The sequence below is a fragment of the Lentzea waywayandensis genome (genome assembly GCF_900115955.1).
GTDB lineage: Bacteria > Actinomycetota > Actinomycetes > Mycobacteriales > Pseudonocardiaceae > Lentzea > Lentzea waywayandensis.
The window spans coordinates 626606-684276 of the sequence record NZ_FOYL01000001.1; the positions used below are offsets into that span (position 1 = coordinate 626606).

Sequence of the window (57671 nt, forward strand, 5' to 3'; positions counted from 1 at the left end):
CCGCGCTTGCCGGTGACCGCGAGGCGGACCTTCTCGACCATCCGCTGGCGCTGACGCTCGTTGGTGTCGATCGTGGCGCGCAGCAGGCGGAACTCGAAGTCGGCGGCGTCCGCGACCTGGAGCATCGCGTGCGTGTCCTTGGGCAGGCACGAGCCACCCCAGCCGGGGCCGGGGTTGAGGAACGCCTGGCCGATGCGCTTGTCGTAGCCCATGCCCTCGGTGACGTCGGTGATGTTCGCGCCGAGGCGCTCGCACAGCTCCGCGACCGCGTTGACGTACGAGAGCTTCATCGCCAGGAAGCAGTTCGCCGCGTACTTGACCATCTCGGCGGAGGCCGCGTCGGTCAGAACCGTGGGCGCGCCAAGGCGTGCGTACAGGGCCGCCACGCGCTCGGCGGCGTCCTGCTGGTCGCAGCCGACGACGATGCGGTCCGGGTTCAGGAAGTCGTGCACGGCCGAGCCCTCGCGCAGGAACTCGGGGTTCGAGACGACGGCGACGTCGTCGCGGCGCAGCAGCTCGGCGGTGCGGATCGAGGTTCCCACCGGCACCGTGGACTTGTTGACGATCACGGTTCCGGACGGCAGCAGGTCGCGCGTCTCGTCCACAACGGACTCGACGGCCGCCAGGTCCGCGATGCCGCCGACACCCATGGGCGTGGGCACGCACAGGAACACGACCTCGGCGTCGGCCACCGCGGCCGACGCGCCGAGCACGAACGACAGACGACCCGATGCCAGACCCTCGGCGACGAGCTCGGCGAGACGCGGTTCGAGGATGTCGACCTCACCCCGCGAGAGGCGTTCGACCTTGCCCGCGTCGACGTCCGCGCACACCACGCGGTGGCCCAGCGAGGCGAGGCAGGCACCGGTGGTCAGACCGACGTAGCCGGTGCCGACGACAGCGATCCTTCTGACGAACATCATTCTCCCGTTCGGGTCACGGCGAACGCGCGGAGCACGGCGTCGTCGCTCACGTCGATCATCTTGTTGCCCCACTGGTCGGTGCCGGCGCCGAGCTCGGGCCTGCCGTCGGGGAACGGGCCGCGCGAGGCGAAGCCGGTGAGCCCGTCGAACACGGCCACGTAGTTCTCGGCCTGCGGGCGCCAGTCGAGCACGGCCTCACAGCGGCGACGGCCTTCGAAGCCGAGGCGCGCACGGCGTTCCGCGTCGTCGAGCAGGTCGAGCAGCGACGTCGTGAAGCCCTCGACGTCCCCCGGTTCGACCAGCACGGCGCATTCGCCGGCGGACACCACGGTCTCCTGCAACCGGTACGTCACCACCGGCAGCGCGTAGGCCATGTACTCCATGGTCTTGTTCATAGTGGACACGTCGTTCAAAGGCGACAACGGATCCGGGCCCAGTCCGACGGACGAGGTCGACAGGTAACGGGTGATCTGTTCGGGCCCAACCCGTCCGGTGAACTCGACGTACGGATCGAGTCCCCAGGCCGTGGCCTGCTTCTTCAGGTCTTCGAGGCAGTCGCCGAAGCCCAGCAGCGCGAACCGGACGTCGGTGCGCCCGCGGTCGAAAACAACTCTGCGTGCGACTTCCAGGACGCCGTCGACGCCGTCCTGCGGTCCCATGATTCCGAGATAGGCCACCAAGTGTTTGCCGCCGCGTCGGAGTTCGTCCACGCCCTCGACAGGCCGCATCACGGTGGTGTCCGGGCCGGAGCGCACGACGGTGGTGTGCTCGGGCGGAACGTCGCCCCGCGTCCACGCGATCTTCTGGTACGAGGTGTTGGTCGACGTCACCCGGTTGGCCGTGCGGAACGTCCGGCGCTCGAGCCACTTCAGGATCCGGTACTGCAGCTTGCCCGCGAACCCCGTGGGCTCACCGAAACGAGACAGGAACACCTCGGGGTTGAGGTCGTGGTGGTCGAAGACGAACTTCACGCCACCGAGCCGCCACAGCAGCGCGAGCGCCCAGTACGTGTCCGGCGGGTTGCACGCCTGCATGACGTCGAACCGCCTGCGGGCACGCACCTTCACGCTCAGCAACGCCGTGCGCACCCAGCAGTACAGGAACTCCCACGCGTAGCCCAGCGCGCCTTCGGCCTGGGGCGGCGGAGCGTACTTGTACAGGTGCACTCCGTCGAGAAGTTGGTAGGCGGGGTCACCCGGACCCTTGGGGCAGATCACCGAGACCTCGTACCCGGCGGCGGTCAGGGCGCGGCATTCCAGCCACACCCGCCGGTCCAGCGGCACGGGGAGGTTCTGCACGATGATCAACACGTGAGGCGATGACGTCACGCTCTGGTTCTCGTTCCGGAGGGCAAAACGGTTACACCTTGGCCGATTGTCGTAACGGAGGTTGCAAGGCACTCGATGTAGCGCGCAGAGCCCCAAAAAGCGAGGAGCGGTTGTGGAGCGGTCACCTGTCGCGGTGGTCATCGTCACGTACCAGAGCGAACAGGTCATCGAGGGATGCCTGAACTCGTTGCCCGACGGTGTGAAAGTGATCGTCGTCGACAACGCCTCCACCGACGGCACTGTGTCCTCCGCCACTCGGCCGGGCGTGCAAATCGTGCGAAACCCCGTGAATGCGGGATTCGCGGCCGGCGTGAATTTGGGCATCAAAGCCGCCGAAGGCCATGACGTTCTCGTCCTGAACGCCGACATCCGGTTGCACTCCGGAGCCGTCGAGACACTCCGCGCCGCCGACAAGCCGATCGTCGTGCCGCGTCTGGTGGACGATTCCGGTGAGCTGTCCCACTCTCTGCGCCGCAAGCCGCGCGCCGCCGGAGCGTTCGCGGAAGCCCTCGTCGGTGGCACCAGGGCCGGCCGGATCGGCCTGGGCGAGACGGTCACCAACGCCGTGGCGTACCAGGGCGCGCACGCCGCCGACTGGGCGACGGGCTGCGCGTGGCTGATCAAAAGGGAAGTCATCGAGCAGCACGGCCTTTTGGACGAACGCTACTTCCTCTATTCGGAGGAAACCGACTACATGTTGCGCGCGGGCGGCGTCTGGTTCGAGCCGCGTGCGACGGCCACGCACATCGGCGGCGAGGTCTCCACGAACGCCCGGCTGTGGTCGATGCTCACCCTGAACAAGGTCCGGCTGCACCGCGAGCTGCACGGCCGGTTCGCTGCACTCCTCATGTGGCTCGCCATGGTCGTGAACGAAGGGCTTCGCGCGCGTTCGCCGAAGCACCGCACCGCGTTGAAGGGGCTTTTCAGCATGCGTCGCTGGCCGGAGGAAGTGGCCTCCGAGGGCCCGAGCTACCTGTGCTTCTCGGCGCAGGACTGGTGGTACCACAACCGCGCCCACTCGGACTTCCAGCTGCTGCGCCGCGTCGCGAAGCACCGCAGGGTGTTGCTGATCAACAGCATCGGCCTGCGGATGCCGTCGCCCGGCAAGAGCACGCAGTTCCTGCGCCGGATCTTCCGCAAGGCCAAGAGCGTCGCGATGCTGGTGCGTCAGCCGATCCCGGAGACGCCGAACTTCTACGTGATGACGCCCGCTCCCCTGCCGTTCTACGGCAAGCCGTGGCTGCGCAAGCTGAACTCCGTACTCGTGCGGACTCAAGTTCGCATGGTTTGCTGGTTCCTGCGGATGGGCACGCCGGTCGTGGTCGCCACGATCCCGACGGCGTGGGACGTCGTGAAGCCCATGAAGACCAAGGGCCTGGTGTTCAACCGCTCGGACCGGCACTCGGCGTTCCCCGAGGCCGACCAGGGCACCATCGCCGCGCTGGAGAACCAGCTGCTGTCCAATTCGGACTCCGTGCTCTACGTGTCGAGGGCGCTGCAGGAGGAGGAGTCCGCGCTGACCGGTGACCGGGCGCACTTCCTCGACCACGGCGTGGACGTCGACCACTTCACCCGCCGCACCGAACTGCCCGCCGACATCGCGAGCATTTCCGGCCCGCGCATCGGGTTCTTCGGCAGCCTCGACGACTACCTCGTCGACTTCGACCTGATCGAGAAGGTCGCGCAGGAGTTCCCCGAGGCGTCCGTGGTGCTGATCGGTGACGCGACCTGCTCGATGGAGCGCTACGAGAAGTACCCCAACGTGCATTGGCTGGACTTCCGGTCGTACGACCAGATCCCCGGCTACGGCTCGGGCTTCGACGTGGCGCTGATGCCGTGGCTGGACAACGACTGGATCAAGCACGCGAACCCGATCAAGATGAAGGAGTACCTGGCCCTGGGCCTGGCCGTCGTGTCGACGGACTTCCCCGAGGTCGAGCGCTACGGCGACGTCATCCGGATCGCCAAGGGCGAGGCCGACTTCATCGACCAGATCCGGCTCACGCTCAAGGACGGCGGCCTGAAGACGCCGGCCGAGCGTCGTGCGGCCGTGCTGACCGCCTCCTGGGACTCCCGTGCCCGTGAGCTCATGCAGATCGCGGAGGACCGCTGACATGTGCGGTATCGCAGGCATCAGACGGTTCGACGGCGCCCCCGTCTCCCGTGAGCTGCTCGCCGAGATGGCGAAGCGGCTGCACCACCGCGGCCCCGACGACAGCGGTTTCTGGTCGGACGGCTCGATCGGCTTCGCGCACACCCGGTTGTCGATCATCGACCTGGCCGGGTCGCCGCAGCCGATGGCGGGCGCGTCCGGCACCACGCAGATCGCGTTCAACGGCGAGATCCTGAACTACCGGCAGCTGCGCACCGAGCTGTCCTACCCGTTCCGCACGAACGGCGACACCGAGGTCCTGCTGGCCCTGTACGAACAGCACGGGCCGGCCGCGGTCGCCAAGCTGCGCGGCCAGTTCGCGTACGCCATCCACGACGCCAAGACCGGCGAGACGCACCTGTTCCGCGACCGGCTCGGCATCCTGCCGCTGTACTACTACGCGGACTCGAAGATGTTCGCGTTCGCGTCCGAGATCAAGGCGCTGCTGCCGGTGATCGGCGCGGCCGAGGTCGACCACGAGTCGCTGCACGACTACCTGGCGCACCGCTCGGTGCCCGCGCCGTACACGCTGGTCCGCGGCGTCCGGAAGGTGCCGCAGGGCCACCACCTGGTCGTCACCGCGAACGGCGAGGTGCGGACCGAGGCGTACTGGGAGCTGCCGCGCGAGTCGGAGATCAGGCAGGTCACGCCCGAAGAGGCCGTACGGCTCGTGGACGAGGCGCTGACCGCCTCCGTACGGGACGCTCTGGTCGCGGACGTGCCGGTCGGCGCCTACCTGTCCGGCGGCGTCGACTCGTCGCTCATCACGGCTCTGGTGGCGCGGGAACGGGGTGACGCGGAGCTGCACACGTTCTCCGCGGGCTTCGGCGACCCGCGCGTGGACGAGATCCACCACGCCGAGAAGGTCGCCCGTCTCGTCGGCAGCCGCCACCACAACGTGATCGTCACGGCCGACGACTTCCGCGACAGCTGGGCCAAGCTCTCCTGGCACCGCGACGCGCCGCTGTCCGAACCGGCTGACGTGGCCGTGTTCCGGCTGGCCGAACTCGCGCGCCGGGACGTGAAGGTCGTGCTGTCCGGAGAGGGCAGTGACGAGCTGTTCGGCGGCTACCCGAAGTACCGCTTCGCCCAGGCCACCCGCCTGGCCGGTGCCGCGCCCTCGTTCGCCCTACGACGCCTGGAGAAGGCGCTGCCGGCCTCCAAGGCACGGCTGGGCATCGCCCTGCGCGCCATCGCCGAGCCCTCCTACGCCGAACGGATGCGCGGCTGGTTCGCGCCCTTCACGGTGTCCGAACGGGCAACGCTGCTGGGCGGCCCCGCCACCCGGTCCGTGCTGGCCCCGTACGAGAACGGGCGCGGCGACGCGTTGCGGCGCATGCTGTACGCCGACTCGCACACCTGGCTCGCGGACAACCTCCTCGAACGCGGCGACCGCATGTCGATGGCCGCCTCGCTGGAACTGCGCCCGCCGTTCCTCGACCACCGCGTCGCGGAGCTGGCGTTCTCGCTGCCCAGCAACGTGAAGGTGCGCGGCGGCACGACCAAGTGGGTCGTGAAGGAGGTGGCGCGCCAGCACCTGCCGGCAGACATCGTGGACCGCCCCAAGTCGGGCTTCAAGGTGCCGCTCGACGCCTGGTTCCGCGACGGCCTGCGCGACATGGCCTACGACCTGCTGACCGGGCCCACGTCGTTCGTGGGCAAGACCTTCGACCGAGCCGCGGTGCGCTCACTGCTCGACGACCACGATTCCGGTGACCGCAACGAGCAGCCGCGCATCTGGACGCTGCTGTCTCTAGAGGTGTGGCACCAAACGCTCAGCTGGTAGGACGGTCCATGAACAGGGATTTCGTTTCCGGGGCAGGTGGGTGACCCGTGTACGTCGCCTCCTCCCGCCCCTCCAAGACCGACTTCCGCAAGCGGTTGCCCGGCACGGTCTTCGCGCTCGGCACGGTCAGCCTGCTGACCGACGTCTCCGCCGAGATGATCACCGCGTTCCTGCCGGTGTACCTGCTGTTCACGCTGCACCTGGGCTACGCGCAGTTCGGCCTGCTGGACGGCATCTACACCGGTGCCACGGCGCTGCTGCGGCTCGTCGGCGGCAGCGTCTCGGACAAGTTCCGCAAGCCCAAGGCCGTCGCGGCCGCGGGCTACGGGCTCTCGGCCCTCACCAAGGTGTTCTTCCCACTGGTCGGCGCGTCCCCGTTCGGCATCGGCGCGCTGATGGCGGCGGACCGCGCGGGCAAGGGCATCCGGACGGCGCCACGTGACGCGATGATCTCCCTGGCCACGCCGGAGGATCGGCTCGGCGCCGCGTTCGGCGTGCACCGGAGCATGGACACGTTCGGCGCGCTCCTGGGCCCGCTCATCACGTTCCTGCTGCTCACGCAGATCGGGATGGTGCCGGGGCCGATCTTCGCGGTGTCCGCGGCGTTCGCGGTCATCGGCCTGATCGTGCTCGTCTCGTTCGTGCGGGAGAAGCCCGCCTCAGAGAAGCCGAAGGGGCCGCGGCCGTCGTTCCGGGCCGGGCTGAACCTGCTCACCGACAAGCACTTCCGCCGGACGACCATCTCGGCCGGGATGCTCGGGCTCGCGACGGTGTCGGACGCGTTCGTCTACGTGCTGGTGCAGAAGGCCACGAACGTCTCGCTCGGCTACCTGCCGCTGCTGCCGCTCGGCACGGCCGTCGTGTTCCTCGTCGCCGCCGCGCCGCTCGGCAAGCTGTCGGACAAGGTGGGGCGCTGGCGGATGTTCCTCGCCGGCCACGCGCTGCTGCTCGGCGTGTACGCGCTGCTGTTCATCCCCGAGGGCGGCATGGGGGTCGCGATCGCGGCTCTGCTGCTGCACGGCCTGTTCTACGCGGCCACGGACGGCGTGCTGTCGGCCAAGGTGAGCGAGTCGGCGCCCGAGTCGCTGCGGGCGTCCGGGCTGTCGGTCGTGCAGACCGGGCAGGCGCTGGGGCGTCTCGTTTCGTCCGTCGCGTTCGGACTGCTGCTGCAGTTCTCCAGCTTCGGGACGAGCATCACGGTAGCGCTGGCAGCACTGACCGTGACGCTCGTCGCGGCTGCGCATCTAGGAAGATCGGAAGAGCAGCGCTTGTCTCCCTCACGAGAAGAACGCTCGTGAGGGAGACAAGCGGTCTTAACCGCGAGCAGCCAGCTTCTGCTTGATCTTCTCGAAGCCACCCTTGCCCAGGACCTTCATGGCCGCGTTCTTGGCCGCCACACGCCCGGAGTCGCGCATGAACCGCACCGGCTGATCCACCAGCCGATCCTGCGCCACGGCGAGAGAGCCCGGAGCGGCCACGTCGTCCAGCGAGTCCCCGAACGACGCCTTGTACGGCTCGGGCGAGACCAGCCGGCCGCGTGTGCGATTCGACACGTTGCCGCCGTGCACGACCTGGAGCCAGCCCGGCGCCCCGTCCAGCTCCACGACGGGGAAGTGCAGGTGCATGTGGTTGTGCCAGTGCGCCCAGCACGTGACCGGCTCGTCCCAGCTCTCCCGGACCGACACGAACGCGTTGTGCCGGTCGACCCGGTGGTACAGGCCGCCCGGAGACTTGATCAGGCCGTTGACCAGGTAGTACGCGGCGGTCGTGGTGGGGCGGGGAGCGGCGCAGAGACGTTCCACGAAGTCGACGGCGAGGCCGTCGTCGTTGTCCAGGTTCGTGGTGATGAGCTCGTCGCCGACCTGACCGTAGAGCGACCGGATGTCCGATCTCAGTTCTTCCCGCGACACTTCCGGACGGTAAACGGGCGTGTACGCGTCACCGTGTGAGGCGATTTTGTCCTTGAGCCATTGCGGTGATTCGGGGTCGAAATAGATGAGCCAACGCGTCCGTTTGTCCGTCTGCGCGAGCACCGATGGCAGGCAGTAGCGCTCGAACAGCGCAACGCGTTCGGTCAGCCATCCTTCCTTTGCCCGGACGTAACTTTCAGCGCCCTTTGAAGGCAGGTTGAAGCGCGTCAGGATGACGTGGTCGGCCATGACTCCCCTTACTCCGGTCATCGCCTACATCGCCCGATGGGCCCAAAACGTTGCGGGGCTAACGAATGTGAACCCACACCGATAGTGAGGTTGTGCCAACGCTTCCCACAGTGGACGTCGTGATCCCCTGTTACAACTACGCCCACTTCCTACCCGCCTGCGTCCGCAGCGTCCTCGACCAGCCAGGCGTGGACGTGCGGGTGCTTGTGATCGACGACACGTCCTCGGACAACACCCCTGAGGTGATGGCCGAGCTGATGGCCGCCGACAAGCGCGTCGAGGGCTACCGGCACGAGGTGAACAAAGGGCACATCGCCACCTACAACGAGGGCCTGCTGGACTGGGCGAGCGCCGACTACACCGTGCTGCTGTCCGCGGACGACCTGCTGGCGCCGGGAGCGCTCCAGCGTGCGGCCGAGGTCTTCGAGCAGAACCCCGAAGTGGGCATGGTCTACGGCCGCGTCGTCTACTACAGCGACCACGACGCGTTGCCGAGGGTCACTCAGCTTCCGACCACGTCGAGGGTCTGGCGCGGCGAGGACTGGATCGAGAACCGCTTCCGCAGCAGCCGCAACGTGATCTCCTCGCCGGAGGTCGTGGTGCGCACCAAGATCCAGCAGAAGGTCGGCGGTTACCGCTCGGACCTCCCCCACGCGGGTGATCTGGAGATGTGGCTGCGCATCGCCGCGGTGTCCGACATCGGGTACGTCAGCGGCAAGCCCGGCGCGTACTACCGGGTGCACGAGAACTCCATGATGCGCACGACGTTCAAGTCGGTGTTCGCCGATCTGGAGCAACGCCGTGACGTGTTCGATCTGGTGCTGGAGCAGAACCCGAGCCTGCCCGCGCGACTGAAGACGCTGGCGCACAAGGCGATCGCGGGCGACGCGCTGTGGCGCGCGGTCCGGCTGCACGACCGGGACCAGCTCGACGGCACCGAGCAGGAACTCCTCGACTTCGCCCGCGAGACCTACCCGCGGCTCGAGGAGTTGCCGGAGTACAAGGCACTCCAGCGGCGCAAGAAGTTCAGCCCGCGTTTCCTGAACCGCACGCAACTCTTCCTCGCCCCGCACGCCCTCAAGAGGGCGAAGTTGTGGATCGGGACGCAGCGGTGGAAGTGGCGGGGCGAGTGGTGACGGCGGGCGACGGTTCGACGGACCGGCAGGGGCGAGTGGTGACGGCGGGCGACGGTTCGACGGACCGGCAGGGGCGAGTGGTGACGGCGGCCGGCGGTTCGACGGACCGGCAGGGGCGAGTGGTGACGGCGGCCGACGATTCCGCGGACCAGCCGGGGCGGGTGGCGACCGACGACTCCCCCACCCCACCCACCACCGGCCTGGAAGGCCGCGTCTCCTCGGCGATCCGCTGGAGCGCCATCAACTCACTGCTGCAACGACTCGCCGCCGTCGGCATCAGCATCCTGCTCGCGCGCCTGATCGCGCCCGAGCAGTTCGGTGTCTTCGCGGTCGCCCTGGTCGTGCTCAACATCGTGCTGAGCGTGTCCGAGCTCGGCGTCAGCGCCGCCCTGGTCCGCCACAACGGCCCGATCGAGGAGATGGCGCCGACCGTCACGACGCTGTCCCTCGCGTCCGGCACGCTGCTGGCGTTGATCTGCGCGGTCGGCGCTCCGTGGTTCTCCAACGCCATGGACGCGCCGGAGGCCGCCGGGGTCATCCAGCTCATGTCGATCGCCCTCATCGTCGCGGGCGCGACCGCGGTGCCCGGCGCGATGATGCAGCGGAACTTCCGGCAGGACCACAAGTTCTACGCCGACACCGCCGCCTTCGTGGCGGGCACGGCCGTCGCGGTCGTGCTGGCGTTCATGGGCTTCGGCGCGTGGAGCCTCGCGTGGCAGCGGATCGCGCAGAACCTCTCCGCCGCGGTCATCATGTTCTGGCTGACCAAGGACAGGTTCCGGCCCGGCTGGAACGCCGTGCAGGCCAAGGAACTGCTCGCGTTCGGCCTGCCGCTGGCCGGATCGAGCCTGCTGATCTTCGGTGTGATGAACGTCGACTACATCGTCGTCGGCGCGATGCTCGGCACCGTCCAGCTCGGCTTCTACCTGCTGGCGTTCAACCTCGCGAGCTGGCCGGTGGCGGCGTTCAGCGCCCCGGTCAGAAGCGTGTCGCTGGCCGCCTTCTCGAAGGTCCGCGAGGATCCCGAACTGTTCCAGAAGTCGTTCGGCCGTGCGCTGGGCCTCCTGGCGCTCGTCACGGTGCCCGCGTGCGTTCTCCTGGCCGCCTTGGCCGAACCGCTCATCCGCGTCGTCTACGGCGAGCGCTGGGCCCCCGCGGCGACGGCGCTGGCGTTGCTGGTGCTGCTCGGCGCGGTCCGGGTCGCCCTCGAGCTCGGCTACGACTTCCTCGCCTCAGCCGGACGGTCGCGAGCGATCCTCGTGATCCACGTGGTCTGGCTCGTCGCGCTGGTGCCGTTGCTGGCACTGGGCGCGCACTTCGACGGCATCCGCGGGGTCGCGGCGGCCCACGTGATCGTCGCCGTCCTGATCATCACGCCCGCGTACCTGGTCACGTTCAAGCCCTACGGCATCCGTGCCGGCGCGCTGGGCACCAGGCTGCTCCGGCCGTTCCTCGGCGGGGTGCTGATGGTCGCGGTCGTGCTCGCGGTCCGGAACATGATCGACAGCGAGCTGCTGCAGATCCTCGTCGGCGGCGCGCTGTCCTGCCTCGCCTACGCGCTCGTGGTGTTCCCCATGCGACACGAAATCATTGCGGTGCTGAAGAAGAGGGCCGACGCGTGAGGCGACTGAGGCAGGTCACGAAGATCGTCCGCGAGCAGGGCGCGAAACAGCTCGGCGTGCGCCTGCTCACCGCGGCGACCCGCAGGCTCGGCGCCGAGGGCGAGGAACTGCCCGTGCGCCTCGAAGACGTCCGCAAGGCCGACGTCGAGGCGCGCAAGCCCGTGGTGATCCCGCCGATCCCCCAGGACGGCGAGCTCGTCGTCAACTGGGTCACCACTCCCCCGTCCAAGGGATCCGGCGGCCACACCACGATGTTCCGGCTCATCCGGCATCTGGAGTCGCTCGGCCACCAGTGCAAGCTCTACCTGTACGACACGTTCGGCAACACCGTCGCCGACCTCGAACCCGGTATCAGGGAAGCGTTCCCGTTCTTCCAGGGCTCGATCCACGACGTGACGGACGGCATGGCGGACGCGCACGCTGTCTTCGCGACGGCGTGGATCACCGCGTACCCGGCGTTCAACGACCCGTGCGCGGGCAAGAGGTTCTACCTCGTGCAGGACTACGAACCGTGGTTCTACCCGTCCGGCGGCCTCTACGCGCTGGCGGAGAACACGTACCGGATGGGCATGCACGGCTTCACCGCCGGAAGGTTCCTCGCCGACAAGGTCCGCGACGAGCACGGCATGCCGGCCGACCACTTCGACTTCGGCTGCGACGCCGACAGGTACAAGCTCGGCGACGAGAAGCGTGACGGCATCGTCTTCTACGCCCGGCGCAAGGCACCGCGCAGGGCGTTCGAGCTCGGCGTGCTCGCGCTGGAGGTCTTCGCCGAGAAGCACCCGGACCTCAAGATCCACGTCTACGGCGAGAAGATCGGCGATCTCGGGCCGCAGTTCGTCGACCACGGCCTGGTCACGCCCGACGACCTCAACGCCATCTACAACCGTTGCTTCGCCGGGTTGTCGCTGTCGATGACCAACGTGTCCCTCGTGCCGCACGAGATGCTCGCGGCCGGCTGCGTTCCCGTGGTGAACGACGCGCACTTCAACCGCGTGGTCCTGGACAACGACCACGTCCGGTACGCGACACCCACCCCGCACTCACTGGCGCGTGCTTTGTCCGAAGTGGTCACATCGCCGGACTTCGACGCGGTCGCCCGTGCGGCCGCGTCCAGTGTGGAGGGACGTTCCTGGGATGCGGCAGGCCATGAACTGGAAAAGGTGCTCCGCCGCGAACTCGCCACATGACTCGCGAGGACGTTCTTCACATGACCGGAGACGGCGAAGTGGCGTCCGTGATCAGCACCCTGGCGTTCTGCGACCCGTCCGCGGGCACCACGTGAACCGCGGGCAGCTTGGCGTCCTTGGGCACCGCGGCGAACGCGAGCTCCGTCTCGGTGAGCCACGTCGCCTGGTCGTCGATGCCGGCCGTGCCGGGCAGCCGCTTCTCCGTGTTGGTCGCGAGGTCGAGCACCGCGAGGTCCCACGGCCCGAGACGGCCGATGCGCTTCTTGTACGCGACCTTCGTGCCGTCCGGCGACAGCGACGGGCACTCCGCGTCACGACGCAACGACGTCACGGACCTGGTCGTCAGATCGCCCTTCACCAGCCAGGTGAAACCACCGCTCGCGAGCGTCGCGTAGAAGGTCCTGTCATCGGAACCGACCGTCAGACCCCAGTAGTTGGCGTCACTCGCGGTGAGCAGAGCACCCTCCACAGTGGCGGCGAAGTGTTCGAGCGATTCCACGGTCTCGCCGGTGCGCACGTCGAAGAATCCGGTGCGGGTGGAGAAGCCGCCGGGAACCGAGTACGAGTCGCCGGTGACGAAACTCGTCCAGGACACCACGTTCCCGGACTGCGACACCTTCGCGCGGCTCGGGATGCCGGGCAGCGCGATGGTCTTGACCGGCTTGCCGCCGCGACTCACCTCGGCCGCGTAGGTCGGGCCGGGACCGGCGAGCTTGAGGCACACGCTGGTGCCGCCGGCGGCGTAAAACCGCTGGCAGGCGAGCTCCGTCTGGGTGCGGGCGCCGCCGTCGGCGAGCTTCTCGACACGGTTCTGGCCACCGGCGAGGTCGACGAACAGAAGATCGCCGACCTTGGCCTGCGTCACCTGTTCGGTGCCGCCCGACTGCTTCGCGTCGGTGGCCGCCGTGACGACGTAAGCCGTTGTCCCGCCGATGACCACGAGAATGGCCGCGACGGTCACGGTCAGACGTCCTGCACGCATGCTGCCTCCTGGTTTCCACCTGTTCATCGCCGTACAGCTACGGCCTGTAACAGTTGGCAGCTCACCCCGATTTTCAAAGCAGGCGATACCCTACGAACATTGCGTTCGCAATACCGAGCCGCGGATCGGGGATTTTGATGGACTTCTGGGGAACCGTACGAGTGCTGCGGCGGCGGTGGTACATCGCCCTCCCCGCAGTGCTGCTCACGGGCATCCTCGCGCTGTACGTCTACATCTCGGTACCCACCCGGTACGAGTCGAGCGGCGTGCTGGTCCTCACCTCCCCCGCGGCAGGCGGCCGGTACACGGCGAACACCAAGCCCGAGGACGTCGTCAGGGTCAACCCGCTGCTCCAGTTCGACGGCAGCCTCACGACCACCGCGCAGATCCTCACCCAGGTGCTCGGCGACCCGAAGACGGCGGAGGAACTGGCGGGCAAGGGCTCGACGTCCGTCTACACCGCGAACACCGGCCCGGTCGGCGGCCCGCTGCTGTTCATCACGACCGAGTCGGACTCGGCCGAGTCGGCGGAAGGCCTCGTCGGCAAGGTGCTCGAGAAGACCGTGGCCGAGCTCGCGGCGCAGCAGAAGGCGTTGAACGCGCCCGAACAGACGTTCATCACCGCGCAGATCCTCGTGAAGCCGACGACGGCGTCGGCCAAGATCGGCGGCAAGGTCCGGTACGTCGGCGCGGCCACGGTCGTGTTGCTGCTGCTGACGCTCGCCTCGACGTTCGCCGCCGACTCGATCCTGCTCAGGGCCAAGCGCCGCAAGGACAAGGAAGCCAAAGACGGCAAGGACGCCAAGGACCCGGCACCGTCCGAAAAGGAGACGACGCCGCAGCCCGTTCCGCCGATCCGTCCGGGGCCGCCGCACAACGGCAACGGCGGCGCACCGCAGCGGCCCATGCCCCAGGGCATCCCGAACGCGCACCAGAAGACCGTCATCATCGCCGCACCCAAGCCAGACCCAGCATGGCCGACGAAAGACGACTGACCGCCCAGCGAGCCGACGGCGCCACACTGCTCATCTTCTACATGGTGGCGCTGCTCGTCGTCCCCGCCCGGTTCACGATCGCGTTCGTCCCGATCACGCTGCCGCCGGCGTTGTTCGTGGCGATGTGCCTCGCCGTGGTGTGGTTCGCCGCGCACCTCGTCGACCACCTGGGCATGGCCAAGGGCCGCAACGCCGTCCGCACGGTCCTCGCGATCTACGTGATGCTGCACCTGATGACGTACGCCCTCGCGACGCGGCGCTACCTGCCGATCGACGAGCTGTCGGTGTCGGACTCGGCCCTGATCCGGGTCGTGTCGATGGCGGCGCTCGCTGTGTTCATCGTCGACGCGGTCCGCAGCGGTGAACGCCTGAGCCGCGCGCTGCGGGTGATGGTGGCGTGTCTGACGGTCAGCGCGTTCGTCGGCCTGTTCCAGTTCGGACTGGGCCTCGACCTGGCCTCGTACATCACGCTGCCGGGCCTGCGCGTGCAGGACAACGGCTACTCGGCGCTGGAGTCGAGGTCGATCTTCTTCCGCCCGGCCGGCACCGTGAACCACCCGATCGAGTTCGGCCTGGTCTGCGTGCTGGGCGTGCCGTTCGCCGCGCACTTCGTGTTCCAGGCGAAGGACAAGGGCGAACCCGTCGGCCGCTGGTGGATGGCGCTGTCACTGCTGGCGCTGATGGCGATCCTGTCGCTGTCCCGCACGGCCATCATCGGCCTTGTGGTGACGGGCATCGTGATGGCCATCCTGCTCCCCCGCGAACGCGGCCTGCCGCTGCTCGGCGTCGGCGCGGTGTTCCTGGGCGGCGCCTCCGTCGTCGTGCCGGGCCTGTTCGGCACGGTCACCTCGATGTTCTCCAACATCGAGGACGACCCGTCGTTCCAGGGCCGCACCAAGGACTACGACGGCGCGTGGCTGGAGATCGCCAAACATCCCTGGCTGGGCCGCGGTTTCGGCACGTTCCTGCCCTCGAAGTACACGATCCTCGACAACCAGTACCTGCTGACGATGATCGAGAACGGCTACCTGGGCCTGATCGCGTTCGTCCTGCTGTTCCTCGGCGGCATCTTCGCGGCGCTGCGGGCCCGCGCGCTGTCGAAGGACGAGGGGGTGCGCGGGATCGCCATGTGCCTGGTGGCCGCGATGCTGACGTCCGCTCTGGGCGCCGCCACGTTCGACGAGCTCGCGTTCAGCGTCGCGACCGGCATGACGTTCATGCTGATAGGCGTGTCCGGGGCGTTGCTGCGCATAGCCAGACAGGAGGCCGCCGAACGCAAGGCGGCCGAGGTCAGTCCAGCCAGCTGAGCAGGCTCTGCCAGGCAGGGGCGGAGAACGCGAGGACGTCGCCGCTCGCGTTCTTCGAGTCCCGCACCAACGCGTCGTCGGCGAAGGCGACCTCGACACAGGCACTGTCAGTTGAGCTGCCGCTGTAGGAGCTCTTACGCCAGGTCCGTTCGGTGATCATGAAGATCCTCTCGAAGTCCGCTGACGTACTCCGCCAGCATGCTCCGAGATTGTTCCGCATCCAGGGCTGCCGCATCCAACCGCTCGAAGAACTTCCTGCTCGACGCGACGGCTGAAGGCTCCTGCGCGAACACCTTCGCCAGATCGGTCTCCGTGTAGGCCAGTGGCGACGCCTTGCCGAACTCGAACAGTTGGAGCGGCGTCTTGAGCGCAAGGCCGACTTCGTCCGCTGGCACGATCCGTACGAAGTCCGCGTTGAAGAGCAGGCGGAGGTACTGGTCTTCCATGGTTTTCGCGTCGCCGACTCGCAACCGCAGCGCCAGTTCGTGCACGTAGAACACGCACTCCGGGCGGTAGGGGCGCCGCCAGATGTTCTGCCGCTCCATGCGGACCTCGACGCCCTTCTCGATGGCTTCCAGCGATTCACAACCGGCGTGCCTGAACAGTGCGCGCACAAAAGCCTCTGTTTGGAGAAGGCCGGGGATCGACAAGATCTCGTAGCTGAAGATCTTGGTGGCCATCGCCTCGACCATGGCGAGCGTGCGCAGGTTCTCTGGCACCTGGGCGAAGTACAGGTCGAAGGCGTGGCGGTACCGATCGGCGAAGTCCTGCAGGAATTCGATGCCTTTACCGCACGTCGCCAGGTACTGGGCGAGGTCGACCTCGGTGGGCCTGGCCTTGCCGGTCTCGATGTTCGACACCTTGCTCGGGTCCCACCCGAGTTGGACGGCCATCGCACGGCCTCCGAAGCTGGTGTTGTTCTCCCGCAACCTGCGCAGCTCGTCGCCCAGATCCCGGCTGTACGCAGTAGAGATGATCGCAGTCATGCTCTTGGACCGTAACCGTTGAAGTAACTCCAAAGAACGGCTCGTTCGGGTGAAAACGGAGCAGATGCGTCACGTATCCAGAGGGATACGGCACACAAATAGCGCCATAGGGCCTGACCTGCCCTTTCACCCCATCGTGGAATGGAATTCGAACACATGTTCATGCCACGATGGACGCATGTCAGCCCTCGGTCTCGCCTCCCCGCTTGAGCTCCTCGACGAGCTCAGGCGGAAGGTCCGTGCGCTGCACCAGCTTCAGTTCCAGGTGCTGGAGATCGTCGGCGCACTGGATCAGCAGGGCGCGGCGGAGTCGTTGGGCTACAAGGATCTGATCGAACTCTTCAAGCACACGCTGCGCTGGGATCCCAGGCTCTCACGCCGCAAACTCGCGCAGGCCAAGGCTTTGTGCCCGGCCGTGACCCCGAGCGGGGCGAAGGTGGAGCCGATGCTCCCGCTGGCAGCGGCGGCAATGGCCACCGGAGATCTGTCCGAGGACCACATCGACGTGGTGGCAGAGGCGATGGCAGGTCTGCCCGCCATCGCCGAGGTCCACCTCGTCGACTACGCCCAGCAGCACGAACCCCGATCGGCCAAGGCGTTCTACAAGGAGCTCGCCTACCGCCTGGATCAGGACGGCCCAGAACCGAAGGATCCCGAGCCGGCGCAGCCGCGCAACGTGGTGCGCCGTCAGTGGAAGAGCGGCCGCTACCACCTCTTCGCCGACGTGGACGCCGAGACCGGCGCCAAGCTCGACGCGTTGATCGACCCGCTGGCCAAGCCCGGACCCGCCGACCTCCGCTTCGCGCCGGAGCGCGAGGGCGACGCGTTCTGCGAAGTGATCGACCTCGCGATGCGCGCCGGCCATCAGCACATCAGCGGCGGCGAACGTGTCCAGCTCACCGTCACCCTCGACTACGACAAGCTCCGGACCGGCATCGGCACCGCCCGCCTGGACAACGGCGAGCAGATCCCGATGCACCAGGTCCGCAAGATCGCCTGCGATGCGGCCGTCATCCCCATGCTGCTCGGCACCCGCTCCCAGGTCCACGACGTGGGCCGCAGAACCAGGACCATCAACGCGGGCCTGCGCCGAGTCCTCATCGCCAGAGACAAAGGCTGCACCTTCCCAGGCTGCGACCGCCCACCCAGCCACTGCGAAGCCCACCACATCCAGCACTGGTCCAACGGCGGCAGGACCGACCTCGGCAACCTGGCTCTGCTCTGCCGCCGCCACCACGACTTGGTCCACTACTCCGACTGGCAACTCCACATGGCCAACGGCATGCCGGCCTACCGCCCACCGGCCTACGTAGACCCCCACCGCACACCACGCCACAACCAGATCCACGCAGTCGCCTGACCCGCACCCAGCCCTCACGGCCCGCTCGGCCGAGCTGTGCCACCCACCAACTCCGCCGCCCCACTGTCCATGGCGCCTGACCTGTGCGTTCACCTCAGCCGGAGACAATGATGACGTGCTTGCCCAGGACGCCGCCGCGTTCGAAGGCCTCGTGCGCGGTCGCGATGTCGGTCAGCGGATACACGCTGTGCACCACGGGGCGGAGCGCGCCGGACGTGACGTGGTCGGCCAGGTCGTCCAGCACGGCGTAGCCGGGATTGGCGCTGAACGTGCGGATGCGCCGGGAGCCGTGGACGCTCGACATCGCGATCGCGGCCAGGGCGGGGCCGGAGAGCGCGATGGTGACCATCCGGCCGCCCTTGGCGAGCCTGCGGCGATACCGCGGCAACTCGGAGCCGACCGTGTCGACGATGACGTCGAACGGTCCGATCTGATCCGGGGTGGTGGTGCCGTGGTCCAGGACCACGTCGGCCCCCAGACCACGGAGTGCCTCGGCGTGGCGGTCGCGGGCCAGTGCGGTGACGTGGCCGCCCATCGCGTGGGCCAGTTGCACGGCCGCGGTGCCCACGCCGCCGGCCGCGCCCCGGACCAGGACCCGCTCACCTTCGGCCAGTCCCACGCTGTCGCGCAACGCGATCAGCGCCGTGCTGCCCGCGACGACCAGGGACGCCGCCTCGACCGCCGACACACCCGCCGGAGCGGGACTGATGCGGTCGGCGGCGACCACGACGTACTCGGCCGCTCCCGCGACGGTGTGCCGTTGGCGGGGGTGCACCATGCCCCACACGCGGTCCCCGGCGCGGTAGCTCTCGACGCCGGAGCCGGTCGTGACGACGACGCCGGTGAAGTCCAGGCCGACACCGATCGGGAACGTGCGGCCCGACACCATCTTCAGCCCACCGGCCCGCACGATCGTGTCGTGTCCGTTCACGCTGGCGGCCTCGACCCGCACCAGGACCTCGCCCGTACCGGGAGAGGGCCGGTCGACCTCGACGAGCCGAAGGACGTCCGGTGCTCCGAAGCTCGTGATCTGTGCGGCCTTCATGTCGTGTTTCCTCCTGTGATCGGCTGGTGTGCCACCGATCCTGGGGTCTCCTCGCGTGATCTCGGTCGTTCGCTTCGTCCTGGGTCTGCCAGACCCACCTTCGTCGATCACGCCGCGGGCATACTGGCCAGATGACCGACGATCCCCGCCGTGAGCTGGCCGAGTTCCTGCGGACCCGGCGAACCAGGGTGCGGCCGCAGGACGTCGGGCTGGAGCCTGGTCCGCGGCGGCGCGTCGCGGGGCTGCGCCGGGAGGAACTGGCCCTGCTGGCCGGGGTGAGCCCGGACTACTACCAGCGCATGGAGCAGGGCCGCGACGTGCGCCCGTCCGACCAGGTCCTCGACGCCATCGCCGGCGCGTTGAACTTCTCCGCCGAGGAGTCCCGGCACCTGCACAGCCTCGCGGCCGCCGCGCGCACCCCCGTCCGGGCCGGCCGCCGGTACCCGCCGGAGGAGGTCCCGCAGACCACGCTGCGGCTGCTGCGCGCGACGGACTCGCCCGCGCTGGTCGTCGGGCGCTTCCTGGACGTGCTGGCCTGGAACCCGCTGGCCGGTGCCCTGCTGGGCGCGTTCACCGAGGTGCCTCAGGCGGAACGGAACCTGCTGGCGCTGTTGCTGCACCCGGAGGCCGACCAGGCGTGCCCGGACCGCGCGGCCACGGTCGCCGAGCTGACCGGGATGCTGCGGGCCCAGGTCTCCGCCGAGCCGGGGCACCCGCGAGCGACGGAACTGGTGGACGAACTGAAGGCGCGCAGCGGCGAGTTCGCGACGCTGTGGGCCCGCCACGACGTCGAGGACACGACACGCGGCCGGATGCGCGTCGACCACCCGCTGGTCGGGGAGCTGAACCTGGACTGGGACGCCTATCCGATGCCGGGCGCGCCAGGCCCCGTGCTCATCGTGTACACCGCCGAGCCGGGCAGCCAGGACGACGAACGCCTTCGCCGGCTAGCGGGCATGCTCGACCAGCGACCCTCACAAAATCAGTGGGCGGCCACCTCGGCGCGGTGATAGACAGCGGCCGTGCACACCAACCTGGCGTTCCCCGACCTTCTGCGACTGATCGAGGAGCGGACCGCCGCCTTCACGACCGCCATCGCCTCCGCCCCTGATCTGGACGCACCGGTGCCGTCGTGCCCAGGCTGGACGCTGTACGACCTGGTCCAGCACCTGGGCGACGGCCGCCGCAAGTGGGCGGAGATCGTCGCCGCGGGCCCGGCCGACGCTCCCCCGGCCCGCACGCCGGTCGAGGCACCGCGCGAGGACCTGGTGGCGTGGATGACCGAGTCGTCACGGCTGCTGGTGGAAGCGCTGAAGGAGTCCGGCCCGGACCGCGGCTGCTGGGCGTGGTGGAGCGACTTCCAGTCGCCGAGGACCACCGGCACCGCCGCTCGCCACCAGCTCCAGGAGATCGCGGTCCACACCTACGACGCCCAGCTCACCATCGGCGCCCCGCAGCCGCTGCCGGCCGAGGTCGCGCTCGACGGCGTGGAGGAGTTCCAGACGACCTGCGTCGCGACGAGGTCACCGTGGCCGCACGAGCCCGTGATCGTCGACTACCACGCCACCGAGGGCCGTTCCTGGCGCGTGACGCTCGACGCCGACGGCGCCCGACTCGGTGATGTCCCAGGCACCGCCGACGCGTCGTTCAGCGGCACGGCGAGCGACCTCGTGCTGTCCTTCTACGGCCGCAAGACCGCGGACGACCTGAAGGGCGAGGGCGACCACCTGCGCGTCTTCGACCGGCTCGTGGCCTGGGAGCCCGCCTGAAGGGGAACTGTGTGGCGTCGCTCGGAGATGTGGGAGACGCGCTGCGCAACGCGGCTGACAAAGCCGCTGCTGCCGCGGGGCCGTTGGTGGCGGAGGAAGAACTCGCCGAAGACGCTGCCGGCCTGATCAGAACAGCGGGCGAAGGCTCCTACGGTCTGACCGCGGAAATCGAGCAGACCGTAGGACAGTTCGCCCAGGTCAAGCCCGTCGTCGCCGAGCTTCTGGAGCGCCTTGACGCCGCCCAGAAGGGCATCGCCGGCATTGTCTCCGCGCTGGTGGGCGACGGATCTCCGGCAAAGGATGCCCAGGTGGGGGTACCTGCCTCGTCCCCGCACAGCTGCGCCGGAACCCGAGCTGTCCTGGGGCGAGCAGCAGCGCGCGAGCGTTCCCCACCCACATCACGAGCGGTCTCTACTTCGACGACGACGGGTACAGCGACCTCGTGCAGAGCGGCGGCGAGCCGGACGGCGAGCACCCGACGCAGGTTTCCGCACCCGAACTGCCGACGCGCGGGCTCGCCGAAATCCCCGACCGCATGTTCAAGATCGGTGTCGCCCACGGGGGTGAGGTCGGTGCGATGCTCTACTTCGGACCGACTGCTGAGGGTGTTGAAGGCATCTGGATGACGCGCGCCGACGAGCCTGCCGGTGACGCGCCGACGTTGTATCGCGACGTCGACAGCCGCAGGGAGTTTCCCGCCGATGCGGTGTTGCCGCTGTCCTTGGCAGGCAAGGCGTTGCGCGAGTTCCAGTCGACCGGCGTGCGTCCGGACTGCGTTCAGTGGCAGGAAGCGGACGCTTTCTGACACGCGAAAGGCTGCTCAGACGGCCTTCAGACCGTCCGGCGTCTCCTCGTGCCGGATTCCACACTCAGGACACGACAGATCGTCTGACAGCCGCACGAGCCCGCGATCGTCGACTACCACGCCACCGAGAGACGTTCCCGGCGCGTGACGGCGCCCGAGTCGGCGACATCGCGGGCACCGCCGACGCCTCGCTCAGCGGCACGGCGAACGAACTCGTGCTGGCCTTCTACGGCCGCAAGCCCGTCGAGGAACTGAAGCTGGAGGGCGACGCGAAGGTGTTCGCCCGGCTCATCAGCTGGGAACCGTCATGATCAGTAGAACTTGAGGGTCGACGGGCGGTGGACGAGGTTGAAGTGCTCGGCACCGGCCTTGCTGTCGACGCCCACCATCTCGACCGTCTGTCTCGGATCAGAGGCGCACAACATCGCGATGACGTCATCGGCGACCACCTCTGGATCGCGGTCGCCGACGTCGATGCCGAGCCGGAACGTCACCGACGGGTCTCCCCACCGCGCGTCGGCGGGATAGGTGAAGTCCAGGCTCGCGGCGTCGTGGACCTCTCTCGCGCTGTGGCAATAGCCAGGTCCGCAGTCCCACCGGCCCAGGATCGTCGGATCAGCCCGTAGCCGCTGTTCGACCAGCCGGGCCACCGTTCTCGCGGGCCATTCCCAGGTGCGGTCCGCCTCCGCTCGCGCCACCTCCCGGTCGTACTCGCCGACGTCGAACCGGAACTCGCCCGGAAGCCGATCGGATCGCACGTCCCAGCGCCAGTCCTTCCACACGACTTCCGCGCCCTCACGCACGATCGTGACGTAGAGGTTGGTGCCGTCGTAGTCGTCGAGAAGGATCTCCCTCCGCTCGCTCGTGGCCTGGAGCCGGCCTCCGTCGATCACCCGTTCCGGCGGGCCGGAGAAGCCTCCCTGGAACAACGCTGCGTAGATCGGCGTGCCGTCGAGGAGGATCCTGGCCTCCACACCACCTGTGGGTTCAGGTGCGTGCGGCACGATCCGCACCGCGAACCGGGTGGACGGCACGCTCAGCCCGGGGGTCTGCCGGAGCACCCACGCCGCGCGGCCGTCGCTTCCGGCGACGTCCGTCAGCACATCGCTCCAGGCGGTCAGCAGGCTCCTGATCTCGGCGACGAGGCCGTCGCGCAGGTCGCGGACCACCACGGCCGCCCAACCGGACACCAGTTCCTCCGCCAGGGAGCAGAGCAGCACCGCACGGTCCACTGTGGCCAGTCGTTGCCCCGCGAGCGCCACCCAGCGCCGCAGAGCCGTCGTGTCGTGCGGGAGGTAGCCGAACGGGGAGGACAGGTCCTGGCTGCTCAGGTAGAGCAGGCGTGTCCCGAGGTGGTCCCACAACTCGTCATCCACGTGCGCCAGGTCGAGCAGCGCACGGAGTTCGTGCTTGCCCGCTCTCTCTCGCATGTGCCTCAAATAGCCGGAGGAGTTCCTGCACGCCCAGCGGCAGACGTCCTGGTCCGGGTGCCCCCTCAAGGCATCGCCCACCTCCCTGCGGACACCCGGTGACCGGTCGGCGACCCAGATGGCGTCGCTCTCGGCGCCGGGAATCTCCAGCAGCACGCGAACGGCCTGTGAGGCGGCGAACTCCTGCAGCCCGAGCGTCCGGACCACGGGGATGTCGGCCGGCTCGGCGTGACCGGTCAGGAGCCCCAGACCGAGGACGATCTCGCGCTGGTCGGTGCTGGTCAGCAGCTGCCTGGCCGCGTTCACCAGGCGTGGTGACGGGTCCAGTTCACGCAGCACGGCACGGACGTCGTAGTCGTAGAACGCGAGTCGGGTGCACCTGTCGTGCAGCCGACTCAGATCTGTGAAGTCGCGCAGGAGTGCGCTCAGTGCCTGCCGGCGTTCCTCGACCCCCTGGTCAACGAGGTCCGGCCATGCGCCGCTCACCGGGCGGAGAAGAACTCGATTCGCTTGATCATGAACTGGATCGTACCCGACACGACAAGGCCGGCACCTCGGGTTTGAGGCATCGGCCTTGTCGTGCTCAAAACGCTGTCAGACGGCTTTCAGGCCGTCCGGCGTCTCCTCGTGCCGGATACCGCACTCCGGACAGGAGAAGTCATCTGAGAGCCGCACACCGCACGCGCAGACCCAGCCCTTCACGACCGCCGGGTTGCCCGCCACGAACGCATGCGCGGGCACCGAGCGCGTGATCACCGCACCGGCCGCCGCGAACGCGTGCTCGCCGATCTCCGTGCCACACACGACAATCGCACCAGCACCGAGAGTCGCACCCCGGCGCACCAGCGTGGTCTCCAGCGCGTCGCCGGTCTTCTTGACGTGCGCACGAGGCCGCAGGTCGTTGGTGAACAACACGTTCGGCCCGAGGAACACGTCGTCCTCGCACGTCACGCCGTCGAAGACGAGAGTGCCGTTCTTGACCGTCACGTTGTTGCCCAGCACCGCGCGGGACTCGACGAACGCGCCGTCGCAGATGTTGCAGTCACGGCCGATGCGCGCGCCTGGCAGCACGTGCGCGAACGCCCACACGCGCGTGCCGTCGCCCACGTCCTCGGACTCGCACAAACCCTTGGGGTGCACACGAACGCCGGTCATCGCAGCGCCTCCTTCAGTGCCTCGGCCACGCGGGTCTGCTGGGCCTCGGTGATCTCCGGGAACAGCGGCAGCGACAGCAGTTCCGCGGCCGAAGTCTCCGCCACCGGGAACGAACCGTCCAGGTGCGCGAACGCGCCCGTCTTGTGCAGCGGCGTCGGGTAGTGGATGCCGGCGCCGATTCCCGCGGCGTGCAAAGCGGACAGCACGCGGTCGCGTTCCGGCACGCGGACGACGTAGAGGTGCCAGACGGGCAGGTTGCCGTCCAGGACGACCGGAACCCGCACACGTTCGACGTCGGCGAGCAGTTCGGTGTAGCGCTGGGCGGCGGCGCCGCGGGCCTGGTTCCAGCCCTCCAGGCGGCGCAGCTTCGCGGACAGCACCACGGCCTGCAGCGTGTCGAGGCGGCTGTTGAAGCCGAGCACCGGGTGCTCGTACTTGCGCGGCGAACCGTGTTCGCGCAGCAACCGAACCGACTCGGCGATCGCGTCGGACGTCGTCAGCACCGCGCCGCCGTCGCCGTACGCGCCGAGGTTCTTGCCGGGGTAGAACGAGGTCGCGGCGGCGACACCGAGGCCACCGACGGCGACGCCGTTGCGGCGTGCGCCCTGGGCCTGCGCGGCGTCCTCGACGACCGGAAGGCCGTGCGGCAGCAGTTCGACCGGCGCGGCCTGGCCGTACAAGTGCACCGGCACAACGGCCTTGGTGCGCGAAGTGACCACAGAGGACACCTGGTCGACGTCGATCAGCAGCGTGTCGTCCACGCAGTCCACGAGCACGGGCGTCGCACCGGCGCGGGCGACGGCCTCGGCCGTGGCGATGAAGGTGTTGGCGGGCAGCACGACCTCGTCGCCGTGGCCGACGCCCAGCGCGCGCAACGCCAGTTCGATGGCGTCGGTGCCGTTGCCGACACCGATGGCGTGCGCGACTTCTTGGTAGGCGGCGAATTCCGACTCGAACCGGGCGACCTGGGGGCCGTTGATGAAGGCTGTCGTCTTGAGCACCTCGGCCCAGCCGTCGGCCACCTCGTCGGCCACCTGCTCGTGCTGGGCACGCAGGTCCACCAGTGGAATCTCGATCACGCGCTCTCCCCACGCAACGGGCGGGCCGGCACGCCGGCCCACGTCTCTCCTGCGGGAACGTCCCGCAGGACAACGGCTCCCATGCCGATGACGGCACCGGCGCCGATCTTCACGCCCTCGCGCACCATGGCTCCCTGTCCCAGGTACGCGGCCTCCCCGACGTGCACAGAACCCGCGAGCGACGCGCGGCCGGCGAACGTGACGCCGTCCGAGACCTCGTCGTCGTGGGTGATCAGCACCTGGGGCATCGCCACCACGTGCTGCCCGATCGACAGCGGGGTCGTGATGACGACGCCCGCGAGCAGAATCGTTCCGGCGCCCAGAGAAGCACCGGAGGTGACCGCGGCCGGGTGCACGATGGTCGCCCATCGCTCGTCCGGCAGGTCGAGCCTGCGAGCCACGGTCAACCGGACGAGCGACCGCTGTGCGCTTGCGATGCACAGCACGACGGCCGCTTCCGGGTGATCAGCCAGGAGGTCGAGCCCGCCCAGCACGGGCACCCCGTCGATCGAGGTGCCGTGCAGGGCGGTGGAGTCGTCGAGCGCCCCGAGGGGCTTCCACGTCTCCGGGAGGAGGCGGACCGCCGCGAGAGTCTCGCGAGCGAGTCCACCTGCCCCGATGAACAGCAGTGGCCGTGCGGTCACCCGTGCATCACCCGAACACCACGTCCACCCAGTAGTTGCCACCGTTGTAGGTCGAGGTCGGGAAGCCCGACCCGGCCGCGAACACACCGGCCGACGGCGAGGCGGTCAGCGGCGGTGACGTCACCGTGCCGAAGTAGCCCGCGTTGACCGCGTAGCGACCCGTGGTGGTCGTGTACGAGGCGGTGTAGGTGGTGTTCGCCGTGATCGACACCGGCGACGAGAACGTCAGCGTCTGCCAGCCCGACTCCGTCTCACCGGAGAACGTGCCGGTGGCCAGGCGCTGGCCGTCCGCGGACCAGAGCGACCCGGTGTGGGTGCCGGTGTTGCCCGCGCCCTTGTAGAACTTCACGCCGGTGATCTGCCCGTTCGTGCTCGACGTGAACTTGACGCCCAGCTCGTACGCGCCGTTGTCATCAGCCGAAGTTACCGTCGGAACGGTCGCCGCGCTGAACAACGAACACGGGCAGGTCTGCGTCGTCGTCGTGGTGAACGACCACGTGACCGGGTTGGCCATCATGTTGCCGAACGTGTCCGCGGCCTTGGCGCTCACCGAGTACACAGTGGACGCCGCGAACCTGGCGGCAGGCGTGAACGTGATCATCCTGCTGTCCGGCGAGAGCGCCCGCGTGCCGGCGATCTTCGCGCCACCGGGGTCGGTGACGTCGAACTGCGCGGAGTTGAGATCCACGGGCTCGTCGAACGACACGGTGACCGTCGAGTTCAGGGCCACGTCACTCGCGCCGGTCAACGGCGTGTGCGACTGCGCCACCGGAGCGACGTTGTCGGCGTTGGGCTGGTAGAGGGCGTCGACCCAGTAGTTGCCCGAGCCGTACGTCATCGTCGGGAAGCCCGCACCCGGCACGAACACGCCGTTGAGCTCCTGCGGTGCCGACAGCGGACCGGAGTTGACCGGACCCGTCCCGAAGTACCCGGCGTTCACCGCGTAGTGCCCGGTGGTCGTCGTGTACGAGGCGGTGTAGGTCTGGCCGGAGCTGACGATCACCGGCTGCGCGAACGTGAGCGTCTGCCAGCCCGTCGCGGTCTCACCCGTGAAGGTGCCCGTGGCGAGGCGCTGACCGTTGGCGTTCCAGAGGCTGCCGGTGTGCGTGCCGGTGTTGCCGGTTCCCTTGTAGAAGCGGACACCGGTGATCTGGCCCGACTGGGTCGGGGTGATCCTGACACCCAGCTCGTACGCGCCCGAGTCGTCCGCGGACGTCTCGTCCGGCACCGTCGCCGCGCTGAAGAGCGAGCACGGGCAGGTCGGCGTCGTCGTGGTCGTGAAGTTCCACTCCGCGGCCGCCGTCATCGCGATGCCGTTGACGTCCGCGATGCCCACGTGCGCCTGGTACTGCGTACCCGACACGAGCTTGGCGGACGGCGTCCAGGTGACCGTCTTCTGGTCGCCGGACAGAGACACCGAGCCGGACAGCTTGGCGCCCTTCGGGTCCTTCAGCCAGATCTGCGCCGACGCGGGGTCGACCGGCTCGCTGAACGTCGCCGTGAGAGCGCTCTGCAGGCCCACGTTCGTCGCGTTCACGGCCGGCGTGCGGTTCGTGATCGTCGGCGGCGTGGTGTCACCGTTGAGGCCGTTGCGGTAGATGACGTCGACCCAGTAGTTCGTCGCGTTGTAGGAGTTGTTCGGGAAACCGGTGCCGTACTTGTAGACGCCGTTGCCGCCGTCCGCGCCGTTCTGCAACGCGTGCAGCGACTGGTAGCTCGCCTCCTGGCCGTTGAAGTAGCCGGAGGTGACCGAGTACCGGCCGCTCGGGGCGTTGTAGGAGACGATGTACGTCGTGTTCGCCTGCACCTGGACCGGCGAGTTGAACATCAGCTTCTGCCAGCCGGACGTGGTCTCCGCCGTGAACGTGCCGGTCGCGAGCAGCAGACCCGTGGAGGTCCACAGCGAGCCGGTGTGCGTACCGGTGTTGCCGGATCCCTTGTAGAAGCGGACGCCGAGCACCTCGCCCTTGCCGTCGAAGCGGACCTTGGTGCCGACCTCGACCTGGCTCGTGTCACCGGCGTCGACCACCGCCGGTGCCGCGAAGTCGTCCCAGACCGTGCACGGGCAGGTCGCCGGGCGCGGCGAGCCTGTGGTGAACGTCCAGTTCGACTGCGAGGACAGGTTTCCTGCCGCGTCCGCCGCCCTCATGGTGACGGTGTAGGCCGTGGCGGCCGCCAGCGGTGCGGACGGCGTGAAGATGATCGTGCGGGCGTCGTTCGAGATCGACTTGGTGCCCGTGACCGCGCCGGCCGGGCCGGTCACCGTGACCTGCGCCGAGCTGAGGGTCACGTTCTCGTCGAACGTGCCGGACACCGTGGTGTTGAGCGCGACGGAACCGGCGTTGGTGACCGGGCTCATCGCGTTCTGGATCGGCGCGCGGGTGTCGGGACCGGGGTCCGTCGCCCACACCACGTCGACCCAGTAGTTGGTGTTGTCGAACGTCTGGTTCGGGAAGCCGGTGCCGAAGCGGAACACGCCGTTCGGACCGTCCACACCAGACTTGAGGCCGGTGATGGGTTCCATGTACGCCTGCTGCTGGTAGAACCCGCCGGTGTCGTAGGCGAAGTGCCCGGTCGGCGTGTAGTACGACACGACGTAGGTCGTGTTCGCGTTCACCGCGATCGGCGACGGGAAGAGCAGTGTCTGCCAGCCCGTCGGGCTCTCGTTGGTGAACGTGCCGGTGGCGAGCAGGTCACCGGTGGAGGACCACAGGCTGCCGGTGTGCGTGCCGGTGTTGCCGGTGCCCTTGTAGAACTTGACGCCCCGGACGTAACCGTTGCTCGCGGCCCTCCACTTCACGCCGAGCTCCAGCTGCGAGCTGTCGTTGGCGGAAGCGACCTTCGGAACCTCCTGGCCGGAGAACATGCCGCACGGGCAGGTCCTGGTGGCCACGTTCGGAGTCGCACTCACGGGCGTGGACAGGTTCAGCGAGTCGTCGACCGCGCGGACCCTGAGTTGTGCCGTGCCGGACTGCGACGGTGTGTACGTGTAGCTCCACGACGTCTGGCCGGCCTGCCAGTTGGCGTAGTGCCAGCGGGTGCCGCCGTCGGTCGAGACCTCGACGCCCGCGACCTTGCCGGACGCGTCGATCACCGTGCCGCCGAAGGTGTAGGGCTGGCCCACCGTCGACTGCGCCGGGAGGGTCGAGATCTGCACGCCCGGTGCCGCGTTGTCGTTGATGGCACCGGAGATCGTCAGCTGGTCGGCCGCCCACAGCTGATAGGGCTGCACGCCCATGTCAGCGAGGAAGTTGACCGTCGCCTGCTTGATCCGCTTGTCCGAGGTCGGCGTGTTGGTCGGGAACGCGTGTTCGTCGTCGACGCCCCACGCCCACTGCACCGTGCCGGCACCGAACACCAGCGCACCGGAAGGCGCGCGGTAGTACGTGATCGCGTGCGTCTCGGGACCCGAGCCGTACTCGTCGCCGTAGTTCTTCAGGCCGTAGTAGCCGTCGAGGTTCACCGTCGTGCGGGACATCTGCGCGACGCCGGCGGGCTGGAAGCCGTTGTCGTAGACGGTGTTCCACTCGTAGCCCAGCGTGCCGGGCTGGAACGTGTACGTGCTGCCCGCGGCGAGGTTCACCAGGTCGGTGTTGCGCCAGAGCCGCATCTTGCCGTACGCGGCCGGTACCTGGAGCGAGTCGTCACGCCGGCCGTTGACCGTGAACATGTTGCCGAGCAACGCGTTCTCGGGTCTGCCGCCGTCCTGGGGCGGACTGTAGCGAGGGTCTCGCCAGGTGCCGGTCCAGTCGTTCAGGCCGTCGTTCTGGGCGCCCTTGGTCTCCTTGAAGCAGGCGATCGTGCGCCAGTCCGTCTGCGAGGAGTCGATGCTCTTCTCGTAGCGGGTCTTCCAGAAGATCTCGTTGCCCGTCAGGAACGCCATGTGCACACCCGCGTCGCGGGCCGCCATCACGTTGTTCCACTGCTCGTTCGACCAGTACTCGTCGTGGCCGACCGCCATGAAGACCTTGTGGTTCTTGATCAGGTTGCCGCGGCGGGCCGAGTCCACGTCGGTCGTGTAGCTCATGTCGTACCCGTTGCGCTCCAGGAACCTGAGCATCGGGTACTCGGCGTTGAAGATGAAGTTCTCGTCGCCGTCGCCGCCGGTGTAGGGGCGGTTGTAGCTGACCTTGTACGAGCTGCCGCCCTGACCGGGGCCGTCACCGAAGTAGAGGCTGTTGCCGCCGTAGCGGTTGTACGCGACCCAGGTGGCGTCGGAGGTCTGGAAGAACACCTTCGAGGTGGAGCTGTCGTCGCGGACGACGAACGCCATCTCGTTCTCGACGCCGGTGTCGTTGCGCGTCATGCGCACGTAGTAGATGCCGGAGACCGCGGTGGACGGGATGTTCCAGGTGAGCGACACGGCCCAGTTGCCGCAGTCGATGAGCGCGGTCGGCGCGTCCCGCAGACATGGTGGCTGGTTCTGCGGTGTGTTGCGGGTGACCGTGCCCATGTGCCGGGCGCCCTTGCCGCCGTACCAGCCCATCCGGTAGATGTCGAGCTTGTACGAGGAGGCCGACGTCAGCATCTTGAAGCTGACGGTCTGGCCGATGTTGTAGCTGATGTCCGTTGTGTACCCGAGGATCGCGTCGTCCCGGTACTGCGCCTGCCAGTTGTCCGCACCGGTCTGCGTGTTCTCACACGCGACCTTGTTCGTGACCGGGAAGTCACACGGAGCGGCGTTGGCTTTGGGGGCGTTGAACACCCCCATCACGAACATCGTCGATGCGATTAATGCCGTGATCACAAGCACCCGCACGAGACGCGACTGCTGAGCCACCATTGGGTTTCACCTCTCGGACGGAGTTACCGTGTGTGATCCGCGCACTACGCTGGACAGCACAGGGCTGCTACTCCGAACGTCGGCGAGCTCGTTAAAACTGTTACGTGTCAACACAAAAATGTTCCGGTGCTGGCTCAATCTTTATCTTTCAACCACGTACGGTCAGATGGAGTGTGTGGAGAGTTTCCGACAACGCTGACACGACCGTGTCCTGTTCGGACTCCGTCATGTCGTGGAAGAGCGGAAGGATCAGCGTCCGGGCCGTGAAGGCCTCGGTCACCGGCAGCGCGACGCTGGGATGGCCCTCGTAGGCGGGTTCGAGGTGTGACGCCATGATTCCGCGCCGTGCGCTCACGCCGCGTTCGGCAAGACCCGCAAGGACTTCCTGACGGTCCGCGCCCTCGGGCAGCCAGACCCAGAACGACTGGTAGTTCGTCGTTCCGTACTCAGGGTCACGAACGGTCTCGACGACGCCGTCGAGCAACTCTTGGTAGCGGGCGGCCAACTCACGGCGACGGGCGATGATCGCGTCCAGTTTGGACAGCTGCACCAGGCCGACGGCGGCCTGGATGTCGGTCATCCGGTAGTTGAACGCCGTCTCCAGGTACTGCTCGATGGCGGCACTTCCGCCGTTGTGGCGGTCCGCCGCGGAGACGCTCATCCCGTGCTCGCGCAGGCGCTTGAGCCGGACGGCCCACTCGGGGTCGTCGGTGGTGACCATGCCGCCCTCACCGGTGGTGAGGAGCTTGCGCGGGTGGAACGACCAGGCGGCCAGCAGCGCGTCCGTGCCGACCGGCTTGCCCTTGTAGGTGGAGCCGGCGGCGCAGGCCGCGTCCTCGATGACCGCGATGCCGCGCGGTTCGCACAACGCCTTGAGCGCGTCGACGTCCGCGGGCACACCGGCCTGGTGCACGACCATGACCGCGCGTGTTCGTTCGGTGAGCACGGGTTCCACTGTGGACGCGCTCAGGTTGCCGGTCTCCACCTCGACGTCGGCGAAGACGGGGGTGGCGCCGGTGTAGCGCACGGCGTTGGCGGTGGCGATGAACGACAGCGACGGCACGACGACCTCGTCGCCGGGGCCGATGCCGAGGACGTGCACGGCGAGGTGCAGACCCGTTGTGCAGGAGGACACCGCGACACCGTGCTGCGCGCCGACGGAGGCGGCGAACGCTTCTTCGAACTCCCGGACGCGAGGACCCTGGGCCACCCAGCCGGACCGGACGGCCTCGGCGGCGGCGAGCGCCTCTTCTTCGCCGAGCAACGGCCGCATAACCGGAATCAAAGCTCTGCTGCCTTTCACTGGCGTGCGCCGGGGCGCACGCGGACCTGACGGTCGGCGGTTCTGGCGTCGGCAAGTGCCGCCAACTGTGAGTCGGTGGTACTTGCGGACGCCTCACTGGTATGGAGTTGGTGTCCGCGGCCGTCGCTCTGTTCGACGGCGGGTGGAACAGAACGACGACCGCGGAAAGGGGTGCGGACGCGGCAGACCTGGGGGTGTCGGCCGCGCCCGCGGTCCTGGTGGGTCAGGCGGTCTCGGCGGCGGCCTTCTCGGCACGCCACCACGCGACGAGGTCGCGTAGACCGCCGTCCATCCCGATCTCGGGCTTCCACCCGAGCTCGGTGGCCGCGAGGCTGATGTCGGCGAGCCGGCGCGTCACGCCGTTCACCTTGCGCTCGGGGCCGTGCTCCAGCGGCAGGTCGGAGTCCATCGCGGCAAGCAACGCGAGGGCGAGCTCCTTGAGCGATGTCTCCTGGGAGGACGCGATGTTGTACACCGTGTCCGTGACCGGCGCCTTGGCCGCGAGGATGTTGGCGCGTGCGATGTCGTGCACGTGCACGAAGTCCATCGTCTGGGCGCCGTCACCGAAGATGAGCGGCGACTTGCCGTCGACGATGCGCTCCATCCAGCGGATGAGCACCTCGGTGTACAGACCGTGGACGTCCATCCGCGGGCCGTACACGTTGAAGTAACGCAGCGCCACGTAGTCGAGGTCGTACATGGCCTTGAAGCTGCGCAGCATGCCTTCGTTGAACGCCTTCGCGGCGCCGTAGAAGGTGTCGTTGTTGTACGGGTGGTGCCGTTCGTTGGTGGGGAACGACTCCGCGAGGCCGTAGATCGATGCCGACGACGACGCGATGACCTTCTTCACCCCGGCGGCCGCGGCGGCCTCCAGGATCGTGAACGTGCCGTCGACCAGGCACTCCAGCGCGAGCCGGGGTTCCTCGGCGCACTGGGTGATGCGGATGGCGGCGAGGTGGAAGACGAGGTCCATGCCCTCGGTCAGCTCGCGCACCAGCGCCTTGTCGTTGATGTCGCCCTCGACGATGCGGACGACACCGGACTCCAGTGCCTGGGCCAGGTTCTCCCGGCGGCCGCGCACGAAGTTGTCCAGCACGACGACCTCGGCCGCACCGGCCGCGACGAGCTGGTCCACCACCGAGGAACCGATCGTGCCCGCACCACCGGTGACGAGAGCACGCTGCCCCGTGATGGGCTGGCCCAAGTCGTTCTGGGCAGACATCAAGACACCTTGCCTTCAACTTGTTGAACAGGAACGAAAACTCCGCCGGCGCGCAGCGACTCCGACGCCGCCTCCAGCACCGCCAGCACGCGCAGACCCGCGCGGCCGTCGGTCAGGGGCGCCCGCTTCTCGGTGATGGACGCGGCGAACTCCGCCATCATCGAGCGCAGCGCCTCACGTTCCACCAACGCCGGCGCGACCATGTCGCCGGTGCGGTAGGAGATCTTCTGCTGCTCCGGGGACTTGTCGACGCCCCGGTCGTAAATGGACAGTCGCTGTGCGGGATTGTTGTCGTCCCACACGACCGTGCGCTGCGAACCGCCGATGACCATCGTGCGAATCTTCGTCGGCGACAGCCAGTTCACGTGCACGTGCGTGATTGCCCCGTTGGACAGCCGCACCGTGAGGTGGCCGACGCACGCGACGCCCGCGCCGATCGGGTCGGAGCCGTGCGCCGCGACCTCCACCGGGTAGACGTCGTCGGGCAGGATCGCCTCGAAGATCGAGAGGTCGTGCGGGGCGAGGTCCCACAGCACGTCGACGTCCGGCTGCACCAGACCGAGGTTGATGCGCACCGAGTCGATGTACTGGATGTCACCGAGCTCGCCACCGCGGATGATCTTGCGCAGGTGCTGCACCGACGACGTGTACGCGAAGGTGTGGTCCAGCATCAGCGTGAGGCCGCGCTGTTCGGCGGCGTCGACGAGCTTGCGGCCGTCCTCGAAGCTGGCCGCGAGCGGCTTCTCCACGAGAACGTGCTTGCCGGCCTCCAGCGCCGCCAGTGCGACGGGCAGGTGGGTGGCGGCGGGGGTGGCGATGGCGACCGCGTGGACGTCGGGGTCGGCGAGGACCTCGTCCAGCGACGCCGTGGCACGCACGGTCGAGTACTGACCCAGCACGCGCTGGGCCTTCTCGACGTCGAGGTCGCACAGGTAACGCAGGTGGAGCTCGGGGGTGGCCTGGGCGTTGCGAACGAGGTTCGGCCCCCAGTACCCGGCTCCGATGACAGCAAGGCCAATCACGTCTTGGTTCCCCATCAGTAGGCCCCCTGGCCGCCGAAGACGGCGCGGAAGGTCTTCCACATGATCACGAGGTCGAGGGCGAGCGACCAGTCCTCGACGTAGCGCAGGTCGAGGCGGATCGACTCCTCCCACGAGAGATCGCTCCGTCCGCTCACCTGCCACAAGCCGGTCAGTCCGGGCTTCACCAGCAGACGGCGCCGCACGTCCGAGGAGTACTTCGCGGTCTCCTCCGGCAGCGGCGGGCGCGGACCGACGAGCGACATGCTGCCCGCGAGGACGTTGAACAGCTGCGGAAGCTCGTCGATCGAGTAGCGGCGCAGGAACGTGCCGACCTTGGTGATGCGCGGGTCCTTCTTCATCTTGAACAGCACGCCGTTGCCTTCGTCGACACTGGCGAGCCTGGCGCGCAACGCGTCGGCGTTGGTCACCATCGTGCGGAACTTGATGATCGTGAACGGCACGCCGGTCTTGCCGACCCGCTTCTGGCGGTAGAAGACGGGACCACGGCTGTCGATCATCACGAACGCGGCGACCGCGAACATGAGCGGCGCCAGCAGGAAGAGGAGGAGGAACGCTCCGACGCGGTCCACCACTTCCTTGACCAGACGGCGGAATCCGCTCAGTGCCGGTTCGCTCACGCGCAGCAGCGGCATGCCGAGCACGGCGCTCATGTGCAGTCGCGGGCCGGCGACCTCCATGAGTCCGGGCGACACGACCATTTCGGCACCGGAGCCCTCGAGCGCCCACGCGAGCTGCTGGAGACGGCGAGGTGTCCAGTAGGCGTCGGGCGTGATGGCGACGATGCGGTATCCACCACGGCGGACGTGCTCGGCGAGCTCGCGCAGCTGGCCGACGACGGGAACGCCGTCGACGTCGGTCCCGGAGCGGCCGCGGCCGTCGATCGTGCAGATCGCGTCCACGCGCCAGCCGAGGTGGGCGACTCGCTTGGTGCGGAGGATGAGGTCCTCGACGGTGTCGAGGTTGCCGGCGGCGAGGACCGACAGCAGGAAACGTCCTTCACTGCGGCCGCGATGCAGCGGGCGGCGCAGGAGGTAACGCATGGGGAACGCGACCAGGGCGATCGCGGGGACTACGACGAAGATCCACAGGCGGGCGCCGGGGATGTCGACGGCGAGCGCTCCGAGGCCGAGCGCCACGACGGCGCCGAACAGACCCCGGCCGAGTCTTCGGAACTCCTCGGCACCCTGACCGAGAACGGTCGGCGTCCACACGCGGTTGATCGCGAGCGAACCGACGACGAGGACTACTGTGAGTACGTCCAGCAATGCAAGGGAAAGCGGGCCGAAAGCGGCGTGTCTGATGCTCATGACGGCACCGACGGCGACGACGACCAGGGCAACGGTCAACACGTCGGCGGTGATCACGGCATAGCGGTAGCGGCTTTCCCAGCGGGCAACGGGTGGGTGCGTCTGTCTGTGTTCCGACAGAGGATTGAGCGTGGAGCGCAACCCTTCGACGTCACGGGCAGCGACGTCACGGGCAGCACGGACCTGCTCACTCATCGTTCTGATCTCCCCGGCTCAGCGGCGATTTTGGACGTGCACCGGCACAGGTCACCCCGAGGACCTTGAATCTTGTTCGGTTCCGCGATCTTCGACACGCCACAATCTGGCTCGGCATCCGAAGCTCGCAACCGGTGATTCGCACGTACCGGGATCCGCGTTACAGACCCTGGAAAAAAGTTTCCCCGGTGACCGAATACCGGACGTGACGCACGTCTCATCGACTGGAAACCAAGGCGACGCAAGACGATTCCAGATGTCCACAAGGGACATATTGGTGCCCTATGTCGCGAGGTAATGGCTCAGAACAGGTCTTCAGGCCCTAGTCTGATCGACTGCCATTGTGCATGCACTTACCGCTGAACGGAGCAATGCGCTACGGCCGAACGGAAATGCGCACTTCATCACTCTCGACGACCACCACGTCACCGTGCCGCAACTGTGCGCCACGCCTCAGCTCCACAGCGCCGTTGACGTGGACTTCCCCGTCCTCGATGAGCTCCTTGGCGTGCGCGCCGTCCTCGGCCAGCTGCGCCAGCTTGAGGAACTGTCCTAGCCTGATCGGCTCTTCGGAGATCTCGACCGTCCGCATGAGTCTCATCATCCCAGTAGGGCGTTCCCCACTGCTCGGTCGGGGGCACACACCAGCGCGTTCGAGTGAAAGCGTTGACAGCCTTGAAGGTATGAAAACTTCTTGGGGGTACGCCGCCTGGTTGGCGGTATCGGGACTCGTCTGCGTCGCGATAACGATCTTCGCAGCGAGCGCGTACGTCGGTCTGGACATGAGCCAGGCCAGACCGCCGTTGCACGGGCCGGTCCACTACGGGCTTCTGGTCGCCCACATCTTCACCGGAACGGTCGCGGTCCTCGCGGGTGTCTCGCAGTTCTGGCCCCGCCTGCGCGGCCGGCATCCGCGGGTGCACCGGGCGATGGGGCGCGTCTACTTCGCGGCGGTCCTGCCGTCGTCGGTGCTCGGCGTCGTGTGCGCCCAGCTGTCGCTCGCCGGGCTGGCGTCGTCCGCGCCGCTGACGGTTCTGTCGGTGCTGTGGTTCGTGACCGCGCTCTACGGCCTGAAGACGGCACGGCGGCGCCAGTTCGGCGAGCACCGCATCTGGATGATCCGCGGTTTCGCACTCACTGGCGCCGCCGTGACGGGTCGCCTGTGGGGCCTGGCTCTCGGCTCCTTGATGCCCGGCAGTGACGGCGCAGACGGGCTGCTCATCTTCGCCACCGCGAACTGGCTGTCGTTCGTGGTGAACCTGCTGGTGGCCGAGTGGTGGATCCAGTCGCGGGGTTACACCCGGACCTTGCCCTCCGTGGCGCTCAAGCCGAGCATTTCCAGCAGGTCAGCGCAGTCGAGCGCGTCCGTGGCGTGACAGGCCACGGTGCGTGCCGCCTTGCTGTTCTGAATCGTGCTGTGCTCCTTTTCCAGAGCCTTGGCCTCGGCAAAGGTGCCGGTTTCGGGCTCGGCGATCGCGGGACGCGCCCAAGTCATCTCGTGCCTGCTTCCGCATCGGGGGATGTGGTCATCATGGCAACTGGGTGACGGAAACACCAGAACCGGTGCTTACCGTAATCGATCACCCACGCTGCGTGTAAACCGAGGCAGCGTTTTCCCGGAACCGTCCCCACGTCATTCCTGCCAGATTCTGGCTTTACCTGCCGTACCTGAGCACGGACTCCACTTCGGTCACAAATGCGACCAGCCGTTCGTCGTCCACATCGTCCGGCGTGGGACCGTCCACCGCAAGTCGTTGCAGCGCAACGGAAGTGGTGGCGCTCTCCCGCGCCAGGCGACGGAACCCGAACGTCGCCTCGTACAGCGACATCGCGGTGCCCAAAGCGGCGAGAACCGTTGCCACGAAACCCCACATGGCCCGCCGCGGCCCGTCCGCCATCCCCACGGCCGCGGCGGCAGCGGCGGCGATGAAGAAGGCGGCCGCGAGCGCGACCGTCCACGTGCGAGCACGGGAATAGCGCTTGCGGGCGCGTTCGAAGTGGTCGAGCCGGTCCTGGAAGCGGTGGCGCAGATAGGCTTCCACGAACTGGGCCTGGCGCTGCTTGTCGCTCATGTCCGTACCACCTCGTGCTTGCGGTTGCTGACCGCGGCTTCCAGATCCGCCACCTTGTCCAGGCGCTCTTCCTCCGTGGCGGGCGCGACGGAGGCGAGGTGCGCGAAGTACAGCGCCCGCAGGCGTTCCGCGCGCGACCGGGCGGTGAGGTACTTGTCGAGCGACTCCCGCTTGCGCGCCACGATCGTGATGGCCGCGGCGAACGCGCCACCCGCCACGACGAGCACTCCCGGCCACGGAGTGTCCTTGAGCCACGTCTGCAGCGCCGCGAACACCGTCGTCGTGAGGCCGCCCGCGATCGCGAGCACGGCCATCAGCCGGTAGCGGTTCTGCTCGACCTCCGCCTCGGAGTCGAGCTCCTGGAACGCCGGCGCGACTACCTGGTTCGCGTCGTGGATGGCGTCGGCGAGCGTCGGGTACGCCACGACGAAACCGGGGTCGACGAGCGGGCGCGGTTCCGGCGCCCGGTACCGGACCTTGGGCAGGATCCTCGGCGGCTTGACGGGCTTCTCCTTGCCCAGCAACCGCTCCAGCGCGGTGACGGCCTTACCGGCGCCCTCGTCGACGTGGATGATGAAGATCTTGCCGCTGCGCACGAGCACCGCGAGGTCGCCCTTGAGGTCGCCCGTCGCGATGCGGTCCGCGAGACCACCGGTGCCGGCGAGCACCAGCAGCGGGTTGTCACCGCTGAGGTGGTCGATCACTTCCTGCTCGTTCTCGCCTCCGACGACGAGAGCGACGACGGGCTTCTTGTTGCGCACCGCGTCGATCGTGCGGAACAGCACCGGCGTCGAGTCCGTCCACTCCGAACCGGGCACGATGACGGCGATGCTGTGGTTGGGTTCCAGCGCGACCTGACCGTTGGTGGAGGTCTCGGTGAGGTCGTGCACCTTGCTGCTCGGCGCGACACCGATCACGACGGGCCAGCGCTGCTCGCACGCCTGCAAAGCCATGCCCAGCAAGTGGACAACGCCTCGGTCGGTGCCTTCGGTGACGAACACGGCGCCGTTGCGCGCCGCCGTCACGACCACGGATCTGAGCACCGGCAACAACTTCGCGGCGAGATCCGTCTCGATGTCTTCTGTGGAGCCGAAGACCGAGATCACCGTGCGCCCTCGGGGCAGTCCGAGGGCCTTCGGTTTGATGTCGGCGTCCGGCTGGGACAGCCGTTTGACTGTCGGGCCACCTGCTGTGGGCATGCCGCGCACCATAACGCCGTGATCGAGCAGGGGCCAGGGCCGTTCAGACCCGTCTCAGGTGGCCCACACGCTCCTGGCCAGCCGCGACAGGTCGCTCAGGTCGTCGATCACGATCTGGGCTCCAGCTTGGTGGAGATCCTGTCTCGAACTGCGCCCGGTGGCCACGGCGACGAGCCGCACACCGGCTTTGGTCGCCGCGTAGACGTCGTGCGGGGTGTCGCCGATGAGCACGACCTCGTCATGTGTGAACGGCCGGATGTGTTGTGCGCGTTCACGGGCGAACGTCACGAGCTCGGCCCGGTCGGCGTGGTCGTCGCCGAACGCGCTCACGTCCCAGTCGACGAGGTGCGCCAGCCCGAACTCCTCCAGCTTGATGAGCGCCACACTCCGGAGGTTCGCGGTCAGCACGCCCTGGTGCACGCGCGGGTCGTCCGCGAAGTGTTCCAGCGCCTGGAGCGCGCCGGGCAGCACCTCGCCGTGGCCGGGCAGCTCGGCCCGGCGTGCCTCGAAGGAGTTCGCCAGCGCGTTCGCCAGCAGCTGCGACGCCTCCTCCGTGTGCTCGATGCCGTGTTGCCGCAGGGTCTCGGAGATGATGTCCAGCTCGGTGCGCCCGCCGAGGTCGACGGGGCCCGCCAGGTCCCTGCCGAACGCCGTCTGGAACGCCTCGCGGTACATCAGTCCGCCGAAGCCGCGCGCGGTGATCAGCGTGTTGTCGATGTCCCACAGCACCAGCAGTTCGGGCCCAGTCACTCCGAGCACCCCCTCACCCCGTAAAATGCCTGCTCATGACCTCGATCGACCCCGCAGAGCTGGAAGTCTGCCTGCGCGTGCTTGCCCAGGTCGAGGACCTGCCGGCGGAACACGACGACGCCGTGCGCGTCCGCCGGGCCACCGCGAAGATCTTCAAGGCCGCGAAGAAGTTCCGCAAAACCGAGCGCAAGGCGGCCATCACGGCCAACGACCGCGCCGTGACCGCGCTGACGGCCACCGGGTCGCCGGACCGCATCGACGACGAGACGCAGGGCCTCCCCCTCGTGTCGAACGCTCAGGGCGCCACGGCGGGCACGTTGCTGCGCGCGCGGTCCTGCTACACGTGCCGCAAGAGGTTCGTCGAGGTGGACGCCTTCTACCACAACCTCTGCCCGGAGTGCGCCGCGTTCAACCACGGCAAGCGCGACGCCCGCACGGACCTGACCGGCCGCAACGCGCTGCTGACCGGTGGGCGCGCGAAGATCGGCATGTACATCGCGCTGCGCCTGCTGCGTGACGGCGCGCACACCACGATCACCACCCGGTTCCCCAAGGACGCCGCCCGCCGGTTCGCCTCGATGCCGGACTCCGCCGAGTGGATCGACCGGCTCAAGATCGTCGGCATCGACCTGCGCGACCCGTCCCAGGTGCTGGCCCTGGCCGACGAGGTGGCGACGCGCGGACCGCTCGACGTGCTGATCAACAACGCCGCGCAGACCGTCCGCCGCTCGGCCAACGCCTACACGCCGCTCGCTCAGGCCGAGCACGAGGAGCTGACGGGTGACGCGCGTCGCCCCGAGCTGATCTCGTTCGGCGGGCACGGCCAGCTGGCGTTGCCCGGCACCGCCGTGCCCGAGGCGCACTCGGTGACGACGCTGGCGTTGATGGCGGGCTCGAAGGACATCGACGCGGGCGGCCTCGTGCCGGACACCGCGCCGGTCAACTCGTGGATCCAGAACGTCGACGAGGTCGACCCGGTGGAGCTGCTGGAAGTGCAGCTGTGCAACTCGACGGCGCCGTTCCTGCTGATCTCGCGGCTGCGGTCGTCGATGGCGAAGTCCTCGTACCGCCGCAAGTACGTGGTGAACGTGTCGGCGATGGAGGGCCAGTTCTCCCGCGCCTACAAGGGTTCCGGCCACCCGCACACGAACATGGCGAAGGCCGCGCTGAACATGTTGACGCGCACCAGCGCCGAGGAGATGCTGCAGGCCGACGGCATCCTGATGACCGCCGTCGACACGGGCTGGATCACCGACGAGCGCCCGCACCCGATGAAGATGCGGCTCGCCGAGGAGGGCTTCCACGCCCCGCTGGACCTGGTCGACGGCGCGGCACGGGTGTACGACCCGATCGTGCGCGGTGAGGCGGGCGAGGACCTGTACGGCTGCTTCCTGAAGGACTACGCGCCTTCGCCTTGGTGAGGTTGTCGGCTCGCGAGCGCTTTTCTCGCCTGCCGACAACCTCACCAAGGCGACACCACACCTCGGCTTCTGGAAATGTCACAGATACACGTGTCCGAGGTACCCGTCGGACGCGCCCGAACGAGCCCTTTCGTCAGGTCAGAGGGTTATTTGAACACCTGTTCGAGTACTCATTTGTCATGAGGACTGTGTGGCGGGGAGCACTTCGGTTCGGGATGTCGACGATGACGGTGCGGCTGGTGTCGGCCGCCACCGAACATCGCAGCAAGGTGCACCTGGTGCACCGCGAGGACAGCGGGCGCGTGCGTCACCAACAGGTGTGCGGCGAGTGCTCGCTGCGGCTCACGCCGGAGGACATCGGGCGGGGCTACGAGCTCGACGACGGCCGCATCGTGCAGATCGACCCCGGCGACCTGCCGGCGCCGGAGGACGGCGTGATCGACGTGCAGCAGTTCGCGCCGCAGGTCGACCTGGACCCGGTCGCGTTGCACCGCAGCTACTACGTCGAGCCGGACGACCTGGCGGTGCGGTCCTACGTGCTGCTGCGGGAGACGCTGGAGCGCACCAAGGCCGCGGCGATCGTGAAGTTCGCGTTGCGGGGCAAGGAAACGCTCGCGGCTCTGCGTCCGCAGCAGGGCGTTCTGGTGCTGCACACGCTGTTGTGGCCGGACGAGGTGCGGGAGCCGCACTTCGCGTTCCTGCACCGGGACACCGAGGTGCGGACCGGCGAACTGGCCGCCGCGGCGGCGCTGGTGCGGGCGCAGACGCGTCCGTTCCGGCCGCACGACTACCCGAACACGCACCACGAGGCCCTGCTTCACCTGGTGGAGGCGAACGTCTAGGGCCTCCTGATGGTGCGGGTGCGCGACCCGCGTCTCGGGGATGAACGCGGGTCGCGCGCCCGTTCTGTCAGGGGGCGGCGCTAGTGGTGTGGCTCAGAACGTGGCCGGTGTATTCGTGGTCAGACGGGTGCATCGTGGTGCCGCGAGGCGCCCTGCTGAGCGCGGATACGCCGCCCGCGTTCTGAGTCACTCCACTAGCATCGGCAGCCATGCTCGCCAGCCCGTCCGATCTCGTCGACCTGCTCGAATGCGAGCACCGCAGCTTCCTCGCTCGTGACGAACGGCGTGGCGACCCCTCCGAGCTGCACCATCAGGCCGCCCGGACGGCGGCCGAGATGCGGTCCGGCGCGGACCTGGTCGAGAACGCCGTGTTCTTCGACGGCGTGTTCCACTGTTCGGCGCAGACCCTCGTACGCACTGACGAGGGCTACGAGCCGTGCGACGAGGCCCCGGACGCGACTCCTCTGGCCGTGTTGTCGCTGGTCGCGGCTGCCGAGGCGCTGGGTGCCGCGCGGGCGCACCTCATCGTCGACGGGCGGCGCACGTCGTTCCGCGTCGCCGACTTCCTTCCCCTGCTGGGGCGCCTCCGCACGCGGCTCGCGAAGCCGTCGCCTGCGCCCAAGCGGTCGTGGGGCGAGGTGCGGGCGGCGTGCAACGGGTGCCGGTTCGCTCGTCACTGCGCTTCTGGTCGCGAGGAGGCGCGGGACCTCTCGCTCGTGGCGGGTCTTCGGGCTGACCAGCGGCGGAAGCTCGTTTCGGTCGGCATTGACACCATCGACGCGCTTGCGGCGACCGAGGAGCGGCCCGCCACGCTGTCGCCCGCGTCGTTCACGGCGTTGACCGCGCAGGCCCGGCTTCAGGTGCAGCAGGAACGCACCGGCGTCACCACCTACGAGGTCGTCGCGCCGGAGGCGTTGGCGAACCTGCCGGAGCCGGCCGAGGACGACGTGTTCCTGGAGGTCGACGGTGACACGTTCCGGACGCCGGGGTGGGAGGGGACGTTCGCGGAGTTCGTCGACCGCACGCCGGAGGGCACGGTCTACCACTTCACGCCGCACGACCTCGCCGGCCGGGCCGCGCGGACGGCGACCAAAGAGTCCGAGGTGGACGAACTGGTGCGCAGGTGTGTCGATCTGGGTGCGTTGACGCGGCGGGTGCTGCGGGTGTCCACCCGGGAGTACACGCTGCCGGCGCTGAAGCCGTTGCTGGACGACGAGATTCCGACTCGCGGGCTGCGGGATCTGTTGCACGGCATCAAGGTCGAGCGCGAGATCGAGACCGCGCCGCCGCAGGAGCAGGACGAAGCCGCTCGCGAGAAGGCGGCCGAGCGGGCGCGCAGGATGGCGGCGCTGACCGAGCCGTTGATCGCCGAGGGGCACGCGTTGTTCGCGGCGACGGTCGGGTACCACCGGCGGGAGGCGAGTCCGGCGTGGGGTGACTTCTTCCGGCAGGCCCTCGCGCCGATCTCCGACCTGGAGACCGACTCCAACTGCGCGGTGCCGATCACGCTCAAGGCCGAGGACTGGGTGCCGCCGGCCGGGCGCGTCCGGACGCACAAGCGACAGGTGCACGCGCGGATCGACCCGGAGCGTCCACACCCGTTCGGCGCGAACGAGTCGGTTCGGCTGCTGTATCCCGGCAACGTCACGCGCAACGCGGTGGTCGCGGATGACAACCCGTACGAGCTGGTGCTGACCGAGAGCAACTCGCAGGAGCATTCAGAGCTGCCGATCGCCGTGCTGCCGGGCAGTCCGGTGCCCGCGTCGCCCAAGGACGAGGCCGTCGCGGACCTGGCCGAGCAGGCCGTCGGCCTGCTGCCGCTGCTCCCCCGCAACCCCGGCATCGACCTGTTGCTGCGCACACCGCCCGCGCAACCGTTGCCGCAGCACGACGACGTGGTGCAGGCCGTGATCAAGGCTGTCGACCAGCTCGACGGCGGAACCCTGGCCGTGCAGGGACCGCCCGGCGCCGGCAAGACCTACCTCGCCACCAAGCTCGTCCGGCACCTGATCGACCAGGGCAAGACCGTCGCGGTGACCTCGACGTCGCACAAGGCCGTCGAGAACGTCCTGTCGAGCGTCGACCCGGACATCCCGATGGCCAAGCGCTCCAAGGAGAAGAAGCCCGTAGAAGGTCTGCCGTGGGACCAGCCGAAGGACAACGGCGCGCTGGCCCGGTGGCGTGAGGAACACCCGCAGGGCCACCTGGTCGGCGGCACCGCTTGGACGTTCTCCAACGCCGTGATCAAGGCGCAGCCGTTCGACGTGATGATCATCGACGAAGCCGGGCAGTTCGCACTGGCCGACGCGGTTGCGGTGGCGACGGCGGCGCGCAACCTCGTGCTGCTGGGCGATCCGCAGCAACTGCCGCAGGTCGTCCAGGGCGTGCACCCGCCCGGTTCGGACGCCTCCGCGCTGGGCCATCTGCTCGGCGACGCGGACGTGATCCCCGCGCATCTGGGCTACTTCCTGGCCGAGACGCGGCGAATGCACCCGGCAGTCTGCCGGCCGGTGTCCGAACTCTCCTATGCCGGTCTGCTCCATTCGCACGAATCCGCCGCGCATCGGTCGATCTCCGGCATCGAGCCCGGCATCTACCTTCGCGAGGTCGACCACCGCCACAACATCACGTCATCGGCCGAAGAAGCCGAGGCCGTGGTGGACACCGTGCGCGCGATCGTCGGTCGCACGTGGACGGACAACGGCAAAACGCGCGAACTGACCGATGCGGACATTCTCGTGGTGGCGCCCTACAACCTGCAGGTGCGGGTGATCCGGCGACGGCTCGCCGATGCGGGATTCGGCGAAACCCGGGTGGGCACCGTGGACCGCTTCCAGGGCCAGGAGGCACCCGCCGTCATCATGTCCATGACGTCGTCGTCCACCGTGGACCTGCCGCGTGGCCTGGACTTTCTTTTGTCACGCAACAGATTGAACGTGGCACTCTCCCGGGCCCAGACGCTCGCCGTGATGATCTGCTCGCCACGGCTGCTGGACGCCGACGTCCGGGGCGTGGAGCAGATGCGGTTGGTGGCGGGCACGATCGGCCTAACAGAAAACATGAGGATCTATCCGTGGTGACGCCGTAGCGTTGTCATACAGTGACCTTTCGAGTGCTCTCGGTTGCTAGCGTGGCGCGGTTCACCCGGTCGGGTGATTCAGATCATGAATGTGTACTCGACCCCGCCACGCATCAAGCAGAGCAGGAGAGATTCGTTGGCAAGGAGAGTTCTCGGCGCTTTCGCGGTGACCGCTACCGCTGCCGTGGCCACGTTGGCAATGGCGACTCCAGCCAGTGCGCACACCGCTGACGGGTACGCGGAGTGCGACGGCAAGGACGTCGTCCTCTACGTGAACCTGACGCAGTTCGCGCCGGAGAAGCGGAACACCGTCGTGATCAAGGACGGTGACAAGGTTCTCACCCCCGAACAGGGGAAGGAGACCGAGAAGTTCGGTACTACCTGGACGAAGACGTTCAAGGGTCTGGACGGCACTGTCGCCCACACCTTCACCGTCGACGTGAAGGCCTATGACACGAACAAGTCGAAGGGCCAGAACTTCGACAAGTTCCTCACGTACACCGTCGACAAGCCGTGCGCGCAGAAGCCGCCGACCACGACGACGACCACCACCACGAAGCCGGCCACCACGGTTCCGGAGGTGCCCTCGTCCTCCGAGGCCCCGCCGCCCTCGACCCCGGCCGCTCCCGGTGGAAGCGCTCCCGAGCCGCCCCTCGCGGCGACCGGTGCGTCCCCGTTGTGGCTGCTGCTCTCGGGTCTGGGGCTCGTGGGCGCCGGTGCCGGCACCCTGCTGTTCCTGCGCCGTCGCAGCGCCTGAACCAGCTGATCCAGAAAGCGGGGCGGTCCGGAAAGGACCGCCCCGCTTTTTCGTTGCTAGAGGTCCAGTTCGGTCGCGGGCCCGTGGCCCTCGCGGATGAACCACTCGGTGCCGAACGCGTGCGCGAACGTGGGTTCGTCCAGCGACAGGAAGAACGACTGCTCGGAGATCTGCGAGGCGTGTGCGCGCATCGCCTTTCGCTTGACCTCCAGGTACTTCGTGACGTCGACGCCGACGTTGATCTGCGACTCCGGCACCGCGCCCTCGCCGAGCGGCGGCGGCTCCTCCATGTCGGCGAACCGGAACGCCTCGCGGAACTCCGACTCCCGCACCATTCCCTGGTAGACGGCCGGCGTGCCCGCGAGCTCCGCGGCCCGCATGCCCACCCGGTGCGCCTGGATGTGGTCCGGATGGCCGTAGCCGCCGAAGCTGTCGTACGTGGTGAACACCTGCGCGTCCTCCTCGACGAGGATCGCCGCGAGCTTCTGGGCGGCCTCCTCGACGTCCGCGGTCCAGAACGTCCCCGGCTGCCCGTTGAGCTCGTCGCCCATCATCCCGGAGTCGCGGTACCCCAGGAACTCCACGCGCGCGACCCCCAGCAGGTCCGCCGACGCGTGCGTCTCCACGACGCGGCGCTGCCAGAGCTCCTCGCCCTCCGCCAGGTCGTCCGGCACCACGCCGGCCTCCCCGCGCGTCGCGACGACGAGCACGACCCGGTGTCCCTCCTCGAACGCCTTGCGCATCACGCCACCCGTGACGATGCACTCGTCGTCGGGGTGGGCGTGGAACGTCACCAATGTCGCCATGTCCGCGACGTTACCCGCGAGTGGAACTTCGCCATTCCCCCGCGCCCCCGCGACTCTCTAAGGTGGGGAACAAACCCTCGGCCGCGGGGAGGACGCCGTGCGCGTGCTGTGCACAGTCGCGTTCTCGGCCGCCCATGCCCGAGCCACCCTGCCGCTGGTCGCGATGCTCACGTCACTCGGCCACGAGGTGCTGGTGGCGGGTCCTCCGTCGGTGTTGCGCGGCTTCGCGGACGAGCCGGTGCAGGTCGCCGCCGTGTTCCCCGAGGTCGCCGACCAGCTCGCGGACCTGTTGCAGGGCGAGGTTCTGACGCTCCCGCCGGACTACGACCCGTTCTCCGACGAGATGATCGTCGAGTTCGCGGCGGGCCCGCACATCACCGCGGCTGTCCAGGCGCTGCTGCCCGTCGCCACCGAGTTCCGGCCGGAACTGGTGCTGCGCGGCGGAATCGAGTTCGCGGGCCTGCTCGTCGCCGAGCACCTGGGCGTGCCGCACGTGACCACGCCGACCGGTGTCGGCCAGTACATGGACCGCCTGACGCTGCTGAACGCTCTGAACGAACGCCGCGCGGAACTGCGCCGGCCGCTGCACGAGTCCCTCGACTCGGCGCACCGGTACGGCCGGTTGGACGCGGTCCCGCCGGGCTACTCGTTCGCCCGCCAGCCGATGCCTCCCGCGTTCGCCTATCAGCAGCCGACGCACCACAGCGCCGGGGAACGGCTGCCGCAGTGGCTCGCGGACCTGGACCCGGCGCGGCCGCTGGTGGTGGCGTCGACCTCCACCTCGGGCGGGGTGTTCGAGTCCGAGTCGTCGCTGGAGCTGTTCGACTTCGACGCGCTGCCAGCGCAGGCCCTGGACCGCTCGCCGCTGGCCCACCTGGAGGCGATGGTGGCCGGACTGTCCTCTGTGGACTGCGAGGCGGTGGTGCTGACGGGCGGGTTGCCGGTGGAGGCCACGGCCTCGCACGTGCACCTGGTCGAGTCGTTGCCTCAGGCGTTGTTGTTGCAGAGCGCGGACCTGCTGGTGTCGCACGGCGGGTACAACTCGGTTCGCGAGGCGATGCGGGCCGGGGTGCCGTCGGCCGTGCTGCCGGTTCTGCACGATCAGATGCACAACGCTCATCGGGTCAGCGAGCTCCAGTTGGGCGTGCGGGTGCAGGACTTCGGCGCCGACGCGGTCGCGCACGCGTGCCGGCGCGCGCTGACGGACGACGGGATCAGGGCGGGCGTGCGGCGGGCGCAGCGGCACGTGCTGGGGTTGCCGTCGATCCGGGACGTCGCCGACTACCTGGAACGGATCGTGCACCGCAACCGGAAGCTGGTGCGGATGTGAAAGGGCGGCGCCTCCCCCAGATCTCAGGGATGGAAGGCGCCGCCCCTCGGCGAACTCGTGGAGCTATTGCAGGGTCAGGTTCCAGGAGTTGATGTACCCGGTGTCACCGGAGTACACGTCCTGGACCCGCAGCTTCCACGTGCCCGCCGCGACCTCGGACGAGGCGTTGACCGTGTAGGTCGCCACCACGTTGCCGGCACTGTCCGAAGAGGACGAGTTCTTCAGCCGGTAGGCGGTGCCGTCCGGCGCGATCAGGTCGATCACCAGGTCACCGCGGTAGGTGTGGACGATGTCCACGCCGACCTTGGTGGCCGAGGAGGCGTTGCCCGTCACCGTGGAGGTGATGGACGACGTCACGGCGGTGCCGCGGTCCGGGATGGCGACGTCGGTCGTGTTCTCCAGGCCACCGGAGGGCGGCGGAGTCGTGTCGACGGCGTTCACGGCCTTGGTGGCGTCCGCGAGGCCCGCGCCACAACCGCCGGAGCAGGTGCCGGGCAGCGGACGGGAGTTCGTCTTGATCAGGTCCTTGACCTGGGCCGGGGTCAGCGACGGCTTCTTCGCCACCAGCAGTGCCGCGAGGCCCGCGATGTGCGGGGCGGCCATCGACGTGCCCTGGTAGGGCTTGTAGTTCTCGGCACCGGGGGTGGTGGTGCCGGCGTTCAGCGTCGACCAGATGCCGTTCTCCGGCGTGGTGATGGTGCCGGGGGTGTCGGTGCCGCGACGGGTCTCGCCGCCGGGCGCCGCGATGTCGATGCGGGTGCCGAAGTTCGAGTAGAACGCCTTGTTGCCCTCACGGCCGGTCGCCGCGACGGTGATAACGCCGTTGCAGTTGGCCGGGGTGAAGTTGGCGACGTTGGCGTTCGAGTTGCCGGCCGCGACGACGACCGTGGTGCCGCGGTTGATGGCACCGTTGATCGCGTTCTGGTAGGTCGTCGAGCAGGACGACTGACCGCCCAGCGACATGTTGATGACCTTGGCGACGTTGGTGTTCGCGGGAACGCCGCTCACCGTGCCGCCGGACGCCCAGGTGATCGCGTCGGCGATGTCCGAGGTGGCGCCACCGCACTTGGCGAGCACGCGCAACGGCTGGATCTTGGCGTCGTAGGCGATGCCCGCGATGCCCTTGCTGTTGTTCGTGGACGCGGCGATCGTGCCGGCGACGTGCGTGCCGTGCCAGGACGAACCCTGGTCCGCGGCCGGAACGGGCTGGCCGTTGGCGTCCGTGCCGCACTCACCGCGTGCGGTCCAGTCGCCCTCGTCGGCCGGGTTGGAGTCACGGCCGTTGTTGTCACGAGCGCGCGCCGAATCGGAGACAAAGTCGTACCCCGCGACGACCTTGGACGCCAGATCGCTGTGCGCGACGTAGCCGGTGTCGATGACCGCGACGGTCACACCGGTGCCGGTGCTGCTGGACCACGCGCCGGGCACGTTCATGCCCGCGGTGGCCTCGAAGAGGTCCCACTGCCGGGAGTACTCGGTGTCGTTCGGGTCGGCGAACGGCTGCATCAGCAGGTCCGGCTCGACGTAGGCGACCTTCGGGTCGCTCTTGAACGCCTGGATCGTGCTGTCGGCGTTCGTGGTCTTCGCGCCGAGGTCGACGACGACCGCGCCACTCGCCGTGCGGCGGTGAACGGACTTGCCCTTCTTGCGGGCGTCGTCCGAGGCAGCGGTGTCGGACGAGGCCTCGGCGGTGCCGGGCTTGTAGCCGACGATCAGCCGCTCGAAGGGTCGGTTCACCTGGGTCGAGTCCGGCTGGGACTGGATCTGGCTTGGAGCGGCGTTGACGGGTGAGACAACGCTGAACACGGCGGCGGAAACTGCCGCGGCGCACAGGCTCGTGCGTCGCAATCCGTTCACGTGAGGTCCTTCCACGCAGGGCCTTCGCGTGCCGTTGAGGGCGTCAGTGTTCTGAACCGGCTGCGGAGGTGGAGGGACCGTAAGCCGGGTCACAGGCGCGAAAACAGGTCTAGCGGAGGCCGTTTAACGACACTGGCGTGTTCACGACAGGGGTATTGCGCTGAATGGCGCACAATGTGGCCGTGTTGGGACACCTGGGCGTCAACGCGGAACAGACCGCTGTTTACGAGCTTCTGGTAACGGGCGGCAGCCGCACGACCGACGAGATCGGCGCGTCCTCCGCCCTGCTGGAGTCGATGCGGGAGCTCGGCATGGTCCGGCACCTGCCCGGCGACGTGTGGCAGGCCGTCCCGCCCGACCTCGCCGTGGAGGCGCTGATCGCGGCCCGCGAGGAGGCCAACCGCCGGGCCCGCGCGGACGTCGGCCCGTTGATGGAGCTGTACCTGCGCAACCGCGACGAGGAGCTGGCGGACAACGCGTTCGTCGAGGTGGTGTCCGGAAAGGACGCCGTGCGCGATCTGTGGCGGACGCTGCTGGGCGGCGCGCGCGAGGAGGTCTGCGTCCTGGACCAGCCGCCGTACCTGTCGCCGCAGGAGGAGCACGCCGAGCTGGAGGACTCGACGCGGCAGCGCGACGTGCAGTGGCGGGTGGTCTACGACAGGTCCGCTGTGGACCTGCCGGGCCGTGTCACCGAGATCATCGAACTGGTCGCGGCCGGCGAACGGGCCCGCGTCACGCCGACGCTGCCGTTCAAGCTCGCCGTGATCGACGCGCACGCGGCCGTGCTGCCGGTGGCGTCCGGCGACGTGATCGACAAGGTGCTGCTGATCCGGCCCTCTGCCCTGCTGGACGTGCTGCGCTCGACGTTCGAGCTGTACTGGGACAAGGGAATCCCGTTCAGCCCCGGCGGCATCTACGCGGCGGCGGCCGACGTGGACCCGAACCTGCTCGGGCTGCTCGCCGCCGGGCTGACCGACGAGTCGATCGCGCGCCAGCTCGGGCTCGCGCCGCGGACCGTGCAGCGGCGGGTGCGGCAGCTGATGGACCGGTGCGGGGCGCAGACGCGGTTCCAGGCGGGCGTGCAGGCCATGCGGCGAGGCTGGCTGTAGCCGACGCAACCTCCGGTGATCTTGTGGCGTATTCACCCACAGCAAGCAAGTTCTCACCAGGGGGATTCAACAATGCGCATGCGCAAGGTGATGGCGGCTGCCCTGACGGGCCTCGCACTGATCGGTCTCGCGGGCACGGCATCGGCATCGGGTTCCGGGGACCTCGTGTGGCCACCGAAGGACGTCACGCCGGTCCACAAGACCAAGGCGGAGCTGGAGAAGCAGGCGGCCGGGTTCACCGCTCGCCAGCGGCAGACCTTCCCGAAGGTCTTCCACGGCGCGCAGAACGTCGCTCCCGGCAACTGGGGTGGCGAGGCCGAGGGTCTGTTCGACGACATGCAGTACCTGACCAACTGGACCGAGTTCACCGTCGGCGACCAGGGCCGCACGGTGTTCATGCAGGTCAACGCGCCGGGCTTCTTCCGGGAGTCGCCGGCGCAGCTCTGCGAGCGGGACAAGTGCACCGGCAGGACGAGCGACCACCGCGGTGGCGTGACGGTCTTCACCAAGAACGACCTGCACGGCATCACGGTCGCGTGGAACTTCCGCCGCAACGGTGAGGTGGTCTGGGCGCAGAGCTGGACGCCGGGCACCGAGGCGCAGCTGGCGGCCGTGGCCTCCGACCGCGCGTACACGTTCACGAGGTAGTTCCTGAGAGAGCGGGCGCTTCCGGTCATGGAGTCACCGGAAGCGCCCGCTCGATCAGCTGGCGACCTTGCGCGCGGCCACCAGCTGCCCGTCCGCGAACCCCTCGACGCGCACCTCGCGCCCGGTCGCGGTCAACGTCGCGGTGTGCGCGCCGTCGGTCACGTCCAGCGAGGTGGCGGGGCGGCCATCGACGTAGATGTCCACCCGGTCGAGGTTCACGGTGTCCAGGGAGACGGTCGTTCCCTCGACCGCCACTCCGAGCCGCCGCACCGGGAGCGCGGCCAGCAGTGAGCCCGCCCGTGCGAGCAGGTCCACGTTGCCCTGCAACAGGTCCGCGCGCGTGACCTTGTGCTGGTGCGTCGGGCGCACACCCAGGTCCTCCACCGGCGTGCCGGCGAGCTTGCCGACGCGCAACGTGCGGCGGATCGACACGCGCATGTTCGCCCTGTTGGGCAACGACTTGTACGGCGACTCGCCGTCGCCCGGCGCCGGGATCTTCAGCAGTGTCATCAGCAGCCCGTGCGTCCACACGTTCGCGCCGCCCGCGCCGGTGTTGTCGTCCACACCGAGGATCGGGCCCAGGTCGTGGTCGGCCCAGCCCGCGGCGAAGATGTCCGTGGCCGAGTAGCAGCGCGCGTCGGTGATCAGCAGTACCGGACCGTGGTACGTCTGGCCCACGGCGTTCGCGCCCTCGACCGGCGTGATCGTGTGCGAGCAGGAGAACGCCTGGCCCGTCTCGGTCGAGCTGTCGAGCGACGGGAACCACGGGCCGAGGTCGATCTGGCCGGTCGGGTTCTCGGCGTGGCGGCGGGAGATCCGCAGGTTCAGCGGCGTGCTCAGGAACTGCACGGGCTCCGGCTGCACGGGTCGTGGCGTCATCGTCTGGAGCAGGAACTCCGAGGCGAAGATGTGGCCGCCGCCGTTGTCGCGGACGTCGACGATGAGTCCGTTCTGCGGCAGGAGGTTCGCGAGCCGGACGAACTCGGCGAGGAACGCGTCCGGGTCGTCGACGCTGAACGTGAAGATCCGCAGGTGCCCGAACGTGCCGGACGGCGTGGTGATCGGACGCGCGCGGAACACGCCGGGCATCGTCGTCGCCACGTCCTGCGCGGCCATCGCGACCGCGCCACCGGCGGCCTCGGCCTGCACGACCTTGGGCGCGTGCAACAACTTCTTGGCGCGCGCCTTCTCGTCGGAGTCCAGGTCGACGCCCTGCGCGGCCGCGGCGGGGCTGAGCGAGTCGACGTCGGTCATCGGAGGGAGGTTCTCCGTGACCTGCCAGTCGACGCGGATGTCGGCGGCGGCGCCGGTCTCGTCGCGGTAGGTGACGACGACCCAGTCCTCGTCGGGCGGAAGTTGGATCACCAAGGGGCGCAACGTGAGCGACTCCAGGCCGCGAGCGTGGTTCGCGGCGGCGTTGCTGCCCGCGAAGACCGCGCCGTTCAACGCGACCGCGCGGGCGATCGGCGTGCCGTTCCAGTGCGTCACCTCGGCGCCGACCGCGAGGCCGTTGAAGTTCGCGACCGTGCGGGCGACGAGGTACTGCTCGGTGCCGTCGGCGGCGAAACAACGCTCCAGCTGGAACGGCAGGAAGGCGATCTTGCCCGCGAACGGCGCGGGCAGCAGGTAGTTCGTGTGCAGGTCGCGCACCGAGTGGAAGGTGCTCGACAGCTCGCGGTGGAACTGCCACTCGGCCTCGGCCGTGGCATCGGTCTGCCGTTCGAGTCTGGCTCGGAGCACCCTGAGTCTTTGCACAGGATTCACCGCGTGCATGGCGACCTTGAGAGGAAGGTGCGCGTAGTTCTGCTCCAGCAGGATCAGCGCCTGGTCGACGATGAGCTTGCGCTGCGCCAGGGTGAGGGTGCCCGCCGTCGCGAGGAACTCGGCGAGTCCGACGGAGTTTGCGACGTTCGGGTGAGCGGTTGTGGTCATGGTGGGGCCTCCTTGTCCAGTAGAGGCTTTCCAGGGCGCCTGGATACACCTGTTTCACCCGTTCGGCCGCTAACTGGAGCAGTTTTCAGGACGACAACTGGAGTAAAGGGGAGGCCGGTCATGAAGCCACGCGTCCTGGAGCTGCGCATCCACGGGGTCAACAACACACCCCCGGACGCGATGCTGGCCCTTCCCGAGCACGCCGTCGAACAGTTCCGCGGCGACCGGTTCGGCAGCTTCTGGCGGCCGAAGCCGGACAAGCTCGCCGAGCTGCCGGCGGAGCACCCCGGGCAGGTGCCCGCGGCCGTGCGGCGCGAGGCGTACTCGTGGGGCGGCATGGCGCGCAGCAGTCCGGGTGTGCCGGGCAGCGGGGTGCCGTCCGTGCTCGCGAACGCGCTGGGGCGCGTCGGATGGGCGCTGCTGCTGCCGTTCGGGCTGGCGAACGTCGCCTACTGGTCCCGGAAGCTCCCCGACGACTCGACACCGACGACCAGGCACATGGTGTGGTGGAACGCCGGGCGCGGCGCGGCCAGCACGCGGTTGTTCGGGCTGGGGCTGACGGTGTTGCTGGTGCTCGCGGTGTGCGAGGTGGCGATCGACGTCTACGCGATCCAGTGCTCGCTGCCCGGCACCACCTGCAAGCGGCTGCCGGACTTCCTGGACGTGCTCGGCGACCCCGCGCGGCACGTCAGGGTGCTCGCCGCGTCCGTCGTGCCGGTGTTGCTGCTGCTCGGGCTGGTGGCGCTGACCTCGTTGTCGCGCAGCAGGTACGAGCAGGCGACGATGCGGCGCAGGCCGGTGCGGCGGCCGGGCGTGATGCTCAGCAGGGCGTCGATGTGGGAGGGCAGCCCGCGGATCCGCCGGCTCACCCGGCTGCACATCTCGGCCGGGTGCTGCGTGGTGGTGCTGGTGACGAGCGCGCAGCTGTGGCGGCACGCGTTCTTCCTGGTGCTGACCGTGCTCGCGGCCGGGGTGCTGGCGGTCGTGATGGCGCGGGTCGTGGTGACGGCGACCGACTGCCCGGACGTGCCGTCGACCGAGAAGGGCGGCCTGTGGTCGTGGCTGCTGATGATCTCGGCGGTGCTCGTGCTGGTGGCGCACGGGTTCGGCCTGTACGCGATCGAGCCGGCCTTCGACGGGCCGTTGTGGCTGACGTCGTGGGGACCGCCGGTCGTCACGGTCGCGCTGCTCGGGTCCGTGCTGGCCGCGTGGTCGTGGCGGCGCAACGACGCCAAAGGGCCGTTGGTCATGCTCGTGCTGTTCGTGGCTTTCATGGTTGCCACGTACTGGGTTCCGCTCGCCTGGATCGGCGCGGTCGTGTTCGGCGGGGCGCTGGCGTGGCGGGCCCGGCCGCGTGCCGGTGACCAGTGGCAGGCCTGGCGCGGCGCCGGTCCCGGTGTGCTGCTGGGGTTGTCGCTGACGTCGTCGGTGACGCTGGCGACCGTGCTGGTGCTGACGTTCCGGGGCTGGATCGGCACGGGACTGCAGGCGCCGCCGTTCTACTCGTGGTTCAGCGCCGCGTTCGCCGTCGCACTGGTTCCGCTGGTGCTGCTGGTGCTCGCCCAGGCCGTCGTGCTGCTGTCGCGGCTGACCAAACCCGCCGTGCTCGACGACGAGGCCGAGGTGCTCGTCGTGCGGGTGCGGCACGTGGTCGCGGTGACGCACCGGGCGGAGAACGTCGCCGGGGTGCTGTCGACACTGGGCGTGCTCGCCCTGGTGCTGACCTGCTACCTGGCGTTCGCCTCGCCCGCGTGGTCGCAGTGGTCCGGTGTGACGTGGGTGGTGGGCAAGGGCGACTGGGTGACCGGGCTCGCCGGGGTCGCGGTGATCGGCTCGTTCGTCGGAGCCGGGATGCTGACCAACCGGCGGCCGCTCGGGCTGGTGTGGGACCTCATGTGCTTCCTGCCGCGCACCGCCCACCCGTTCGCACCGCCCTGCTACGCCGAGCGCGCGGTGCCGGAGATCGCGGACAGAACCCGCGAGTTCCTGGACGAGTCGCCTGATCACCGGGTGGTGCTGTCCGCGCACAGCCTGGGCGCCGTGCTGGCCGTGGCGGCGCTGTTCGCGTTGCCGGAGGGCTATCTCGAGCGCGTGCGGCTGCTCACCTACGGCGTGCAGCTGCGGCCGTACTTCGGGCGGATCTTCCCCGAACTGCTGGGACCTTCGGTCCTGGGCACACCGGACGTGCGCGCGGGCGCGATGTTCTCGTGCGATCCGTGGCGCCGGAATCCAGGCGATACACCGGAACGCGGGCTCACCACGTTGATGGGCAAGAACTGGATCAACCTGTGGCGCCGCACCGACTACCTGGGTTTTCCCGTGCACGGCTGGGAACCGAACGACCTCGACCGCCGCGCCGGCGAGACGAACGGGTCACCGGACAAAGTGGAGACTCACGGCGACTATCACCTGTGCGCGGCCTATCGAGACGCGCTCACGGAGCTCGCTCGCCCGATCTGAACCAGTCACCCGATCGTGGACGTGAAGGGGGTGGGAACCTGGAACGCAGTTGACTCAAGGAGAAACATGCGCACGACTGTGGCGACCCTCGTGGGAGCCGTACTGCTCACCGGAGGGCTGGCCGCCTGTTCGAGCGAGCCCGCACCCTCGTCCGCACCTCAGACCCAGGCCGTGAAACCGGTGGCCGAGACCGACGTGGCGGCACCTGCGGCGTCCGGTGACCAGCCGAAAGGCATCACCTACGACGTGGCGCGGATCCCGTTGGGCGCCAAGCTCTCGACCGGCTCGTCCGTCGCGAATGGACGGACCACGGTGGAGCTGAAGGTGTCCGGCCTGCTGCCGAACACGAAGTACGGCTCGCACGTGCACACCAAGCCGTGCGGCGCCAAGCCGGCCGACTCGGGCCCGCATTACCAGAACGAGAAGGACCCGGTGTCGCCGAGCGTCGACTCGAAGTACGCCAACGCGCAGAACGAGATCTGGCTGGACTTCACCACCGACGCGCAGGGTGCCGCGACCGGCACGGCGACGGTGAGCTGGGAGTTCCGCAAGGGCGAGGCGAACGCCGTCATCGTGCACGCCACGCACTCCAGCACCGAGCACGGCAAGGCGGGCACCGCTGGTGACCGCCTCGCGTGCCTCACCGCTGCGTTCTAACACGGCCCGGTCAGGGCCACTCCTCCCGCGAGGTGTGGTCCTGACATCGGTTCCAGCACCGCCGAACGCACGAGGTTCAGCACCTCGTGCCGGGGTCCGACGCGACGAACGAGCCCCCGCACGCACAGTTCCCGCAGGGACCGGCCGTGTTCGGGTTCGTCTCCCTCGGCCAGGCGCACCAGCAGCCGCCGCCCGTCGTCGTCCAATGTGGACAGCGAGCGGCGCAGCGAGTCGCGCAGGTGTGCCGAGGTCGGGTCGAGCGGGTTGGTCCGCAGCCGGTCCAGCAGGTGCTGCGGCGAGTAGACCATGAACCACCCGGCCGCGAACTCCAGTGCGGACGGCAGCCCGTCCAGTTCGTGCACGAGACCCATGAGCGCGGCCTGGTTGGCCGGCTCGGGCTTGAACGCCGGCCGCACCCGGCGCACGTGCGTGAGCAGCAACCGCATCGCGGCGTCGTCGGCCAGCGCTCCCAGCGGGAACAGGTGCTCGTCGGCCAGCCCGGTCGGCGCGAGTGCCGTGACGACGACCCGCAGTCTCGGGTGCGCCTCCAGCAGGCGCGGGTCCGGCCGGTGATCGGTGACGAGGACCGTGTCCTGGTCGTCGGCGACGGACGGGCTCGCCTGCGCCGGGTGCCACAGGACCGACCAGCCGTGCCGGAAGTGCAGCTCGCCCGCGACCTCCAGGGCGAGCCGGGTCTTGCCGACGCCGCTGACGCCGGTGACGGTGACCAGCCGCCGCGACTCGTAGCCTCCGGCCTCCGGCCGTCCCTCCGTCAGCAACGCCGCCAGCGCCGCAGCCTCCGCCTCCCGTCCCACGATCATCCCGGCGGGCCCGGCCGGTGCGGGCGGTGCCACGGCGGTGCGGCCCGCGGATCGGCCTCCCGCCTGTTGCAGGTCCGCGCGGCTGCCGTCGTCGAGCCGCAGCCCGTCGGCGAGCAGGCGCACCGTCTCGGCTCGCGGTGAGCGGGTGCGACCGCATTCCAGGTCGCGGATGGCCCGCACGCTCACCATCGCGAAGTCAGCCAGCTGTTGCTGGGTGAGGCCCGC

The 57671-nt window shown here is 68.7% G+C and carries 46 protein-coding genes (2 of these 46 running past the window's edge); 22 read left to right on the forward strand and 24 right to left on the reverse strand.

Annotation, left to right across the window (positions count from 1 at the left end):
* Together BM417_RS02970 and BM417_RS02975 are read right to left on the reverse strand one after the other, a co-directional pair.
* Positions 1-920, reverse strand: partial view of a UDP-glucose dehydrogenase family protein gene (locus tag BM417_RS02970; RefSeq protein ID WP_093588568.1) — the 5' portion only. Its footprint begins 376 nt before the window's first position; the window shows 920 of its 1296 coding nt (coding positions 1-920); the start codon lies at positions 918-920; its stop codon lies off the left edge, out of view.
* Entirely contained in the window at positions 920-2251 is a 1332-nt protein-coding gene (locus BM417_RS02975) for a glycosyltransferase family 4 protein (protein WP_245821641.1), read from the reverse strand. The genes BM417_RS02970 and BM417_RS02975 overlap by 1 nt, the downstream gene beginning before the upstream one ends.
* Before the next feature lie 112 nt (positions 2252-2363).
* Between BM417_RS02975 and BM417_RS02980 the strand changes: the two genes are divergently transcribed.
* Genes BM417_RS02980 through BM417_RS02990 form a run of 3 tightly spaced genes read left to right on the forward strand, consistent with a single transcriptional unit; the run spans position 2364 to position 7487 of the window.
* Positions 2364-4364, forward strand: coding sequence for a glycosyltransferase (locus BM417_RS02980; RefSeq protein WP_093588152.1), 2001 nt, complete (start codon positions 2364-2366; stop codon positions 4362-4364).
* A gap of 1 nt (position 4365) precedes the next feature.
* The gene (asnB, locus tag BM417_RS02985) at positions 4366-6189 is read left to right on the forward strand and encodes an asparagine synthase (glutamine-hydrolyzing) (RefSeq protein ID WP_093588153.1); all 1824 of its coding nucleotides are present in this window, start codon (positions 4366-4368) and stop codon (positions 6187-6189) included.
* Between the two features lie 47 nt (positions 6190-6236).
* A complete protein-coding gene (locus BM417_RS02990) occupies positions 6237-7487 on the forward strand; it encodes an MFS transporter (protein ID WP_093588154.1) in 1251 nt (416 codons plus the stop codon).
* Positions 7488-7502: 15 nt separating this feature from the next.
* On the opposite strand, the gene BM417_RS02995 is transcribed toward BM417_RS02990, so the two are convergent.
* Complete coding sequence (locus BM417_RS02995; protein WP_093588155.1) at positions 7503-8348, reverse strand: glycosyltransferase; 846 nt, start codon at positions 8346-8348, stop codon at positions 7503-7505.
* Positions 8349-8458: 110 nt separating this feature from the next.
* Between BM417_RS02995 and BM417_RS03000 the strand changes: the two genes are divergently transcribed.
* The 3 genes from BM417_RS03000 to BM417_RS03010 are packed head-to-tail and all read left to right on the forward strand — an operon-like array spanning position 8459 to position 12296.
* Positions 8459-9484, forward strand: coding sequence for a glycosyltransferase (locus tag BM417_RS03000; RefSeq protein WP_245821643.1), 1026 nt, complete (start codon positions 8459-8461; stop codon positions 9482-9484).
* Positions 9442-11106: a lipopolysaccharide biosynthesis protein gene (locus BM417_RS03005; protein ID WP_245821644.1), complete on the forward strand. Its 1665-nt coding sequence runs from the start codon at positions 9442-9444 to the stop codon at positions 11104-11106. Before BM417_RS03000 ends, BM417_RS03005 begins: the two co-directional genes overlap by 43 nt.
* Positions 11103-12296: a rhamnosyltransferase WsaF family glycosyltransferase gene (locus BM417_RS03010; RefSeq protein WP_093588157.1), complete on the forward strand. Its 1194-nt coding sequence runs from the start codon at positions 11103-11105 to the stop codon at positions 12294-12296. Before BM417_RS03005 ends, BM417_RS03010 begins: the two co-directional genes overlap by 4 nt.
* Before the next feature lie 16 nt (positions 12297-12312).
* Here the strand turns inward: BM417_RS03010 and BM417_RS03015 are convergent, their stop codons facing one another.
* Positions 12313-13278 carry a TolB-like translocation protein gene (locus tag BM417_RS03015; RefSeq protein WP_093588158.1) on the reverse strand — a complete coding sequence of 322 codons (966 nt, stop codon included), beginning with the start codon at positions 13276-13278 and terminating at the stop codon, positions 12313-12315.
* A gap of 137 nt (positions 13279-13415) precedes the next feature.
* On the opposite strand from BM417_RS03015, the gene BM417_RS46565 reads away from it, so the two are divergent.
* On the forward strand, positions 13416-14273 hold the full coding sequence (locus tag BM417_RS46565) for a YveK family protein (RefSeq protein ID WP_143138473.1): 858 nt from the start codon (positions 13416-13418) through the stop codon (positions 14271-14273).
* Positions 14252-15580, forward strand: coding sequence for an O-antigen ligase family protein (locus BM417_RS46570; protein ID WP_143138474.1), 1329 nt, complete (start codon positions 14252-14254; stop codon positions 15578-15580). Before BM417_RS46565 ends, BM417_RS46570 begins: the two co-directional genes overlap by 22 nt.
* Here the strand turns inward: BM417_RS46570 and BM417_RS03025 are convergent.
* Both BM417_RS03025 and BM417_RS03030 read right to left on the reverse strand, forming a co-directional pair.
* Positions 15564-15740, reverse strand: a complete 177-nt coding sequence (locus BM417_RS03025) for a DUF397 domain-containing protein (protein WP_093588159.1) — start codon at positions 15738-15740, stop codon at positions 15564-15566. The two genes, BM417_RS46570 and BM417_RS03025, sit on opposite strands and share 17 nt — an antisense overlap.
* The gene (locus tag BM417_RS03030; protein WP_093588160.1) at positions 15715-16566 is read right to left on the reverse strand and encodes a helix-turn-helix domain-containing protein; all 852 of its coding nucleotides are present in this window, start codon (positions 16564-16566) and stop codon (positions 15715-15717) included. The genes BM417_RS03025 and BM417_RS03030 overlap by 26 nt, the downstream gene beginning before the upstream one ends.
* A 178-nt stretch (positions 16567-16744) precedes the next feature.
* On the opposite strand from BM417_RS03030, the gene BM417_RS03035 reads away from it, so the two are divergent.
* Positions 16745-17926, forward strand: a complete 1182-nt coding sequence (locus tag BM417_RS03035) for an HNH endonuclease signature motif containing protein (RefSeq protein ID WP_177320250.1) — start codon at positions 16745-16747, stop codon at positions 17924-17926.
* Between the two features lie 94 nt (positions 17927-18020).
* Here BM417_RS03035 and BM417_RS03040 read toward each other — a convergent pair whose 3' ends face one another.
* Positions 18021-18971, reverse strand: coding sequence for an NADP-dependent oxidoreductase (locus tag BM417_RS03040; RefSeq protein ID WP_093588162.1), 951 nt, complete (start codon positions 18969-18971; stop codon positions 18021-18023).
* A 131-nt stretch (positions 18972-19102) separates the two neighbouring features.
* On the opposite strand from BM417_RS03040, the gene BM417_RS03045 reads away from it, so the two are divergent.
* The 3 genes from BM417_RS03045 to BM417_RS03055 all read left to right on the forward strand — a co-directional run bounded on the left by BM417_RS03045 (position 19103) and on the right by BM417_RS03055 (position 21545).
* On the forward strand, positions 19103-19981 hold the full coding sequence (locus BM417_RS03045) for a helix-turn-helix domain-containing protein (RefSeq protein ID WP_093588163.1): 879 nt from the start codon (positions 19103-19105) through the stop codon (positions 19979-19981).
* 12 nt (positions 19982-19993) lie between these two features.
* Complete coding sequence (locus BM417_RS03050; protein ID WP_093588164.1) at positions 19994-20740, forward strand: maleylpyruvate isomerase family mycothiol-dependent enzyme; 747 nt, start codon at positions 19994-19996, stop codon at positions 20738-20740.
* Positions 20741-21182: 442 nt separating this feature from the next.
* The gene (locus tag BM417_RS03055) at positions 21183-21545 is read left to right on the forward strand and encodes an Imm1 family immunity protein (RefSeq protein WP_093588165.1); all 363 of its coding nucleotides are present in this window, start codon (positions 21183-21185) and stop codon (positions 21543-21545) included.
* Positions 21546-21856: 311 nt separating this feature from the next.
* Here BM417_RS03055 and BM417_RS03065 read toward each other — a convergent pair whose 3' ends face one another.
* The 10 genes from BM417_RS03065 to BM417_RS03110 all read right to left on the reverse strand — a co-directional run bounded on the left by BM417_RS03065 (position 21857) and on the right by BM417_RS03110 (position 36298).
* Positions 21857-23461, reverse strand: a complete 1605-nt coding sequence (locus BM417_RS03065) for a hypothetical protein (protein WP_093588167.1) — start codon at positions 23459-23461, stop codon at positions 21857-21859.
* 108 nt (positions 23462-23569) lie between these two features.
* Positions 23570-24130 carry an acyltransferase gene (locus tag BM417_RS03070; protein ID WP_093588168.1) on the reverse strand — a complete coding sequence of 187 codons (561 nt, stop codon included), beginning with the start codon at positions 24128-24130 and terminating at the stop codon, positions 23570-23572.
* Positions 24127-25209, reverse strand: coding sequence for a DegT/DnrJ/EryC1/StrS family aminotransferase (locus BM417_RS03075; RefSeq protein ID WP_093588571.1), 1083 nt, complete (start codon positions 25207-25209; stop codon positions 24127-24129). The genes BM417_RS03070 and BM417_RS03075 overlap by 4 nt, the downstream gene beginning before the upstream one ends.
* On the reverse strand, positions 25206-25853 hold the full coding sequence (locus tag BM417_RS03080; protein WP_093588169.1) for an acetyltransferase: 648 nt from the start codon (positions 25851-25853) through the stop codon (positions 25206-25208). The genes BM417_RS03075 and BM417_RS03080 overlap by 4 nt, the downstream gene beginning before the upstream one ends.
* A 7-nt stretch (positions 25854-25860) precedes the next feature.
* Positions 25861-30564 (reverse strand): DUF4082 domain-containing protein, encoded by a 4704-nt coding sequence (locus BM417_RS03085; protein WP_245821645.1) that lies wholly within the window; start codon positions 30562-30564, stop codon positions 25861-25863.
* 220 nt (positions 30565-30784) lie between these two features.
* A complete protein-coding gene (locus BM417_RS03090) occupies positions 30785-31909 on the reverse strand; it encodes a DegT/DnrJ/EryC1/StrS family aminotransferase (protein ID WP_093588171.1) in 1125 nt (374 codons plus the stop codon).
* Positions 31910-32162: 253 nt separating this feature from the next.
* Positions 32163-33161 carry an NAD-dependent epimerase/dehydratase family protein gene (locus BM417_RS03095; RefSeq protein ID WP_093588172.1) on the reverse strand — a complete coding sequence of 333 codons (999 nt, stop codon included), beginning with the start codon at positions 33159-33161 and terminating at the stop codon, positions 32163-32165.
* Positions 33161-34183, reverse strand: coding sequence for a Gfo/Idh/MocA family protein (locus tag BM417_RS03100; RefSeq protein WP_245821647.1), 1023 nt, complete (start codon positions 34181-34183; stop codon positions 33161-33163). The genes BM417_RS03095 and BM417_RS03100 overlap by 1 nt, the downstream gene beginning before the upstream one ends.
* A gap of 14 nt (positions 34184-34197) precedes the next feature.
* Positions 34198-35706, reverse strand: coding sequence for a sugar transferase (locus BM417_RS03105; protein WP_093588174.1), 1509 nt, complete (start codon positions 35704-35706; stop codon positions 34198-34200).
* Between the two features lie 376 nt (positions 35707-36082).
* Positions 36083-36298: an RNA-binding S4 domain-containing protein gene (locus BM417_RS03110; protein ID WP_245821648.1), complete on the reverse strand. Its 216-nt coding sequence runs from the start codon at positions 36296-36298 to the stop codon at positions 36083-36085.
* A gap of 91 nt (positions 36299-36389) precedes the next feature.
* On the opposite strand from BM417_RS03110, the gene BM417_RS03115 reads away from it, so the two are divergent.
* Complete coding sequence (locus BM417_RS03115) at positions 36390-37082, forward strand: DUF2306 domain-containing protein (RefSeq protein ID WP_177320252.1); 693 nt, start codon at positions 36390-36392, stop codon at positions 37080-37082.
* A gap of 279 nt (positions 37083-37361) precedes the next feature.
* Here the strand turns inward: BM417_RS03115 and BM417_RS03125 are convergent, their stop codons facing one another.
* The 3 genes from BM417_RS03125 to BM417_RS03135 are packed head-to-tail and all read right to left on the reverse strand — an operon-like array spanning position 37362 to position 39736.
* On the reverse strand, positions 37362-37778 hold the full coding sequence (locus BM417_RS03125) for an SLATT domain-containing protein (protein ID WP_093588176.1): 417 nt from the start codon (positions 37776-37778) through the stop codon (positions 37362-37364).
* Positions 37775-38977 (reverse strand): DUF4231 domain-containing protein, encoded by a 1203-nt coding sequence (locus BM417_RS03130; protein ID WP_093588573.1) that lies wholly within the window; start codon positions 38975-38977, stop codon positions 37775-37777. Before BM417_RS03130 ends, BM417_RS03125 begins: the two co-directional genes overlap by 4 nt.
* Positions 38978-39031: 54 nt before the next feature.
* Positions 39032-39736 (reverse strand): HAD family hydrolase, encoded by a 705-nt coding sequence (locus BM417_RS03135; RefSeq protein WP_245821650.1) that lies wholly within the window; start codon positions 39734-39736, stop codon positions 39032-39034.
* 26 nt (positions 39737-39762) lie between these two features.
* On the opposite strand from BM417_RS03135, the gene BM417_RS03140 reads away from it, so the two are divergent.
* The 4 genes from BM417_RS03140 (at position 39763) to BM417_RS03155 (ending at position 45826) form a co-directional block, all read left to right on the forward strand.
* Positions 39763-41148, forward strand: a complete 1386-nt coding sequence (locus tag BM417_RS03140) for an SDR family oxidoreductase (protein ID WP_093588178.1) — start codon at positions 39763-39765, stop codon at positions 41146-41148.
* A 179-nt stretch (positions 41149-41327) separates the two neighbouring features.
* Positions 41328-41990, forward strand: coding sequence for a non-homologous end joining protein Ku (gene ku / locus BM417_RS03145; protein ID WP_093588179.1), 663 nt, complete (start codon positions 41328-41330; stop codon positions 41988-41990).
* A gap of 209 nt (positions 41991-42199) precedes the next feature.
* Positions 42200-45070 (forward strand): bifunctional RecB family nuclease/DEAD/DEAH box helicase, encoded by a 2871-nt coding sequence (locus tag BM417_RS03150; RefSeq protein WP_093588180.1) that lies wholly within the window; start codon positions 42200-42202, stop codon positions 45068-45070.
* A 135-nt stretch (positions 45071-45205) separates the two neighbouring features.
* Positions 45206-45826: an LPXTG cell wall anchor domain-containing protein gene (locus BM417_RS03155; RefSeq protein ID WP_143138475.1), complete on the forward strand. Its 621-nt coding sequence runs from the start codon at positions 45206-45208 to the stop codon at positions 45824-45826.
* A gap of 56 nt (positions 45827-45882) precedes the next feature.
* Here the strand turns inward: BM417_RS03155 and BM417_RS03160 are convergent, their stop codons facing one another.
* A complete protein-coding gene (locus BM417_RS03160; protein WP_093588182.1) occupies positions 45883-46632 on the reverse strand; it encodes a PIG-L family deacetylase in 750 nt (249 codons plus the stop codon).
* Between the two features lie 97 nt (positions 46633-46729).
* On the opposite strand from BM417_RS03160, the gene BM417_RS03165 reads away from it, so the two are divergent.
* Positions 46730-47962: a glycosyltransferase gene (locus BM417_RS03165; protein WP_093588183.1), complete on the forward strand. Its 1233-nt coding sequence runs from the start codon at positions 46730-46732 to the stop codon at positions 47960-47962.
* 63 nt (positions 47963-48025) lie between these two features.
* Here the strand turns inward: BM417_RS03165 and BM417_RS03170 are convergent, their stop codons facing one another.
* Positions 48026-49819 (reverse strand): S8 family peptidase, encoded by a 1794-nt coding sequence (locus BM417_RS03170; RefSeq protein WP_218164303.1) that lies wholly within the window; start codon positions 49817-49819, stop codon positions 48026-48028.
* 182 nt (positions 49820-50001) lie between these two features.
* Here BM417_RS03170 and BM417_RS03175 point away from each other — a divergent pair, with 182 nt between their 5' ends.
* Positions 50002-50928 (forward strand): LuxR C-terminal-related transcriptional regulator, encoded by a 927-nt coding sequence (locus tag BM417_RS03175; RefSeq protein WP_143138476.1) that lies wholly within the window; start codon positions 50002-50004, stop codon positions 50926-50928.
* Between the two features lie 72 nt (positions 50929-51000).
* Positions 51001-51576: a hypothetical protein gene (locus tag BM417_RS03180; protein ID WP_143138477.1), complete on the forward strand. Its 576-nt coding sequence runs from the start codon at positions 51001-51003 to the stop codon at positions 51574-51576.
* 54 nt (positions 51577-51630) lie between these two features.
* Here BM417_RS03180 and BM417_RS03185 read toward each other — a convergent pair whose 3' ends face one another.
* The gene (locus BM417_RS03185) at positions 51631-53508 is read right to left on the reverse strand and encodes a S41 family peptidase (RefSeq protein ID WP_093588186.1); all 1878 of its coding nucleotides are present in this window, start codon (positions 53506-53508) and stop codon (positions 51631-51633) included.
* Positions 53509-53628: 120 nt separating this feature from the next.
* Between BM417_RS03185 and BM417_RS03190 the strand changes: the two genes are divergently transcribed.
* Positions 53629-55968, forward strand: coding sequence for a hypothetical protein (locus BM417_RS03190; protein ID WP_093588187.1), 2340 nt, complete (start codon positions 53629-53631; stop codon positions 55966-55968).
* A gap of 66 nt (positions 55969-56034) precedes the next feature.
* Positions 56035-56625 (forward strand): superoxide dismutase family protein, encoded by a 591-nt coding sequence (locus BM417_RS03195; RefSeq protein WP_093588188.1) that lies wholly within the window; start codon positions 56035-56037, stop codon positions 56623-56625.
* Here the strand turns inward: BM417_RS03195 and BM417_RS03200 are convergent.
* On the reverse strand, positions 56622-57671 hold the 3' portion of the coding sequence (locus BM417_RS03200; protein WP_093588575.1) for a helix-turn-helix domain-containing protein. 42 nt of this gene lie beyond the right edge of the window; the window shows 1050 of its 1092 coding nt (coding positions 43-1092); the start codon falls outside the window, past its right edge — the gene reads right to left on this strand; it ends in the stop codon at positions 56622-56624. The genes BM417_RS03195 and BM417_RS03200 overlap by 4 nt on opposite strands.

What these genes read in the sequence shown, in the direction of transcription:
- BM417_RS03160 (WP_093588182.1), bottom strand. Translation starts at nt 46,632, where the DNA reads ATGGCGACATTGGTGACGTTCCACGCCCACCCCGACGACGAGTGCATC.
- BM417_RS03105 (WP_093588174.1), bottom strand. Translation starts at nt 35,706, where the DNA reads ATGAGTGAGCAGGTCCGTGCTGCCCGTGACGTCGCTGCCCGTGACGTC.
- BM417_RS03085 (WP_245821645.1), bottom strand. Translation starts at nt 30,564, where the DNA reads ATGGGGGTGTTCAACGCCCCCAAAGCCAACGCCGCTCCGTGTGACTTC.
- BM417_RS03110 (WP_245821648.1), bottom strand. Translation starts at nt 36,298, where the DNA reads ATGCGGACGGTCGAGATCTCCGAAGAGCCGATCAGGCTAGGACAGTTC.
- BM417_RS03180 (WP_143138477.1), top strand. Translation starts at nt 51,001, where the DNA reads ATGCGCATGCGCAAGGTGATGGCGGCTGCCCTGACGGGCCTCGCACTG.
- BM417_RS02995 (WP_093588155.1), bottom strand. Translation starts at nt 8,348, where the DNA reads ATGGCCGACCACGTCATCCTGACGCGCTTCAACCTGCCTTCAAAGGGC.
- BM417_RS03140 (WP_093588178.1), top strand. Translation starts at nt 39,763, where the DNA reads ATGACCTCGATCGACCCCGCAGAGCTGGAAGTCTGCCTGCGCGTGCTT.
- ku (WP_093588179.1), top strand. Translation starts at nt 41,328, where the DNA reads ATGAGGACTGTGTGGCGGGGAGCACTTCGGTTCGGGATGTCGACGATG.
- BM417_RS03115 (WP_177320252.1), top strand. Translation starts at nt 36,390, where the DNA reads ATGAAAACTTCTTGGGGGTACGCCGCCTGGTTGGCGGTATCGGGACTC.
- BM417_RS46570 (WP_143138474.1), top strand. Translation starts at nt 14,252, where the DNA reads ATGGCCGACGAAAGACGACTGACCGCCCAGCGAGCCGACGGCGCCACA.
- BM417_RS03040 (WP_093588162.1), bottom strand. Translation starts at nt 18,971, where the DNA reads ATGAAGGCCGCACAGATCACGAGCTTCGGAGCACCGGACGTCCTTCGG.
- BM417_RS46565 (WP_143138473.1), top strand. Translation starts at nt 13,416, where the DNA reads ATGGACTTCTGGGGAACCGTACGAGTGCTGCGGCGGCGGTGGTACATC.
- BM417_RS03045 (WP_093588163.1), top strand. Translation starts at nt 19,103, where the DNA reads ATGACCGACGATCCCCGCCGTGAGCTGGCCGAGTTCCTGCGGACCCGG.
- BM417_RS03015 (WP_093588158.1), bottom strand. Translation starts at nt 13,278, where the DNA reads ATGCGTGCAGGACGTCTGACCGTGACCGTCGCGGCCATTCTCGTGGTC.
- BM417_RS03150 (WP_093588180.1), top strand. Translation starts at nt 42,200, where the DNA reads ATGCTCGCCAGCCCGTCCGATCTCGTCGACCTGCTCGAATGCGAGCAC.
- asnB (WP_093588153.1), top strand. Translation starts at nt 4,366, where the DNA reads ATGTGCGGTATCGCAGGCATCAGACGGTTCGACGGCGCCCCCGTCTCC.
- BM417_RS03090 (WP_093588171.1), bottom strand. Translation starts at nt 31,909, where the DNA reads ATGCGGCCGTTGCTCGGCGAAGAAGAGGCGCTCGCCGCCGCCGAGGCC.
- BM417_RS03035 (WP_177320250.1), top strand. Translation starts at nt 16,745, where the DNA reads ATGTCAGCCCTCGGTCTCGCCTCCCCGCTTGAGCTCCTCGACGAGCTC.
- BM417_RS03125 (WP_093588176.1), bottom strand. Translation starts at nt 37,778, where the DNA reads ATGAGCGACAAGCAGCGCCAGGCCCAGTTCGTGGAAGCCTATCTGCGC.
- BM417_RS03185 (WP_093588186.1), bottom strand. Translation starts at nt 53,508, where the DNA reads ATGACCACAACCGCTCACCCGAACGTCGCAAACTCCGTCGGACTCGCC.
- BM417_RS03195 (WP_093588188.1), top strand. Translation starts at nt 56,035, where the DNA reads ATGCGCACGACTGTGGCGACCCTCGTGGGAGCCGTACTGCTCACCGGA.
- BM417_RS03025 (WP_093588159.1), bottom strand. Translation starts at nt 15,740, where the DNA reads ATGATCACCGAACGGACCTGGCGTAAGAGCTCCTACAGCGGCAGCTCA.
- BM417_RS03070 (WP_093588168.1), bottom strand. Translation starts at nt 24,130, where the DNA reads ATGACCGGCGTTCGTGTGCACCCCAAGGGTTTGTGCGAGTCCGAGGAC.
- BM417_RS03030 (WP_093588160.1), bottom strand. Translation starts at nt 16,566, where the DNA reads ATGACTGCGATCATCTCTACTGCGTACAGCCGGGATCTGGGCGACGAG.
- BM417_RS03130 (WP_093588573.1), bottom strand. Translation starts at nt 38,977, where the DNA reads ATGCCCACAGCAGGTGGCCCGACAGTCAAACGGCTGTCCCAGCCGGAC.
- BM417_RS03190 (WP_093588187.1), top strand. Translation starts at nt 53,629, where the DNA reads ATGAAGCCACGCGTCCTGGAGCTGCGCATCCACGGGGTCAACAACACA.
- BM417_RS03095 (WP_093588172.1), bottom strand. Translation starts at nt 33,161, where the DNA reads ATGTCTGCCCAGAACGACTTGGGCCAGCCCATCACGGGGCAGCGTGCT.